The organism is Variovorax sp. SPNA7 (assembly GCF_033807855.1).
GTDB classification, from domain to species: Bacteria; Pseudomonadota; Gammaproteobacteria; order Burkholderiales; family Burkholderiaceae_C; genus Variovorax; species Variovorax beijingensis.
This window is the reverse complement of the sequence record NZ_CP138513.1, coordinates 3,084,451-3,140,066: the sequence shown is the minus strand read 5'-3', so window position 1 is coordinate 3,140,066 and position 55,616 is coordinate 3,084,451. Positions and strand designations below refer to the sequence as shown.

55 protein-coding genes and 1 tRNA gene (2 of these 56 only partly in view) are annotated in these 55,616 nt (G+C 66.2%); 32 read left to right on the top strand and 24 right to left on the bottom strand.

Annotated elements, in window-relative coordinates:
- Positions 1–3,826, top strand: the 3' portion of a protein-coding gene (gene hrpA / locus RZE77_RS14695; protein WP_405545862.1) for an ATP-dependent RNA helicase HrpA. The gene continues 86 nt to the left of window position 1, outside the view; only the last 3,826 of its 3,912 coding nucleotides appear in the window; the start codon falls outside the window, past its left edge; it ends in the stop codon at positions 3,824–3,826.
- Positions 3,827–3,894: 68 nt separating this feature from the next.
- Here the strand turns inward: hrpA and RZE77_RS14690 are convergent, their stop codons facing one another.
- The 6 genes from RZE77_RS14690 to lptF form a co-directional block, all read right to left on the bottom strand.
- Positions 3,895–4,053, bottom strand: coding sequence for a DUF3309 family protein (locus RZE77_RS14690; protein WP_319438113.1), 159 nt, complete (start codon positions 4,051–4,053; stop codon positions 3,895–3,897).
- Between the two features lie 134 nt (positions 4,054–4,187).
- On the bottom strand, positions 4,188–5,363 hold the full coding sequence (locus RZE77_RS14685) for a pyridoxal phosphate-dependent aminotransferase (RefSeq protein ID WP_319438112.1): 1,176 nt from the start codon (positions 5,361–5,363) through the stop codon (positions 4,188–4,190).
- A gap of 32 nt (positions 5,364–5,395) precedes the next feature.
- Positions 5,396–6,337 (bottom strand): CysB family HTH-type transcriptional regulator, encoded by a 942-nt coding sequence (locus RZE77_RS14680; RefSeq protein ID WP_012747830.1) that lies wholly within the window; start codon positions 6,335–6,337, stop codon positions 5,396–5,398.
- A gap of 63 nt (positions 6,338–6,400) precedes the next feature.
- The gene (locus RZE77_RS14675; protein ID WP_319438111.1) at positions 6,401–6,775 is read right to left on the bottom strand and encodes a sirohydrochlorin chelatase; all 375 of its coding nucleotides are present in this window, start codon (positions 6,773–6,775) and stop codon (positions 6,401–6,403) included.
- 5 nt (positions 6,776–6,780) lie between these two features.
- Positions 6,781–7,890 (bottom strand): LPS export ABC transporter permease LptG, encoded by a 1,110-nt coding sequence (lptG, locus tag RZE77_RS14670; RefSeq protein ID WP_319438110.1) that lies wholly within the window; start codon positions 7,888–7,890, stop codon positions 6,781–6,783.
- Entirely contained in the window at positions 7,887–9,026 is a 1,140-nt protein-coding gene (gene lptF / locus RZE77_RS14665) for an LPS export ABC transporter permease LptF (protein WP_319438109.1), read from the bottom strand. Before lptF ends, lptG begins: the two co-directional genes overlap by 4 nt.
- A 21-nt stretch (positions 9,027–9,047) precedes the next feature.
- Between lptF and RZE77_RS14660 the strand changes: the two genes are divergently transcribed.
- The 4 genes from RZE77_RS14660 to RZE77_RS14645 all read left to right on the top strand — a co-directional run bounded on the left by RZE77_RS14660 (position 9,048) and on the right by RZE77_RS14645 (position 12,774).
- Complete coding sequence (locus RZE77_RS14660; RefSeq protein ID WP_319438108.1) at positions 9,048–10,583, top strand: leucyl aminopeptidase; 1,536 nt, start codon at positions 9,048–9,050, stop codon at positions 10,581–10,583.
- Positions 10,580–11,023 carry a DNA polymerase III subunit chi gene (locus RZE77_RS14655; RefSeq protein ID WP_319438107.1) on the top strand — a complete coding sequence of 148 codons (444 nt, stop codon included), beginning with the start codon at positions 10,580–10,582 and terminating at the stop codon, positions 11,021–11,023. Before RZE77_RS14660 ends, RZE77_RS14655 begins: the two co-directional genes overlap by 4 nt.
- A complete protein-coding gene (locus tag RZE77_RS14650) occupies positions 11,023–11,433 on the top strand; it encodes a hypothetical protein (protein ID WP_319438106.1) in 411 nt (136 codons plus the stop codon). The genes RZE77_RS14655 and RZE77_RS14650 overlap by 1 nt, the downstream gene beginning before the upstream one ends.
- Before the next feature lie 135 nt (positions 11,434–11,568).
- A complete protein-coding gene (locus tag RZE77_RS14645; RefSeq protein ID WP_319426085.1) occupies positions 11,569–12,774 on the top strand; it encodes a branched-chain amino acid ABC transporter substrate-binding protein in 1,206 nt (401 codons plus the stop codon).
- 64 nt (positions 12,775–12,838) lie between these two features.
- Here the strand turns inward: RZE77_RS14645 and RZE77_RS14640 are convergent, their stop codons facing one another.
- From RZE77_RS14640 to RZE77_RS14620, 5 genes are all read right to left on the bottom strand, one after another.
- Positions 12,839–13,231, bottom strand: coding sequence for a response regulator (locus RZE77_RS14640; RefSeq protein WP_319426083.1), 393 nt, complete (start codon positions 13,229–13,231; stop codon positions 12,839–12,841).
- 99 nt (positions 13,232–13,330) lie between these two features.
- A complete protein-coding gene (locus tag RZE77_RS14635; protein WP_278876550.1) occupies positions 13,331–13,687 on the bottom strand; it encodes a hypothetical protein in 357 nt (118 codons plus the stop codon).
- Between the two features lie 200 nt (positions 13,688–13,887).
- Positions 13,888–13,978: transfer RNA gene (locus tag RZE77_RS14630), tRNA-Ser, on the bottom strand.
- A gap of 24 nt (positions 13,979–14,002) precedes the next feature.
- Positions 14,003–14,932 (bottom strand): SPFH domain-containing protein, encoded by a 930-nt coding sequence (locus RZE77_RS14625; protein ID WP_012747840.1) that lies wholly within the window; start codon positions 14,930–14,932, stop codon positions 14,003–14,005.
- Positions 14,933–14,960: 28 nt separating this feature from the next.
- Positions 14,961–15,386, bottom strand: a complete 426-nt coding sequence (locus tag RZE77_RS14620; protein WP_319438105.1) for an NfeD family protein — start codon at positions 15,384–15,386, stop codon at positions 14,961–14,963.
- 108 nt (positions 15,387–15,494) lie between these two features.
- On the opposite strand from RZE77_RS14620, the gene RZE77_RS14615 reads away from it, so the two are divergent.
- Positions 15,495–17,801 carry an arginine/lysine/ornithine decarboxylase gene (locus RZE77_RS14615; RefSeq protein ID WP_319438104.1) on the top strand — a complete coding sequence of 769 codons (2,307 nt, stop codon included), beginning with the start codon at positions 15,495–15,497 and terminating at the stop codon, positions 17,799–17,801.
- 33 nt (positions 17,802–17,834) lie between these two features.
- Here RZE77_RS14615 and RZE77_RS14610 read toward each other — a convergent pair whose 3' ends face one another.
- Both RZE77_RS14610 and fabI read right to left on the bottom strand, forming a co-directional pair.
- Positions 17,835–18,686: a DNA ligase gene (locus RZE77_RS14610; RefSeq protein ID WP_319438103.1), complete on the bottom strand. Its 852-nt coding sequence runs from the start codon at positions 18,684–18,686 to the stop codon at positions 17,835–17,837.
- Positions 18,687–18,704: 18 nt separating this feature from the next.
- Positions 18,705–19,487: an enoyl-ACP reductase FabI gene (gene fabI / locus RZE77_RS14605; protein WP_319438102.1), complete on the bottom strand. Its 783-nt coding sequence runs from the start codon at positions 19,485–19,487 to the stop codon at positions 18,705–18,707.
- Positions 19,488–19,524: 37 nt separating this feature from the next.
- Here fabI and RZE77_RS14600 point away from each other — a divergent pair, with 37 nt between their 5' ends.
- From RZE77_RS14600 to RZE77_RS14545, 12 genes are all read left to right on the top strand, one after another.
- Positions 19,525–21,321, top strand: coding sequence for an extracellular solute-binding protein (locus tag RZE77_RS14600; RefSeq protein WP_319438101.1), 1,797 nt, complete (start codon positions 19,525–19,527; stop codon positions 21,319–21,321).
- Between the two features lie 27 nt (positions 21,322–21,348).
- On the top strand, positions 21,349–22,383 hold the full coding sequence (locus tag RZE77_RS14595; RefSeq protein WP_319438100.1) for a microcin C ABC transporter permease YejB: 1,035 nt from the start codon (positions 21,349–21,351) through the stop codon (positions 22,381–22,383).
- Positions 22,376–23,419 carry an ABC transporter permease gene (locus RZE77_RS14590; RefSeq protein WP_319438099.1) on the top strand — a complete coding sequence of 348 codons (1,044 nt, stop codon included), beginning with the start codon at positions 22,376–22,378 and terminating at the stop codon, positions 23,417–23,419. Before RZE77_RS14595 ends, RZE77_RS14590 begins: the two co-directional genes overlap by 8 nt.
- Before the next feature lie 5 nt (positions 23,420–23,424).
- Entirely contained in the window at positions 23,425–25,050 is a 1,626-nt protein-coding gene (locus RZE77_RS14585; protein ID WP_319438098.1) for an ABC transporter ATP-binding protein, read from the top strand.
- Between the two features lie 19 nt (positions 25,051–25,069).
- Positions 25,070–26,269, top strand: a complete 1,200-nt coding sequence (locus RZE77_RS14580; protein WP_319438097.1) for a YbfB/YjiJ family MFS transporter — start codon at positions 25,070–25,072, stop codon at positions 26,267–26,269.
- 169 nt (positions 26,270–26,438) lie between these two features.
- The gene (rimP, locus tag RZE77_RS14575) at positions 26,439–27,086 is read left to right on the top strand and encodes a ribosome maturation factor RimP (protein WP_319438096.1); all 648 of its coding nucleotides are present in this window, start codon (positions 26,439–26,441) and stop codon (positions 27,084–27,086) included.
- A gap of 17 nt (positions 27,087–27,103) precedes the next feature.
- Complete coding sequence (gene nusA / locus RZE77_RS14570) at positions 27,104–28,588, top strand: transcription termination factor NusA (RefSeq protein WP_124959591.1); 1,485 nt, start codon at positions 27,104–27,106, stop codon at positions 28,586–28,588.
- 24 nt (positions 28,589–28,612) lie between these two features.
- Entirely contained in the window at positions 28,613–31,576 is a 2,964-nt protein-coding gene (gene infB, locus RZE77_RS14565) for a translation initiation factor IF-2 (RefSeq protein WP_319438095.1), read from the top strand.
- 24 nt (positions 31,577–31,600) lie between these two features.
- Positions 31,601–31,972: a 30S ribosome-binding factor RbfA gene (gene rbfA / locus RZE77_RS14560; RefSeq protein ID WP_021007399.1), complete on the top strand. Its 372-nt coding sequence runs from the start codon at positions 31,601–31,603 to the stop codon at positions 31,970–31,972.
- Positions 31,973–31,974: 2 nt separating this feature from the next.
- Positions 31,975–32,943 (top strand): tRNA pseudouridine(55) synthase TruB, encoded by a 969-nt coding sequence (gene truB / locus RZE77_RS14555; protein ID WP_319438094.1) that lies wholly within the window; start codon positions 31,975–31,977, stop codon positions 32,941–32,943.
- The gene (gene typA, locus RZE77_RS14550; RefSeq protein WP_319438093.1) at positions 32,940–34,775 is read left to right on the top strand and encodes a translational GTPase TypA; all 1,836 of its coding nucleotides are present in this window, start codon (positions 32,940–32,942) and stop codon (positions 34,773–34,775) included. Before truB ends, typA begins: the two co-directional genes overlap by 4 nt.
- Positions 34,776–34,788: 13 nt before the next feature.
- Positions 34,789–35,718: a DMT family transporter gene (locus RZE77_RS14545; protein ID WP_405545849.1), complete on the top strand. Its 930-nt coding sequence runs from the start codon at positions 34,789–34,791 to the stop codon at positions 35,716–35,718.
- Between the two features lie 81 nt (positions 35,719–35,799).
- Here the strand turns inward: RZE77_RS14545 and RZE77_RS14540 are convergent, their stop codons facing one another.
- The 5 genes from RZE77_RS14540 to smpB all read right to left on the bottom strand — a co-directional run bounded on the left by RZE77_RS14540 (position 35,800) and on the right by smpB (position 38,608).
- Positions 35,800–36,195, bottom strand: coding sequence for a COG4315 family predicted lipoprotein (locus RZE77_RS14540; RefSeq protein ID WP_012747857.1), 396 nt, complete (start codon positions 36,193–36,195; stop codon positions 35,800–35,802).
- 72 nt (positions 36,196–36,267) lie between these two features.
- Positions 36,268–37,092 carry an anti-sigma factor family protein gene (locus RZE77_RS14535; protein WP_319438092.1) on the bottom strand — a complete coding sequence of 275 codons (825 nt, stop codon included), beginning with the start codon at positions 37,090–37,092 and terminating at the stop codon, positions 36,268–36,270.
- Positions 37,093–37,108: 16 nt separating this feature from the next.
- On the bottom strand, positions 37,109–37,624 hold the full coding sequence (locus RZE77_RS14530) for a sigma-70 family RNA polymerase sigma factor (protein ID WP_319438091.1): 516 nt from the start codon (positions 37,622–37,624) through the stop codon (positions 37,109–37,111).
- 21 nt (positions 37,625–37,645) lie between these two features.
- Entirely contained in the window at positions 37,646–38,026 is a 381-nt protein-coding gene (locus tag RZE77_RS14525) for a COG4315 family predicted lipoprotein (RefSeq protein WP_319438090.1), read from the bottom strand.
- Between the two features lie 105 nt (positions 38,027–38,131).
- Positions 38,132–38,608 carry an SsrA-binding protein SmpB gene (gene smpB / locus RZE77_RS14520; protein WP_012747861.1) on the bottom strand — a complete coding sequence of 159 codons (477 nt, stop codon included), beginning with the start codon at positions 38,606–38,608 and terminating at the stop codon, positions 38,132–38,134.
- 62 nt (positions 38,609–38,670) lie between these two features.
- On the opposite strand from smpB, the gene RZE77_RS14515 reads away from it, so the two are divergent.
- Complete coding sequence (locus RZE77_RS14515; RefSeq protein WP_319438089.1) at positions 38,671–39,117, top strand: type II toxin-antitoxin system RatA family toxin; 447 nt, start codon at positions 38,671–38,673, stop codon at positions 39,115–39,117.
- Positions 39,117–39,452, top strand: coding sequence for an RnfH family protein (locus RZE77_RS14510; protein WP_319438088.1), 336 nt, complete (start codon positions 39,117–39,119; stop codon positions 39,450–39,452). The genes RZE77_RS14515 and RZE77_RS14510 overlap by 1 nt, the downstream gene beginning before the upstream one ends.
- 19 nt (positions 39,453–39,471) lie before the next feature.
- Here the strand turns inward: RZE77_RS14510 and RZE77_RS14505 are convergent, their stop codons facing one another.
- Positions 39,472–39,984, bottom strand: a complete 513-nt coding sequence (locus RZE77_RS14505; protein ID WP_319438087.1) for a DUF4124 domain-containing protein — start codon at positions 39,982–39,984, stop codon at positions 39,472–39,474.
- A gap of 179 nt (positions 39,985–40,163) precedes the next feature.
- Between RZE77_RS14505 and guaB the strand changes: the two genes are divergently transcribed.
- The 9 genes from guaB to RZE77_RS14460 all read left to right on the top strand — a co-directional run bounded on the left by guaB (position 40,164) and on the right by RZE77_RS14460 (position 47,947).
- Entirely contained in the window at positions 40,164–41,633 is a 1,470-nt protein-coding gene (guaB, locus tag RZE77_RS14500; protein WP_319438086.1) for an IMP dehydrogenase, read from the top strand.
- 88 nt (positions 41,634–41,721) lie between these two features.
- On the top strand, positions 41,722–41,970 hold the full coding sequence (locus RZE77_RS14495) for a type II toxin-antitoxin system Phd/YefM family antitoxin (protein WP_319438085.1): 249 nt from the start codon (positions 41,722–41,724) through the stop codon (positions 41,968–41,970).
- A gap of 11 nt (positions 41,971–41,981) precedes the next feature.
- Positions 41,982–42,401, top strand: a complete 420-nt coding sequence (locus RZE77_RS14490) for a type II toxin-antitoxin system VapC family toxin (RefSeq protein WP_041946111.1) — start codon at positions 41,982–41,984, stop codon at positions 42,399–42,401.
- A gap of 14 nt (positions 42,402–42,415) precedes the next feature.
- On the top strand, positions 42,416–44,035 hold the full coding sequence (gene guaA, locus RZE77_RS14485; protein WP_319438084.1) for a glutamine-hydrolyzing GMP synthase: 1,620 nt from the start codon (positions 42,416–42,418) through the stop codon (positions 44,033–44,035).
- A gap of 153 nt (positions 44,036–44,188) precedes the next feature.
- Complete coding sequence (locus tag RZE77_RS14480) at positions 44,189–44,341, top strand: hypothetical protein (RefSeq protein ID WP_170855607.1); 153 nt, start codon at positions 44,189–44,191, stop codon at positions 44,339–44,341.
- A 2-nt stretch (positions 44,342–44,343) separates the two neighbouring features.
- The gene (locus RZE77_RS14475; RefSeq protein WP_319442359.1) at positions 44,344–44,892 is read left to right on the top strand and encodes a hypothetical protein; all 549 of its coding nucleotides are present in this window, start codon (positions 44,344–44,346) and stop codon (positions 44,890–44,892) included.
- Positions 44,870–47,245 (top strand): TOTE conflict system archaeo-eukaryotic primase domain-containing protein, encoded by a 2,376-nt coding sequence (locus tag RZE77_RS14470; protein WP_319438083.1) that lies wholly within the window; start codon positions 44,870–44,872, stop codon positions 47,243–47,245. The genes RZE77_RS14475 and RZE77_RS14470 overlap by 23 nt, the downstream gene beginning before the upstream one ends.
- A gap of 127 nt (positions 47,246–47,372) precedes the next feature.
- Entirely contained in the window at positions 47,373–47,666 is a 294-nt protein-coding gene (locus RZE77_RS14465) for an antitoxin of toxin-antitoxin stability system (protein ID WP_319438082.1), read from the top strand.
- Positions 47,663–47,947 (top strand): type II toxin-antitoxin system RelE/ParE family toxin, encoded by a 285-nt coding sequence (locus tag RZE77_RS14460; protein WP_319438081.1) that lies wholly within the window; start codon positions 47,663–47,665, stop codon positions 47,945–47,947. Before RZE77_RS14465 ends, RZE77_RS14460 begins: the two co-directional genes overlap by 4 nt.
- 277 nt (positions 47,948–48,224) lie before the next feature.
- Here the strand turns inward: RZE77_RS14460 and RZE77_RS14455 are convergent, their stop codons facing one another.
- Complete coding sequence (locus RZE77_RS14455) at positions 48,225–48,602, bottom strand: winged helix-turn-helix transcriptional regulator (protein WP_319425912.1); 378 nt, start codon at positions 48,600–48,602, stop codon at positions 48,225–48,227.
- Between the two features lie 109 nt (positions 48,603–48,711).
- Here RZE77_RS14455 and RZE77_RS14450 point away from each other — a divergent pair, with 109 nt between their 5' ends.
- Both RZE77_RS14450 and RZE77_RS14445 read left to right on the top strand, forming a co-directional pair.
- A complete protein-coding gene (locus tag RZE77_RS14450) occupies positions 48,712–49,446 on the top strand; it encodes an SDR family NAD(P)-dependent oxidoreductase (RefSeq protein ID WP_319438080.1) in 735 nt (244 codons plus the stop codon).
- Positions 49,447–49,469: 23 nt separating this feature from the next.
- Positions 49,470–50,069, top strand: coding sequence for an NADPH-dependent F420 reductase (locus RZE77_RS14445; RefSeq protein ID WP_319438079.1), 600 nt, complete (start codon positions 49,470–49,472; stop codon positions 50,067–50,069).
- A 63-nt stretch (positions 50,070–50,132) separates the two neighbouring features.
- Here RZE77_RS14445 and RZE77_RS14440 read toward each other — a convergent pair whose 3' ends face one another.
- From RZE77_RS14440 to prpR, 4 genes are all read right to left on the bottom strand, one after another.
- Positions 50,133–51,053, bottom strand: coding sequence for a LysR family transcriptional regulator (locus tag RZE77_RS14440; protein ID WP_319438078.1), 921 nt, complete (start codon positions 51,051–51,053; stop codon positions 50,133–50,135).
- 318 nt (positions 51,054–51,371) lie between these two features.
- Entirely contained in the window at positions 51,372–52,268 is an 897-nt protein-coding gene (locus tag RZE77_RS14435; RefSeq protein WP_319438077.1) for an arginase family protein, read from the bottom strand.
- Between the two features lie 191 nt (positions 52,269–52,459).
- Entirely contained in the window at positions 52,460–53,038 is a 579-nt protein-coding gene (locus RZE77_RS14430; RefSeq protein WP_319438076.1) for an autotransporter, read from the bottom strand.
- 67 nt (positions 53,039–53,105) lie between these two features.
- Positions 53,106–55,070 carry a propionate catabolism operon regulatory protein PrpR gene (gene prpR / locus RZE77_RS14425; protein WP_319438075.1) on the bottom strand — a complete coding sequence of 655 codons (1,965 nt, stop codon included), beginning with the start codon at positions 55,068–55,070 and terminating at the stop codon, positions 53,106–53,108.
- Positions 55,071–55,234: 164 nt separating this feature from the next.
- Here prpR and RZE77_RS14420 point away from each other — a divergent pair, with 164 nt between their 5' ends.
- Positions 55,235–55,616 carry the 5' end (the start) of a CaiB/BaiF CoA transferase family protein gene (locus tag RZE77_RS14420; protein ID WP_319438074.1) on the top strand. Its footprint extends 818 nt past the window's final position, so only the first 382 of its 1,200 coding nucleotides appear in the window; it begins with the start codon at positions 55,235–55,237; its stop codon lies beyond the right edge, outside the window.

Below are 55,616 nucleotides of genomic sequence, written 5' to 3'. Positions count from 1 at the left end.
CGAATCGCTTCCGGTCTCCGGCCGGCGCGATGAAATCATGGCCGCCATCGCGGCACACCAGGTGGTGATCGTCTGCGGCGAAACAGGCTCGGGCAAGACCACCCAGCTGCCGAAGATTGCGCTGGCGCTCGGCCGCGGCAAGCTCAACGCGCCGCCGGGCCAGGGCCGGCTCATCGGCCACACGCAGCCGCGGCGCATCGCCGCCAGCTCGGTGGCCAAGCGCATCGCCGAAGAGCTGAAGACGCCGCTGGGCGACGTGGTCGGCTTCAAGGTGCGCTTCCAGGACCGGCTGAGCCGCGACGCGTCGGTCAAGCTCATGACCGACGGCATCCTGCTGGCCGAGACGCAGACCGATCCGCTGCTCAAGGCCTACGACACGCTGATCATCGACGAGGCGCACGAGCGCTCGCTGAACATCGACTTCCTGCTCGGCTACCTGCGGGAGATCCTTCCGCGCCGGCCGGACCTGAAGGTAATCGTGACCTCGGCCACCATCGACGCCGAACGCTTCGCGCAGCATTTCGCCTCGGCGAAAGGCCCCGCGCCGACCATCATGGTGTCGGGCCGCACCTTTCCGGTCGAGCAGCGCTACCGGCCCTTCGAGGAGTCGCGCGAGCACGACCTGAACGATGCCATTGCCGACGGCGTCGACGAGCTCTGGCGCGATCCGCACAACGCCGGCGACATCCTGGTCTTCCTGCCCGGCGAGCGCGAGATCCGCGAGGCCGCCGACCACCTGCGCCGCCACCTGAGCCACCAGCCCTTGTTCCGCAATGCCGAGGTGCTGCCGCTGTTCGCGCGGCTGTCGGGCCCCGAGCAGGACCGCATCTTCGACAGCCACTCGGGCCGGCGCATCGTGCTGGCCACCAATGTGGCCGAGACCTCGCTCACGGTGCCGGGCATCCGCTACGTGATCGACACCGGCACCGCGCGCGTGAAGCGCTACAGCTTCCGCAGCAAGGTCGAGCAGCTGCTGGTCGAGCCGATCAGCCAGGCTGCGGCCAACCAGCGCGCCGGCCGCTGCGGCCGCGTCGCCAACGGCATCTGCATCCGGCTCTACGACGAGAAGGATTTCGAAGGCCGGCCGCGCTTCACCGATCCCGAGATCCTGCGCTCGTCGCTCGCCGGCGTGATCCTGCGCATGAAGTCGCTGCGCCTGGGCGACGTGGCGCGCTTTCCGTTTCTCGAGGCGCCGTCGCCGCGCGCGATTGCCGACGGCTACCAGCTGCTCAACGAGCTCGGCGCGGTCGACGATGCCAACGAACTCACGGCCACGGGCGCCGAGCTCGCCAAGCTGCCGCTCGATCCGCGCGTGGGCCGGATGATTCTTGAAGCCCGCACGCGCGGCGCGCTCGAAGAGGTGCTGGTCATTGCGTCGGCGCTCAGCGTGCAGGACGTGCGCGACCGGCCGATGGAGGCGCAGCAGCAGGCCGACCAGGCGCATTCCAAGTTCGACGACGAGAAGAGCGAGTTCAGCGGCTACCTGCGGCTGTGGAAATGGATCGGCGATGCGCGCGGCGGCCATGGTGACACCCACAAGCTCAGCAACCGCCAGTACGAACAGCTGCTGCGCCAGAACTTCATCAACATCCGCCGCGTGCGCGAATGGCGCGACATCCACTCGCAGCTGCTCACGGTCGTGACCGAGCACAAGTGGCGCATCAACGCCGAGCCGGCGGGCTACGAGCCGCTGCACCTGTCGATGCTCGCGGGCCTGCTCGGCAACGTCGGCTGGAAACTGGAAGACGATGAGGCGTACCTCGGTGCGCGCGGCATCAAGTTCTACAAGCATCCGGGCGCGCACCTGAAGAAGAAGCCCGGCCGCTGGATCGTCGCGGCCGAGCTGGTCGAGACCACGCGGCTCTTCGGTCGCGGCATCGCCAACATCGAACCGCAGTGGCTCGAACAGGTGGCCGGCCACCTGCTGAAGAAGCAGCTGCTCGATCCGCACTGGGAGAAGAAGGGCGCGCAGGTTTCGGCGCTGGAGCGCGCAACGCTCTACGGCCTCGTGGTGTACAGCGGGCGACGCGTCGACTTCACCAAGGTCGATCCGGTGGCGGCGCGCGAGATCTTCATCCGCGAAGCGCTGGTCGGCGGGCAGTGGGAGAGCAAGTTCCCGTTCCTCGTGGCCAACCGCAAGCTGGTGCGCGAGGTCGAAGGGCTGGAGCACAAGGCGCGCCGGCAGGACGTGCTGGTCGACGACGAGTTGATCTTCGCCTTCTACGACGCGCAACTGCCCGCCGACGTGGCCAGCGGCATCAGCTTCGAGAACTGGTACCGCCATGCCTCCAGGGAGCAGCCGCGCCTGCTCTTTCTCACGCGCGAGGAACTGATGCGCCACCAGGCGGCGGGCATCACCACGCAGTCCTTTCCGCCCACGCTGCGGCTGGGCGGCGTCGACTGCGCGGCCAGCTACCTGCACGAGCCGGGCGATGCGAAGGACGGCCTCACGGCCAGCGTGCCGCTCTTCGTGCTCAACCAGGTGAGCGAAGAGCGCTGCGAGTGGCTGGTGACCGGCATGCTCAAGGACAAGATCCAGGCGCTGCTCAAGAGCCTGCCGCAGCGGCCGCGCTCGCGGCTGGTGCCGCTGCCCGAATCGGCCGCCAGGCTGGCGGAAGAACTCTCGGCGCCCGAGGTCTTTGGCCATGGCTCGCTGACCGACGTGCTGCTCAAGCGCGTGCGCGACGCGACCAGCATCGACGTCAAGCGCGCCGACTTCAAGCTCGACATGCTGCCGCCGCACCTGTTCATGAACCTGCGCATCGTGGACGAGCACGGGCGCCAGCTTGGCATGGGACGCAACCTGGGCGCGCTCAAGGCCGAGCTGGGGGCGCAGGCGCGGGGCGCTTTCCAGGCCCTCGCGGGCCTCAACGTCAAGGCTTCCGCGGACCGCAAGCCGGCCGATGCCGCCGAGGGACGCGGGCAGGCAAAGGGCAACGCCGCCGCGCCGCCCCCCGCCGCGCCCAGCCTGCCCGCCGGCCAGCGCTACACGAACTGGAGCTTCGGCGAACTGCCCGAGCTGATGGAAGTGCGGCGCGGATCGCAGTCGCTGATCGGATTTCCGGCGCTGCGCGACGAAGGCGATGCCGTCACCATCGAGGTGTTCGACGAGCCTGCCGTGGCGGCCGCCAAACATCGCGCCGGGCTGCGCCGCCTGTTCGCGCTGCAGCTGAAGGACGCGCTCAAGTATCTCGAGAAGAACATCCCCGACCTGCAGAAGATGGCCGTGGCCTACATGCCGCTGGGTACCTCCGAGGAGCTGCGCACGCAGATCATCGACGTGGCGATCGACCGGGCCTTTCTGCAGGAGCCGCTGCCCACCGACGAGTTCGCCTTCAAGCGCCGCCTCGAAGAGGGCCGCGGCCGGCTCACGCTGATCGCCAACGAGGTAGCGCGGCTGGCCTCGGCCATCCTGGCCGAGTACGCGGCCGCCGCGCGCAAGATCAAGGACACCAAGATCCAGCCCGAGGCCGTGCAGGACGCCGCGCAGCAGCTGCAGCGCCTGGTCGGCAAGCGCTTCATTGCGGACGCGCCGTGGACGCAGCTGCAGCATTTCGCGCGCTACCTCAAGGCCATCGTGCTGCGGCTCGACAAGCTGCGCAGCGACCCCGCGCGCGATGCCGCCAAGCTGGCCGAGCTGCGGCCGCAGGAGCAGCGCTACTGGCGGCTGGTGGCCGAGCGCAAGGGCGTGGTGGACGAGCGCATGCTCGAGTTCCGGTGGCTGCTCGAGGAGCTTCGCGTGAGCTTCTTCGCGCAGGAGCTGCGCACGCCGCAGCCGGTCAGCATCAAGCGGCTGGACAAGGCCTGGGCCCAGTTGCAGGCCTGATTGGCGGGCAGCAAAAAGAAGCCCGCTTTTCGCGGGCTTCCTTCAGGTGCAGGAATCGTTGGGCAGCGTCATATGCGGCCCATGAGCACCAGGATGATGATGATCAGCAGGACCAGGCCCAGCCCGCCGCTGGGCCAGTAGCCCCAGCTCCGGCTGTAGCCCCAGCTCGGCAGCGCACCGATCAGAAGCAATATCAGGATGATCAGCAGAATGAACGAGAGGGACATGCGTTTCTCCTGGGCCTTGTTGTTACGAGATCCATGCTCGATGTCAGGAGACCCGCGGCACGCCGGATAGCCGCTTCTTCGGCGGTCAGGGCTTTCCTACCGGTGCCGTCGGCATTCAAGCCGCGCGAGCCGTTTCAAAGCCGTGCGAGCCGGTCCAGCGCCGCAATCAGCGTCTCGTCCTTCTTGGCGAAGCAGAAGCGGACCACGCGCTGGTCGAAGCCGTTGCCGTAGAAGGCCGACAGCGGAATCGCCGCCACGCCGATCTCGCGTGTCAGCCAGAGGCAGAACTCGGCTTCGGACAGGTCGCTCACCGCCGAGATGTCGACGCACTGGAAATAGCTGCCCTCGCTGCGCAGCAGCCTGAAGCGGGTCTTCTGGGCCAGGCCGGCCGCGAACAGGTCGCGCTTGCGCTGGTAGAAGGCGGGCAGCTCGAGGTAGGGCCCCGGCTCGGCCATGTACTGCGCAAGCGCATGCTGCATCGGCGTGTTGACGGTGAACACGTTGAACTGGTGCACCTTGCGGAATTCGGCCATCAGCGGCGCCGGCGCGGCCACGAAGCCGACCTTCCAGCCGGTGACATGGTAGGTCTTGCCGAAACTGCTCACGATGAAGCTGCGCGCCGCGAGGCCCGGGAAGCGCGCCACGCTTTCATGCTGCGCACCGTCGTAGACCATGTGCTCGTAGACCTCGTCGGCAATCACGAGGACGTCGGTCGGCGCCAGCAGTTCCTCGAGCTTGCGCATCTCGGCGGCAGTCCAGACCGTGGCGCTCGGGTTGTGCGGCGTGTTGACGATGATCGCCCGCGTGCGCGGCGTGAGCGCCGCGGCGATCTTGTCGAAATCAGGGCGGAAGGTGCCGGGCACCAGCGGCACGCGCACCACGCTGCCGCCGGCCAGCTCGATGTTGGGCACGTAGCTGTCGTAGCAGGGCTCCAGGACGATCACCTCGTCGCCCGCGCGCACCACGGCAAGGATGGCGGTGATGATGGCCTGCGTCGCACCGGCGGTGACGGTGATCTCGTCGGCGGCGCTGTAGTCGTGGCCGTAGAGCGCCGAGATCTTGCGCGCAATGGCTTCGCGCAATGCCGGGATGCCGGGCATCGGCGGGTACTGGTTGTGGCCCGCGGCCATGGCGGCCGTGACGTCTTCGAGCAGCTTCGGGTCGCAGTTGAAATCGGGAAAACCCTGGCCGAGGTTCACCGCGTTCTTTTCTGCCGCGAGCGCGGACATCACGGTGAAGATGGTGGTGCCCACGGCGGGCAGCTTGGTGGCGATCTCCGGGGTGCGGGGGGAGGAAGGAAGGGCGCTCATGGTGGTGCTCGGAATCGGATTCGGGGTCTGGATCAAAGTTCGTAGTCTTGCTGGTGGCCGCTCAGGGCCTTGGCGATCAGGTTGCGGTCGAGCCGGTCGGACAGCAGCTCGGCAAACTTGAAGACGAAGTTGCGCAGGTAGGCGCTGCGCTTGAACGCCACGCGCGCGATGTTCTGGCCGAAGACATGGCCCATCGGGCGCACCACGAGATCGGCGTTCGATTCGTCGCGCACCGCCATCTCGGCCACGATGCCCACGCCGAGGCCCAGGCGCACGTAGGTCTTGATCACGTCGGAGTCGATGGCTTCGAGCGCGATGCGCGGCGTGAGCTTCTTCTGCGCAAAGGCATGGTCGATGCGCGTGCGGCCGGTGAACGACGGGTGGTAGGTGATGATGGGTTCGTGCGCCAGGTCTTCGAGCGAGATGCGCTCCTTGGCCGCCAGCGGATGGTCCTTGGGCAGCACCAGCACGTGCTGCCATTCGTAGCAGGGCAGGGTCACGAGCTCGGTGTAGTCCGAGAGCGATTCGGTGGCAATGCCCACTTCGGCGATCTCGTCGATCACCATGCGCGCCACCTGGTCGGGCGAGCCCTGGTGCAGGCTCACGTTGACCTTGGGATAGGCCTCGCGCAGCTTGGCCACCGGCACCGGCAGCACGTAGCGCGCCTGGGTGTGGGTGGTGGCGATCGAGAGGGTGCCGCTGTCCTGCGCGCTGAACTGCTCGCCGATGCGCTTGAGGTTGCCGACTTCGCGCATGATCAATTCGATGCTCGCGATGACGTGCTGCCCGGGCTCGGTGACCCGCTTCAGGCGCTTGCCATGGCGCGCGAAGATCTCGACGCCGAGCTCTTCCTCGAGTTCGATGATGGCCTTGGACACGCCCGGCTGCGAGGTGTGCAGCGCCTTCGCCGCCTCCGTCAGGTTTAGGTTGCGCCGCACGGCTTCCTGGACAAACTTGAATTGGTGCAGATTCATATCAAATTCCGTCTTATTACGGAATTCATTATGCCTTCGGAGTCTATGGAAATTGCCCGAACTTCAAGATTTGCTTGCAATTCTGGCCAGCAGATCGACCAGTTCGGGCTCTTCGCCAACGATGCCGGCCAGCTGGAAATCGACCTGCGGCCAAGCCTGGCGAAGCGTCTCCACCTGCACTGGCAGGTCTTCGCGGGCATGCTTGCCCATGCCGAGGAAGAGCGGAACCACCCGGACCACCTTGGCACCACTGGCAACCAGGGCCGCCGCGGCGGTACGCAGGTCGGGCGCCGCAAGCTCCATGTAGGCGCAGACCACGCGGGCCTGCGGGTCGAGCGCCGTGACGCGCGCAGCCACGGCCTCGATGGGCTCGCGCCAGCGCTCGTCGCGCGAACCGTGGGCCAGCAGCACGATGCCCCTCGCGTTCCCCGTTGCCATCGGCGCTACCTTCGCAGCACCAGCCAGCTGAAGGCGGCAAGCGACATCACCGAATAGATGAGCCCGGGCGCCGCCGCCGTCAGCCATGGCGACCAGTTGCTCAGGTTGCCGAGGTAGCCGAACACGTTGTTCAGCAGGAAGAAGCTGATGCCGATCATCACGCCGCCGAACACGTAGGTGGTGATGCCGGCCTGGCGGAAGTGCAGGTAGGCGAAGGGCAGGGCGAGCACCACCATCACCAGGCACGAGAGCGGGTAGAAGACCTTGCGCCAGAACTGGATCTCGTAGCGCTGCGCGGTCTGGCCGTTGGCCTCCAGGTGCTGGATGTAGTCAAACAGGTCGATGGTGCCCATGCGGTCGGGCCGCAGCAGCGCCACCGACACCATTTCGCTGGTCAGCGTGGTCGACCAGTCGAGCTGCGGCACCTTGGTGGTCACGATGCGGGCCTTTTCCGCGGAGGTGCGCGTCTCGTAGTCCTGCAGCTCGACGTCCGACAGCTGCCAGTGGTCGTCGAAGATGCGCGCCGAGGACGCGACGAGCTGCTTGCGCACATAGCCGTTGGCGTCGAACTCGAAGATGCGCGCATTCTTGAGCGAACCGTCGCGTGCGATGGACAGCACGTTGACGGCATAGGACACGTTCTCGCGCTTTTCCTTGAGCCATGCGCCGGTGTTGCCGACCAGCGAGTAGGAGCCCTGGTAGCGGGACTTGAGCAGCTGGCCGGTGCGCTCGGATGCCGGCGCGATGTAGTCGCCGATGGCAAAGGTCAGGACGACGAAGCCCACGCCCAGCAGCAGCAGGGTGCGCAGGGCGCGCCACGGCCCCAGGCCGCTGGTGCGAAGGATGGTGTATTCCGAGCTTTGCGCAAGGCGCGCCATCACGAAGATGCAGCCGATCAGCACCGTGATCGGGAGCAGTTCGTAGAGGTGGCTCGGAATCAGCAGCGTCACGTAGATCAGTGCCTGCGCGGGGCCGTAGGCAAGGCTTTCGGGCCGGCCGATCGACTGCAGCTCGTCGACGAAGTCGAAGAAGAAGAACAGGCTCAGGAAGCCGAGGGTCACGAAAGCCACGGCCTTCAGTGCCTCGACATAGATCAGGCGTCGGATTGTTTTCACGAGGTCGGGTCGATTTTCGAGGGCGGCGAAGGCGGCAGGCCACCGGCCATGACGTGCTCGGTCCTGCGCCTGCGGCCCCAGTTGTTGTTGCGCAGGAGCAGCCACGCAACACCGATCAGCAGGACGCCGCCGTGCAGCAGCAGCATGAACGAGCCCATGCCGAAGCGCCCGGAACTGATCCAGCTCTGGCCCAGGTTGAGCATGTTGTAGTAGACGACGAAGGCGAACAGCGCGAACAGCAGGTTGCCGCTTCGCCCCACGCGCGGATTGACGCTCGACACCGTCAGCGCCAGCAGCACGAAATTGATGGCCGCCAGCAGCATGCCGATGCGCCAGGCCAGTTCGCCGCGGCTGGCGTCGCCAGGCTCGCGCAGCAGCTGGAGCGTGGGCTTGGCGCGCGGCGGCGTCTTGTCCGCGGAGAAGTCGGAGGTGCCGCCGGCCCGGGTGCCATAGGTCTCGAATTCGCTGATCTTGAGCCCCGCGGTGGGCAGCAGCGGCCGCTCGAGCCGCTGCCCGTTGCTCAGCATCAGGAAGCGGTTGTCGCCGACGTTCTCGATGCGTCCGCTGCGTGCCGAGGTCGTGATCTGCAGGCCGCGCTCGATCGCCCAGATGAACACATTGGTGGCCGTGGCGCCATCCGGCGTGTCCTTGTCGATGAAGAAGACCCGCATGCGCCCCGACGATTCGCGGAATTCGCCCGGCGTGACGCGCTCGATGTCGCTGCGCCCTTCATATTGCGCCCGCATGCCGATGGTCTGCGAGTTGGCCCAGGGCCAGCCCAGCAGCGCCATGACGGCAATCAGCACCAGCACCGGCCAGGAAAAGCGGAACAGCGGCTCGACGAAATCGGCCAGGCCCCGTCCGCTGGAAAACCAGATCACCATCTCGCTGTCGCGGTACATGCGCGACAAGGTGCCGACAATGGCGATGAACAGGCTCAGGCTCAGGATGGTCGGCATGTAGCCGAGCACCGTGTACGCCATCACGAGGAACACTTCGGACGGGTTCACGCTGCCCTTGGAGGCGAGCCCGAGCGTACGGATGAGCATCATGGTCATCACGATGGTGACCAGGACCACGAGGGTCGCTCCGAAGCTGCGCGACAGCTCCTTGCGTAGGGAAGAATGGAATAACATCGTTCGAGGAAAAAAAGGATTATGGACTTTCAGCTCAAGACCCTCACCGTCGCCCGCGCCGCGGCCGAAAAATCCGACGTGCTGATCGTGCTCGTCGGCAGCGCCCCCCTCACTGCCAAGGACCCCCTGTCCGCGCTGATTGCCAGCGCCCGCAAGGCCGGCGACCTGCCCGACAAGGCCGGCAAGCTGCTCGCGCTCTACCACCCCGACGAAGTGGTGGCCTCGCGCGTGGTGCTGGCCGCCATCGGCGACTGCAAGCCCGCCTCGGTGCGCAGCGGCGTCATTGCGGCGGTCAATGCGGCCAAGGCCTACGGGCCCAAGCGCGTGGTCATGGCCTTCGCGCAAGAGGCCGATGGCGCCGCCGTGGGCAGCGCCGTGGCCGCCGCCGCCGACGCCAGCTACGTCTACACCACCACCAAGGCGAAGACTTCGAACGGCGAGAACGGGCGCACCATCCGCCAGCTGACGCTCGGCGTGGCCGACGCGGCAGCGGTGGGCAAGGCCTTCGACGAAGCCCGTGCCACCGTCTCCGGCATCGAGCTCGCAAAAGAGTGGGGCAACCGCCCCGGCAACTACTGCACGCCCACGCTGCTGGCCGAGGCGGCCAAGGAGCTCGGCAAGCTGCCCCGCATCAAATGCGAGGTGCTGGGGCCCAAGGAAGTGCAAAAACTCGGCATGGGCTCGTTCGCGGCCGTGGCGCAAGGCTCGGCCGAGCCGCTGCGCTTCATCGTGCTGCGCTATCAGGGCGGGCCCAAGGACCAGGCGCCCGTGGTGCTGGTCGGCAAGGGCATCACCTTCGACACCGGCGGCGTCTCGCTGAAGCCGGCGGCCGAAATGGACGAAATGAAGTTCGACATGTGCGGCGCGGCCAGCGTGCTGGGCACCTTCCGCGCGCTCGGCGAAATCCAGCCCGCCATCAACGTGGTGGGCCTCGTGCCCTCGTGCGAGAACATGAACGACGGCCGCGCGATCAAGCCCGGCGACGTGGTGACCAGCATGAGCGGCCAGACCATCGAAGTGCTCAACACGGATGCCGAAGGCCGCCTCATCCTGTGCGATGCGCTCACCTATGCCAAGCGCTTCGAGCCGGCGGCCGTGATCGACATCGCCACGCTCACCGGTGCCTGCGTGGTGGCGCTGGGCGGCGTGCGCAGCGGCCTGTTCACCAGCGACGATTCGCTGGCCGACGCACTCCAGGCAGCCGGCGAGCAATCGCAGGACCGCTGCTGGCGGCTGCCGCTGGACGACGAATATGCCGAAGGCCTGAAGAGCAATTTTGCCGATGTCGCCAACGTGGCCGGCCGTGCCGGCGGCGCCATCACCGCGGCCAAGTTCCTGCAGCGCTTTGCCGGCGATTTCGCCTGGGCCCACCTGGACATCGCTGGCACGGCCTGGAAGAGCGGGGCGGCCAAGGGCTCGACCGGCCGGCCGGTGGGACTGCTGGTGTCCTATCTGATGGAACGCGCGCGCAGCGGCGCGGCCCAGGCGGCATCGCCCAGGAAGGCGGCGCGCAAGGAGCCCGGCGCGGCCGCGCGCAAGGCCCGGTCCGCGCAGTGACGGAAATCGGCTTTCACTTCAACCTGCCGGACAAGGCGAACTACGCCTGCCGGCTGGTCCGCAAGGCCTTGAGCGCGCGTGGCTTGCGGGTGGTCGTGGTGGGCGAGCCGCAGATGCTGGAGGCGGTCGATGCGGCGCTCTGGCAACTCTCGCCCTGCGACTTCATCGCGCATTGCCGCGGCGATGCCCAGCCCCACCTGGTGGCGCGCTCGCCGGTCATTCTTTGCGCCGAGGGCACGGACGCCGCGGGGCTTGCACACCGCGAGATGCTGGTCAATCTCGGGCCCACGGTGCCCGTCGGCTTCGAGCGCTTCGAGCGCCTGGTCGACATCGTGAGCAACGAGGCCGACGACCGGCAGATCGGCCGCTCGCGCTGGCGCCACTATGCCGACCGGGGCTATTCGATCCAGCCGCACGACTTTGCAAGGAGCGCTTCCTGATGGCCAGCACGCTGCGTACGCCGCCCCGGTTCGTTCCCACGCTGACCACGGTGCTCGACCTGCCGGCCGAGCCGCTGGGCGCCGCCGAGGCGGCGACACCCGCCAGCGTGCCGCCATCACCAGTGGTCGACCCCGCCGAAGCGGTGGCATTGCCCCCGGCCGAGCAGCGCTCCGAGGCCGAAATCGTCCGCCTCGAAGAGCAGCTTCTGCACCGCGTGCTGCAGCGCGTCGACCTGTCCCTGGAAGAGCGCCTGAGCGACACGGTCTCTGCCGCCGTGCAGCAGCAGCTCGATGCAATGGTGCCTCGGCTGCGCGAGGAAATCGAGGCCGTGCTGCGTGCTTTGGTGATCGAGGCGATGGCCGCCGAGCTCTCTGAAAACACAGGGTCTACGCCAGCTTCCGGCGCATAAAGCTTCAGCTAAACTGCGCGCCAGGTCGATCGGGCGGGAGGGTGCCGCTGGTCTGCGGCGCGAAACTTGCGAGGTCTTCGCGCCCGGATCACACGACCGGTTTTTAGTTTATTCATCAATGTTCTGGAGGTTCTCATGCAATTGAAATGGACTGCGGTCGCACTGGCTGCTCTCACGCTTGTGGCTTGCGGCAAGAAAGAAGAAGCTGCTGCGCCCGCCGCTCCGGCGCCCACGGCAGCGGCCCCGGCACCTGCAGCGCCTCCGGCAGATGCATTGATCGTCAAGATCGGCCACGTCGGCCCCACCAGCGGTGCCATTGCCCACCTGGGCAAGGACAACGAGTTCGGCGCCAAGATGGCCATCGAAGACCTCAATGCCAAGGGCCTGAAGATCGGCGACAAGGTTGCCAAGTTCGAACTGCTGGCCGAAGACGACGCCGGCGATCCGAAGCAAGGCACCGCAGTGGCCCAGAAGCTGGTCGACAGCAAGGTCAACGGCATCGTCGGCCACCTGAATTCGGGCACGACCATTCCCGCTTCCAAGCTCTACAGCGACGCTGGCATTCCGCAGGTCTCGCCGTCGGCAACCAACCCCAAGTACACGCGCCAAGGCTTCAAGACCACGTTCCGCGTGGTGGCCGACGACACGCAACTCGGCGGCACGCTGGGCAAGTACGCCGTCGAAACGCTCAAGGGCAAGAACATTGCCGTGATCGACGACCGCACGGCCTACGGCCAGGGCGTTGCCGAAGAGTTCGAGAAGGCAGCCAAGGCCGCCGGCGCGACCATCGTCGGCCACGAATTCACCACCGACAAGTCGACCGACTTCAACGCCATCCTGACCAAGCTCAAGGCTGCCAAGCCCGACGTGCTGTTCTTCGGCGGCATGGACGCCGTTGGCGGCCCGATGCTCAAGCAGGTCAAGCAGCTCGGCCTGAACGTCAAGTTCATGGGCGGCGACGGCCTGTGCACCGGCGAACTGCCGAAGCTGGCTGGCGATGCCATCGGCGAAGAGATGGTGGTTTGCGCCGAAGCCGGCGGTGTCGACGGCGACTTCAAGCAGCCGCTGGAAGACTTCAAGGCCAAGTTCAAGGCCAAGAACGGCGTGGAAGTGCAGATCTACGCACCGTACGTCTACGACGCGGTCAACGTGCTGGCCGAAGCCATGGTCAAGGCCGGTTCTTCCGATCCTGAAAAGTACCTGCCCGAAGTCGGCAAGGTGCAATACAAGGGCGTGACCGGCCCGATCGCCTTCGACGAAAAGGGCGACATCAAGAACGGCGCGCTGACGCTCTTCACCTACAAGGGTGGCGTGCGTACGCAGATCGCCGTGGTTCGCTGATCCAGGCGCGCCAAAGAGAAAAGGGCCTTCGGGCCCTTTTTCTTGTGCCTGCCGGCCGCGCTTTTCAGGCCAGGGTTGCAAACCCCGAGGGCCGGTCGGTGTTGCAGTATTCGATGAAGGCGTCGAGATCGCGCGACTTGTCGAATACCGCATCGGCGCCCAGTGCTTCGCAGCGTGCGCGGATGTCGGCGGTGACGTAGTTGCTCAGCACCACGACGCGCTGGCCCGGACCGCGTGCCTTGCAGCCCGAGAGCACACCCAGGCCGGAGCCTTCCTTCAGGAACAGGTCGACGATGAGCAGTTGCCAGTCATGGGGATGAAGGGCGAGCCAGGCGAGCGCGTCCGTTTCGGTTTCGGCAAAGCCGACGACCTGGCCATTGACCAGATCTTCGAGGGCCGGGACCAGGTTGTCCCTGATGGTCTTGTTGTCCTCGACGAGGAACGTGATGAGGGCCATGCCGTGGTTTCGTTCTGAGAACCAATAGCGTAGCGTGCCGGACGCGGCCGCAGCGTAGGAGAAGGGATACGGACAGCGCGTTCTGGCGCGGCGCTGCGCTCAGTGCTTGTTGTCGGAGCGGATCCTTGCCTTGAGCTCTTCGGCCAGCGCCTGGCTTTCATCGCGTTCGGCCGTCACTTCGCGGCGCTTCTCGATTTCCTCGCTCAGCGCCGCATTGACTTCGGCCAGCTTCTCGGCCGACTTGGCGAGCTTCTGCTCGAGCTGGCCCGTCTGCTCGATGGCCTGCGCCACTTCGCCAACCTGCACTTCGTCCGGCAGTTCCTGTTCGAGCACCGTGTTCACGACCGCGAGATTGTCCGAGGCCCGCTGCACATCGGCGGCCACTTCTTCGCTCTTCTTGAGCGTCTTGTCGAGCGACGTCTTGCCACGCGGCACGGTGGGGGGCTGTGCAGCCATCGAGGCTCCTCCTTTTGCAGGCTTGAAAGTAAAACCTTTGGATGGTACCGCCAGACGAAGCGGGCCGGGCCAATCTCCGAGTTGCGCCAAGGCAACGCACTTTCCCAACAAAAAACCCATCAAGCGTTTCTGCATTGATGGGTTTGATGTGGGTAAACATGCTGACGGGCTGGAAACCCGCATGAAACCTATGACTTCTCTGGCGGAGCAGGCGGGATTCGAACCCGCGGAGGGCTATTAACCCTCACACGCTTTCCAGGCGTGCGACTTAAACCGCTCATCCACCGCTCCTGAGCCTTCGATTGTAGCAGTCGCTCAGGCCGGATTCTGCGGCTTGCCGGCCTGGACCATGCGCATCGCGGAAGCGATGAGGGCGGCGGTTTCGGTCATGTTGCTCGGCACGATCAGCGTGGTCTTGGAGTCGGCCGCGACCTTGCCGTAGGCGTCGACCGCGCGCTCGGCCACCTTGAGCTGCACGGCCTGCTCGCCGCCGGGCTGGCGGATGGCGGCTGCCACGCGTTCAATGGCGTCCGCCGTGGCGGTGGCCACTGCGGTGATGGCGGCGGCCTCGCCCTGGGCGTTGTTGATCTGGGCCTGCTTCTCGCCTTCGGAGCGGGCGATGAAGGCCTCGCGCTCGCCGGTGGCGATGTTGATCTGCTCCTGGCGGCGGCCCTCGGAGGCGGCGATGAGGGCGCGCTTGCCGCGCTCGGCGGTGATCTGCGCCTGCATGGCCAGCAGGATTTCCTTGGGCGGCGTCAGGTCCTTGATCTCGTAGCGCAGCACCTTCACGCCCCAGTTGAGCGCCGCCTCGTCGATGGCCGCGACCACCTGCGCATTGATGACGTCGCGCTCCTCGAAGGTCTTGTCGAGTTCGAGCTTGCCGATCACGCTGCGCAGCGAGGTTTGCGCCAGCTGCGTCACGGCCACGATGTAGTTCGATGAGCCGTAGCTCGCGCGCATCGGGTCGGTCACCTGGAAGTACAGGATGCCGTCGACCTGCAGCTGGGTGTTGTCCCGCGTGATGCAGATCTGGCTCGGCACGTCGAGCGGGATTTCCTTCAGGCTGTGCTTGTAGGCGACCCGGTCGATGAACGGGATCAGGAAGTTGGGCCCGGGCGTCATGGTGCCGTGGTACTTGCCCAGGCGCTCGCGCACCCATGCGTTCTGCTGCGGCACGAACTTGACCGACTGGCTGATGAAGATGATCGCAATGACCAGGATGATGATGGGTACCGAAAATTCCATGGTTTTCTCCTCTAGGGTTCTGTTCTGATCAGGTCTTGTCGACCACGAGGCGGCTGCCGACCACCTCGACCACGCGGTGTTCGCCGGTGGTGGGGGCCTGGCCCGAGCGCGGGACCACGGTCCACTGGGCGCCGCGGTAGCGGACGGTGGCGGTGCCGTCGGGGTTCCATGCCTCGACGTGGATGGTCTCCCCGATGTCCAGGTTGACATCGCGGTTCGATGCCGTGGGCGCAGCGGCCGGGCGCCGGCGCTGGACGGCATACCAGACCAGGACCGCCCCCACGCCGACGACCGCCGCCACGACCAGTTGCGCGACGGTGCCGGCGCCCAGGTGCGCCGCAATGGCCGCCGCCGCGAAACCGGTCGCCAGCAGCAACAGGTAGACCGTGCCGGAAAGCAACTCCAGCACGACGGCGGCCCCCGCTATCAGCCACCAGATGGTGGAATTCGCCATGACTTCTCCTCTTTGGTGAATGCACGACATTCTGTGTCAAAACCTGACTCAATCCTTCATCCGAATTCCGTACACTTCGCGCCTCATTGCCTGTCCGGAGCCCTGCTCATGAAATTTCGCTTCCCCATCGTCATCATCGACGAGGACTTCCGCTCCGAAAACACTTCGGGCCTCGGCATTCGCGCGCTCGCGCAGGCCATCGAGACGGAGGGCTTCGAGGTGCTGGGCGTCACGAGCTACGGGGACCTGAGCCAGTTCGCGCAGCAGCAAAGCCGCGCCAGCGCCTTCATCCTGTCGATCGACGACGAGGAATTCACGGTCGGCCCCGACCTCGATCCCGCTGTGCTGAGCCTGCGCAGCTTCATCGGCGAGGTGCGGCGCAAGAACGCCGACGTGCCGATCTACATCTACGGCGAGACCAAGACCTCACGCCACATCCCGAACGACATCCTGCGCGAGCTGCACGGGTTCATCCACATGTTCGAGGACACGCCGGAGTTCGTGGCGCGCCACATCATCCGCGAGGCCAAGAGCTACCTCGAAGGCGTGCAGCCGCCGTTCTTCAAGGCGCTGATCGACTACGCGGAAGACGGCTCGTACTCGTGGCACTGTCCGGGCCATTCGGGCGGCGTGGCATTCCTGAAGAGCCCGGTGGGCCAGATGTTCCACCAGTTCTTCGGCGAGAACATGCTGCGCGCCGACGTCTGCAACGCGGTGGAAGAACTCGGCCAGCTGCTCGACCACACCGGCCCGGTGGCGGCCAGCGAGCGCAATGCGGCGCGCATCTTCAACGCCGACCATTGCTTCTTCGTGACCAACGGCACCAGCACCAGCAACAAGATGGTCTGGCACCACACGGTGGCGCCCGACGACGTGGTGGTGGTCGACCGCAACTGCCACAAGTCGATCCTGCACGCGATCATCATGACCGGCGCGATTCCGGTGTTCATGAAGCCCACGCGCAACCATTTCGGCATCATCGGCCCGATTCCGAAGAGCGAGTTCGAGCAGAGCGCCATCAAGGCCAAGATCAAGGCCAATCCGCTGCTGGCAGATGTCGACCCCGACAAGGTCAAGCCGCGCGTGATGACGCTCACCCAGTCGACCTACGACGGCGTGATCTACAACACCGAGACCATCAAGAACATGCTCGACGGCTACGTCGACACGCTGCACTTCGACGAGGCCTGGCTGCCGCACGCGGCCTTCCACCCGTTCTACGGCGCCTACCACGCGATGGGCAAGCGCCGCGTGCGGCCGAAGGAGTCGCTGGTGTTTGCCACGCAGTCGACCCACAAGCTGCTCGCGGGCATCAGCCAGGCCAGCCACGTGCTGGTGCAGGACTCGCAGAACCGTGCGCTCGACCGCGACCTGTTCAACGAGGCCTACCTGATGCACTCGTCGACCAGCCCGCAGTACGCGATCATCGCGAGTTGCGACGTGGCCGCGGCCATGATGGAGCCGCCCGGCGGCACCGCGCTGGTGGAGGAAAGCATCCTGGAGGCGCTCGACTTCCGCCGTGCCATGCGCAAGGTGGAAGACGAATTCGGCAAGGATGAGTGGTGGTTCAAGGTCTGGGGCCCCGAGAAGCTCGTCGACGAAGGCATCGGCCGCGCCGAAGACTGGATCATGACGGGCGAGAAGAACGGCAAGCAGAGCAAGAGCAAGAAGTCGCCGCGCAACTGGCACGGCTTCGGCGAACTGGCCGACGGCTTCAACATGCTCGATCCGATCAAGTCGACCATCGTGACGCCGGGCCTCGACCTCGAAGGCAACTTCGCCGAGACCGGCATTCCCGCGAGCGTGGTGACCAAGTTCCTGGCCGAGCACGGCGTGATCGTGGAGAAGACCGGGCTCTACAGCTTCTTCATCATGTTCACCATCGGCATCACCAAGGGCCGCTGGAACACGCTGCTCACGGCGCTGCAGCAGTTCAAGGACGACTACGCGCGCAACCAGCCGATGTGGCGCATCCTGCCGGAGTTCTGCCAGCAGCACCCCGGCTACGAACGCCTGGGCCTGCGCGACCTGTGCCAGCACATCCACCAGCTCTACGCACGCTACGACGTGGCGCGCCTGACGACCGAGATGTACCTGAGCGACCTCACGCCGGCCATGAAGCCGAGCGATGCCTTCGCCCACATTGCGCACCGCAAGACCGAACGCGTGGAGATCGACGAGCTCGAAGGCCGCATCACCACGAGCCTGATCACGCCATACCCGCCGGGCATTCCGCTCCTGATTCCGGGCGAGGTGTTCAACAAGAAGATCGTCGACTACCTCCGGTTCTCGCGCGAGTTCAACTCGCAGTGCCCGGGCTTCGAGACCGACATCCACGGCCTGGTGGCGCGCGTCGACGAAACCGGCAAGAAGCGCTACTACGCGGACTGCGTGGCCGCGCCGAAGAAGAAGTAAGCGGCAAGGACGCGGGAGGGCGCGCGCCGCGCTTCAGGAGGGCCGGTCGCTGCGCACCCGCATGAAGCGCGCAAACCTGGGCAAGCCGCCCGGGTTGGTGCCGTTGTAGCGGTAGGTCACCCAGCTTCCGATGGCGGGCGGGTTCTCGCGCTCGGCGTCGGTCAGGCCGCTGCCGAGCTTGAAGCGCTTGCCCTCCGGAGTTTCGACCAGCAGCGCGCCCAACCGGCCGCTGTGCCGGCCCTTGCCGGGCATGTGCCCGACCACCCGGGCCTCGGCGTCGTCGTGGGTCTTGACCTTGAGCAGGTCGTTGTTGCGTTCGGCGCGGTAGAGCGATCCGCCCCGGTGCAGCATCAGGCCTTCGCCGCCCATCTTCACGGTCTTGGCGAGCAGGGCCTGCAGTTCCGCATGGGTGGTGGCGCGCTCCTGCGGCACGGGCACCACCCACGGCGCATCGGTGATCGGCAGCAGTTTGCGCAGGACGGCCAGCCGCGCCGTGAAATCGCCGCCCTGGGCCGGGAGGTCGAACACCATGAAGCGCATGCCGTGCCAGGCGGTGTCGTTGGGCGTCTGGCTGCGCACGGTGGAAACCGCATGCGCGAACTGGCCCCTGCCGGCCCACAGTTCGCCGTCGAGCGGCTGCTTGGGCAGCGGCGCGATGAACCAGGCGGGCGCCACCACCGGTTCGCCGCCGCGCGTCCACAGTTGCTTGCCGTCCCAGTAGCCGCGCACGCCGTCGAATTTTTCGCTGACCCAGTAGTCGGCCAGCGACATGCCGGGGCGGTAGACCTCGGCCAGCATCAATGCCGGCGCGGCCTCGCGCGCGGCGGCCACGCGGGCCGCCAGCGCGCCGAGGCCGGCGAGCAGGAGGGAGCGTCTGTTCAGCAAGAGGACGCCGCCGATCGATTACTCGGCCATGCCCGCCACGACGTTGCTGAAGCCGCCGTCCACATAGGTGATCTCGGCGGTGACGCCGCTGGCCAGGTCGCTCAGCAGGAAGGCAGCCACGTTGCCGACTTCCTCGATGGTCACGTTGCGGCGGATGGGCGAGGCATCGGCCACCGCGGAGAGCATCTTGCCGAAGCCCTTGATGCCGCTGGCCGCCAGCGTCTTGATCGGCCCGGCGCTGATGCCGTTGACCCGCATGCCCTTGGGGCCGAGCGAAGCCGCGGTGTAGCGCACCGACGCTTCGAGCGAGGCCTTGGCCAGGCCCATGGTGTTGTAGTTGGGCAGCGCGCGCTCGGCGCCCAGGTAGGTCAGCGTGAGGAGCGCCGACTTGTCGTTGAGGTAGGGCAGGGCGGCCTTGGCCATGGCCGGGAAGCTGTAGGCGCTGATGTCGTGCGCAATCTTGAAGCCCTCGCGCGACAGCCCTTCGAGGAAGTCGCCCGCGATGGCCTCGCGCGGCGCAAAGCCGATGCTGTGCACGAAACCGTCGAACCTGTGCCAGGCCTGGCCCAGGTCGGCAAAGAGCTTGTCGATCTGCGCGTCGTCGCCCACGTCGCAGTCAAAAATAAGCTTGGAGCCGAAGTCTGCGGCGAATTCGGTGATACGGTCCTTGAATCGCTCGCCGACGTAGCTGAAAGCAAGCTCGGCGCCTTGTTCGTGACAGGCCTTGGCTATGCCGTAGGCAATGGAGCGATTGCTCAACACGCCGGTGATCAACAGTTTTTTGCCGGAAAGAAAGCCCATGAAGTTGCCTCGTGAAAATCTTGGGCAGAATTCTCGCATGCGGGTTTGGCTGCTTCTTTTTCTGGCGCTCTCGGCGGCTCCTTCATGGGCCGCCCATGCCTACGCGCAGTTCGGCGACATCAAGTACCCGCCGGGCTTCACCCACTTCAGCTACGTGAATCCGGATGCGCCCAAGGGCGGCGAGATCCGGATGGTGCCGCCCACGCGGCCCACCAACTTCGACAAGCTCAACCCGTTCACGCTCAAGGGCACGGCGCCCTCGGGCATCGGCTCGCTGATGTTCGAGAGCCTGATGACCGGCAATTCCGAAGAGCCGACCACGGTCTATGGCCTGCTCGCCGAAGACATCGAGGTGGCGCCCGACCGCCTTTCGGCCACCTTCCGCCTGAACCCCAAGGCGCGCTTCAACGACGGCTCGCCGGTGCTGGCGGCCGACGTGGTGCATTCGTTCAACACCCTGACCGGCCCGCTGGCCGCGCCGCAGTACCGCACCATCTACGCCGAAGTGAAAAAGGCCACGGCCACCAGCGAGCGCGTCGTGCGCTTCGACTTTGCGAGCCCGAACCGCGAACTGCCGCTGGTGATCGGCGGCATGGCGGTCTTCAGCCGTCAATGGGGCGGGGGCAAGCCTTTCGACCAGATCGTCACCGAGATGCCGATCGGCTCCGGCCCCTACAAGCCGGCCAGCGACCGCCTGGGCCGCGACATCACCTATGTGCGCCGCGCCGACTACTGGGGCGCCGACCTGCCGGTGCGCAAGGGGCTCTACAACTTCGATCGCATCACCTTCCGGGTCTACCTGGACGAAACCGCGCGCTTCGAGGGCCTGAAGGCCGGCGAGTTCGACTTCATGCGCGAATTCACCTCGCGCAACTGGGCGCGCCAGTACAAGGGCAGGCAGTTCGACAGCGGCGAGATCGTCAAGCGCGCCTTCGAGAACCACAACCCCGGCGACTTCCAGGGCTACGTGTTCAACATCCGCAAGGACAAGTTCAAGGACGCGCGCGTGCGGCAGGCCATCGGCCTGGCAATGGACTTCGAGTGGCTCAACCGCCAGCTGTTCTACGGCATCTACACGCGGGTGCAAGGCTACTTTCCGAACAGCGAATTCCATGCCGAGGGCCTGCCCAAGCCCGACGAACTGGCGCTGATGGAGCCGCTGCGCAGCAAGCTCAAGCCCGAGGTGTTCGGCCCGGCCCCGCAACCGCCGAGCACGGCGCCGCCCAACAGCCTGCGCGAGAACCTGCGCAAGGCGAGGGCGCTGCTGGAAGAAGCCGGCTGGACCTATCGCGACGGCGCGCTGCGCAACGCGAAGAACGAGGCTTTCACGATCGAGTTCCTCAACGACCAGCCCGGGCTGATCCGTGTCGTGACGCCGCTGCAGACGGCGCTGCGCAAGCTCGGCATCGAGATGACGTTTCGCACGGTCGATTTCTCGCTCTCGCAGCAGCGCATGCAGAACTTCGACTTCGAGATGACCTCGCTGCGCCTGCCCGGCAACAGCGCGCCGGGCGGCGAACTGCTCGAGCTGTTCGGCTCCAAGGCGGCCGACACGACGGGCTCGTCCAACATCTGGGGCATTGCCGATCCGGCGGTCGACGCGGTGGTCGGCAAGGTGCTGGCGGCCACCACGCGGCCCGAGCTGGCCACGGCCATGCGCGTGCTCGACAGGGTGCTCTCCAACGGCTACTACTCGATTCCGCAGTACTACGGCAATGCGTTCCTGATCGGCTATCGGCCGGCGCCGTTCGTGCTGCCGCCGACCATTCCGCCGTACTACGATGCCGGCGACTGGGCGCTCACCACGTGGTGGGCTTCGCCCGCCAACAAATGACGCGGCCGCACCGGACATGAACACCGAATGACCAGCTACATCCTCAAGCGCCTGCTGCTGATGATCCCCACGCTGCTGGGCGTGCTCGTCATCACCTTCGGCGTGATCCAGTTCGTGCCGGGCGGTCCGGTCGAGCAGATGGTGGCGCAGCTGCAGGGGCGCGATTCGGGCGGCGAGCGGGCCGCGGCCAGCGGCGCCGGCTACCGCGGCCGCCAGGGCCTCGACCCGCAGCGCGTCGAGGAGATCCGCAAGCTCTACGGCTTCGACAAGCCTGCCCACGAGCGCCTGTGGACCATGCTGAAGTCGTTCGCGCGCTTCGACCTGGGCACCAGCTTCTACCAGCGCAAGGACGTCTGGCAGCTCATCAAGGAAAAGATGCCGGTGTCGATCAGCCTCGGCCTCTGGACCTTCTTCATCAGCTACCTGATCGCGGTGCCGCTCGGCGTGGCCAAGGCGGTGAGGGCCGGCACGCGCTTCGACTTCATCACCACGCTGATCGTGCTGATCGGCTATGCCATTCCGGGCTTCGTGCTGGGGGTGGCGCTGCTCGTGATCTTCGGCGGGCAGCTGCAGTGGTTCCCACTGCGCGGCCTCACATCGCCCAACTGGGAAAGCATGAACTGGGGCGCGCGCATCGTCGACTACCTGTGGCACATCGCACTGCCTGTCACGTCGATGGTGCTCGGCAGCTTTGCCGTCACCGCCATGCTCACCAAGAATTCCTTCCTCGAGGAAATCCGCAAGCAGTACGTGCTGACCGCGCGCGCCAAGGGGCTGTCGCAGCGGCAGGTGCTCTGGAAGCATGTGTTCCGCAATGCGCTGATCCCGATCATCACGGGCTTTCCGTCGGCCTTCATCGGCGCGTTCTTCACCGGCTCGCTGCTGATCGAGACGCTGTTCACGCTCGACGGCCTGGGCCTGCTGAGCTACGAGAGCGTGATCCGCCGGGACTATCCCGTGGTGCTGGGCACGCTCTACCTGTTCACGCTGATCGGCCTGGTCACCAAGCTGATTTCCGACCTCTGCTACGTCTGGGTCGATCCGAGGGTCAAGTTTGACTAGCGCCGCCGTTGTTTCCGCGAGCCCGGGCCGCCGCGCCTGGCGCCGCTTCCGCCGCAATCCGCTGGGGTTCTGGAGCCTGGTCGTCTTCTCGATCCTGGTGGTGCTGAGCCTGTTCGCCGAGCTGCTGTCCACCGAGAAGCCGCTGGTCGTGCGCTATGCCGGGCAGACCTACTTCCCGGTGCTGCGCGACTACTCCGAGAAAACCTTCGGCGGCGACTTCGAGACGCCCGCCGACTACCTCGATCCCTTCATCCAGAAGCGCATCACCGAGGGCTCCAACTGGGCGCTCTATGCACCCAACCGCTACGGCCCGCGCACGCTGAACTACTTTGCCTCCCAGCCCAATCCCGCGGCACCCTCGCGCGAGAACTTCTTCGGCACCGACGACCGCGGCCGCGACCTGCTTGCGCAACTGATCTACGGCTTTCGCGTGAGCGTGCTGTTCGGCCTCGCGCTGACCGTCATCGGCACCGTGCTGGGTGTGGCGGCGGGGGCGGTGCAGGGCTATTTCGCGGGCAAGATCGACCTCGCGTTCCAGCGCTTCATCGAGATCTGGGCATCGATGCCCGAGCTCTACCTGCTGATCATCTTCAGCGCGATCTTCGCGCCCAGCGTGGCGCTGCTGCTGATCCTGCTGAGCCTGTTCGGCTGGATGGGCCTGGCCGACTACGTGCGCGCCGAGTTCCTGCGCAACCGCCAGATGGACTACGTGCGCGCCGCGCGGGCGCTGGGCGTGGGCAACCTGCAGATCATGTGGCGCCACATCCTGCCCAACAGCATGGTGCCGGTCGTCACCTTCCTGCCGTTTCGCATGAGCTCGGCCATCCTGGCGCTCACTTCGCTCGATTTCCTGGGCCTGGGCGTGCCGCCGGGCACGCCGTCGCTCGGCGAACTGCTGAGCCAGGGCAAGGCCAACATCGACGCCTGGTGGATCTCGCTGTCCACCTTCGGCGTGCTGGTCGTGACGCTGATGCTGCTCACCTTCATGGGCGACGCGCTGCGCGATGCCCTCGATCCGCGGAAGGCCGACAAGTGAGCCAAATGAAGCACCATCAGCCGCTGCTGGACGTGAAAGACCTGCGCGTGGCCTTCGGCGGCAAGGAGGTGGTGCACGGCATCGACTTCCGCATTGCCGCGGGCGAGAAGCTCGCGCTCGTCGGCGAATCGGGTTCGGGCAAGACCGTGACGGCGCTGTCGCTGCTGCGCCTGGCGCAGAACGCCGACGTGGCCGGCACCGCGACCTTGTTCGGCTCTGCAGATGCGCCAAGCGGGCGCGACCTGCTCTCGATCCCTGAACGGGAGCTGCGCGGCGTCCGCGGCAAGGAGATCGCGATGATCTTCCAGGAGCCGATGACCGCCCTCAACGCGCTCTACACCGTGGGCGACCAGATCGCCGAGGTGCTCGAACTGCACGAGGGCCTGTCGGCGCGCGCGGCACAGGCGGCGGCCGTGCAGCTGCTGGCCGACACCGGCATTCCGGAGCCGGCGCGGCGGGCAAGGGCGTTTCCGCACCAGCTTTCGGGCGGCCAGCGCCAGCGCGCAATGATCGCCATGGCGCTGGCCTGCAAGCCGCGCCTGCTGCTGGCCGACGAGCCGACCACCGCGCTCGACGTCACGGTGCGCGCGCAGATCCTCGAGCTGCTCGCCGATCTGCAGCGCAAGCATGGCATGGCCGTGCTGCTGATCACGCACGACCTCAACCTGGTGCGCCGCTTCGCCGACCGGATCGCCGTGATGGAAGACGGCCACGTGGTGGAGCAGGGCGCCGTGGCGGCCGTGTTCGAGGCGCCGCAGCACGCCTACACCCGCAAGCTGATCGACAGCCACCCGGAGCGCGATGTCATCGCCGTGCCGGCGGGGGCCGGCGCGCGGCCGGTGCTCGAGGCCACCGGCCTGCGCGTGAGCTACCCGGTGCCGCGGCCCGGTTTTGCCGGCTGGTTCCGCAAGGGCGAGTTCATCGCGGTGCAGGACGCGGACTTCCGCATTGCGCCCGGCGAAACCCTGGGTGTGGTCGGCGAGTCCGGATCGGGCAAGTCGACGCTGGCGCTGGCCGCGCTCGGGCTGCTGAAGCACCAGGGCGCGCTCAAGGTGGACGGCAAGGGCTGGGCGGTGGACCGCAGTTCCGACCTGGCCTTGCGCCGCGTCATGCAGGTGGTTTTCCAGGACCCGTTCTCTTCGCTCTCGCCGCGCATGACGGTCGAGCAGATCGTGGGCGAGGGGCTGCGCGTGCACGCGCCCGAGCTCAGCACGGCGCAGCGCCGCGCGCGGGCGCTGGCGGCGCTGGCCGACGTGGGCCTGGGCGAGGCGCAGTTTCCCTCGCTGCTCGACCGCTATCCGCACGAGTTCTCCGGTGGGCAGCGCCAGCGGCTCGCGATTGCGCGCGCGCTCATCGTCGATCCGCAACTGCTGGTGCTCGACGAGCCCACCAGCGCGCTCGACGTGACGATCCAGAAGCAGGTGCTGGGCCTGCTGCAGCGCCTGCAGCGGGAACGCGGCCTGAGCTATCTGCTGATCACGCACGACGTCGAGGTGATCCGCGCCATGGCGCACCACGTCATCGTGATGAAGGACGGTGCCATCCTCGAAGCCGGCGCGGTCGAGCGCGTGCTCGACGCGCCCGAGCACCCCTATACAAAGAAGCTGGTGGCCGCCGCGCTGCTGGAATAGAACAACGGAATCGAAGGAAATGTCGGATATCGGACGGGACAGGCGCGGTGCCTGGCGCGCGGCACTGGCATGCATGGTGACCTTGGCCGTTGCCATGGGCCTGGGGCGCTTTGCCTTCACGCCCATGCTGCCGATCATGCTGCACGAGGGAAAGCTCCAACTCGAGGCGGGCGGCGTGCTGGCTTCGCTCAATTACCTCGGTTACTTCCTGGGCGCGGTCAGTTGCGCGGCCATCGGCATCCAGGCCAAGCGCATGGTGCGCGGCGGCCTGGTGGCCACGGCGGCCCTGCTGGTGGGCATGGGCGTGCTCCACAGCTTCACGAGCTGGGGCATCCTGCGCGCGGCAGCCGGCGTGATGAGCGCCTGGGTCTTCGTCTTCGCGTCCGGCTGGGGGCTGCGGCGGTTGGCGGAGACGAATTCCCCGGCCCTGGCCGGCGTGATCTACACCGGCCCCGGCATCGGCATCGCGATGACCGGCCTGCTCGGCGGCGCCTTGGGGCGCTGGGGATCGGAGGCGGGATGGATCGGCCTGGGCCTGCTGGCGGTGGTGCTGGTGGCGTCGATCTGGCGCGTGTTCGACGATGGCGAATCGCCCTCGGCGCAAGGCTCCGCGGGCGCGCCGTCCGCCCAGGCGGGTGCGGTCGCCTCGCCTTCGGCGCGCAGCGACGCCGTCTGGCTGGTCGCGCTCTATGGGCTGGCCGGCTTCGGCTACATCATCACCGCCACCTTCCTGCCGGTGATCGCGCGCCAGGCGCTGCCGGGCTCGTCGTGGCCCGACTTCTTCTGGCCGCTGTTCGGGCTGGCGATCATCCCGGGCGCGCTGATCGGTGCCCGCGCGCCCATCCACTGGGACAACCGGCTGCTGCTGGCGGCGGCCTATGCGCTGCAGGCGCTGGGCGTGGTGCTGTCGGTGGCCTGGCCCACCATCACCGGCTTTGCGCTCGGCAGCCTGCTGCTCGGCATGCCTTTCACGGCCATCACGCTTTTTGCGATGCGGGATGCGCGCCGGCTTCGCGGCAATGCTGCGGCCGGGCTGATCGGCTATGCGACCGCGTCCTATGGGGTCGGGCAGATCATCGGCCCGCTGTTTGCGGCGCCGCTGGCCCAGCGAACCGGGTCTTTCGAGCTCCCGCTGCTGGTGGCGGCCGCCGCATTGGCGCTCGGTTCGGCGCTGTTTGCCGTCGTCTGGTCAAAATCCCGGCGCAAAGTGGCGCTTTGAACAGTCCAAGCCACTTCATTTATCACGGGAATAGCATATAATTCGAGGCTCACGACCAAACGGGCGGGTACCAACCGCCCGTTTTTTTTGGTCTATGCAATTTCGATGCGTGACACCCGTGGCGGGCGGGTGGCACGCATAAGCATTTTTACAAGGCAAATTCAAACACGTGGCATTGCAGCAGACAGTGGAACAAACCGTTGCCGGTCTCGGCTACGACCTGGTCGAGATCGAACGCTCGGCCGGGGGATTGCTGCGCGTGACAATTGATTTGCCCTGGACTGCCCCCACATCGGAAGCTGTGGCTGCAGGCATTCCCGAACCCTTCGTGACGGTCGAGGATTGCGAGAAGGTCACGCGCCAGTTGCAGTTTGCGCTCGAGGTCGACGGTGTCGATTACAAGCGGCTCGAGGTTTCCTCGCCGGGTATTGACCGTCCGCTTCGCAATGAGCAGGATTTCGAGCGTTTCGTGGGCGAGGTGATCGACATCACGCTCAAGGCGCCCATGGGTGCCGCGGCGGCGGGGCAGGTGTCTGCCACCCGCAAGAAGTTTCGCGGCACGCTGGAGCGTGCTGAAAAGGCGGAAGGGGCCGACGGAGCCCCGGGCTGGCAAATCGTCTGGAGCGATGCGCCGAAGCCCAAGCCGGGTCAAAAAGTCAGCAAGAAGCGCGCGCCTGCAAAGTTGCAGGCGCTGGGTTTCGTGCTGGATGAGCTGCGCGATGCGCGGCTCGCGCCAATTGTGGATTTCAAGGGCCGCAGGGCCAAAACCCAACCGGGTTTTTCGGATATTGACGACGGAACCAACGTTCCGGACTGACTAGAGGAGTGGGTGGCATGAATCGCGAAATGTTGATGTTGGTGGATGCGATCTCGCGCGAGAAGAACGTCGAGCGCGACGTGGTTTTCGGTGCGGTCGAGTCCGCGCTGGCGCAAGCCACCAAGAAGCTCCACCAGGGCGACGTGGACATCCGCGTCTCGGTCGACCGCGACAGCGGCGACTACGAAACCTTCCGCCGCTGGCACGTCGTCCCCGACGAAGCCGGCCTGCAGCTGCCCGACCAGGAAATCCTCCTGTTCGAAGCCAAGGAAGAAATGCCCGACATCGAGGTCGGCGAGTACATCGAAGAAGCGGTGGACTCGGTGCCGATCGGCCGCATCGGCGCCATGGCGGCCAAGCAGGTCATCCTGCAGAAGATCCGCGACGCCGAGCGCGAGATGCTGCTCAACGACTTCATGTCGCGCGGCGACAAGATCTTTGTCGGCACCGTCAAGCGCCTGGACAAGGGCGACATCATCGTGGAAGCCGGCCGCGTCGAAGGGCGCCTGCGCCGCAGCGAGATGATCGCCAAGGAAAACCTGCGCAACGGCGACCGCGTGCGGGCCATGATCATGGAAGTCGACCTGACGCTGCGCGGCGCGCCGATCATCCTGTCGCGCTCGGCGCCCGAATTCATGATCGAGCTGTTCCGCCAGGAAGTGCCCGAAATCGAACAGGGCCTGCTCGAGATCAAGAGCTGCGCCCGCGACCCCGGCTCGCGTGCCAAGATCGCCGTGCTCTCGCACGACAAGCGTGTCGACCCGATCGGCACCTGCGTCGGCGTGCGCGGCACCCGCGTGAACGCCGTGACCAACGAGCTCGCCGGCGAGCGCGTGGACATCGTGCTGTGGAGCGAAGACCCGGCCCAGTTCGTGATCGGCGCCCTGGCTCCGGCCAACGTGTCGTCGATCGTGGTCGATGAAGAAAAGCACGCCATGGATGTGGTGGTCGACGAGGAAAACCTCGCCATCGCGATCGGCCGCGGCGGCCAGAACGTGAGGCTTGCCTCCGACCTGACCGGCTGGAAGATCAACATCATGGACGCCAATGAATCGGCCCAGAAGCAGGCGAGCGAAACCGACGCCAGCCGCAAGCTGTTCATGGAAAAGCTCGACGTCGACGAGGAAATCGCCGACATCCTGATCTCCGAGGGCTTCAACAGCCTCGAGGAAGTGGCCTATGTGCCGATCTCCGAAATGCTGGAGATCGAAGCTTTCGATGAAGACACCATCAACGAGCTGCGCACGCGCGCCAAGGATGCGCTGTTGACCATGGAAATCGCCAAGGAAGAGGGCGTCGAGACCGTCTCGCAGAATCTGCGCGACCTCGAAGGCCTCGACCCCGAGCTGATTCCCAAGCTGGCCGAGGCGGGTGTGCACACCCGCGACGACCTCGCCGACCTCGCGGTCGATGAACTCACCGAGATCACCGGCCACAGCGCCGATGACGCCAAAGCCCTCATCTTGAAAGCCCGCGAACATTGGTTCGCCGGCCAAGAGTGATGGTCATGGAGGCACGAAACCAATATGTCCAGTACCACTGTCGCCGAGTTCGCGAACGAGCTCAAGAAGACTCCCGAAACCTTGCTTGACCAGCTCAAGAGCGCAGGCGTGCCCAAGGCGGCACCCACCGATGCACTCACCGAGGCTGACAAGCAGCGCCTGCTCGGCTTTCTCAAAGCCAGCCATGGCACCGCCGAGCCCGAGCGCAAGAAGATCACGCTGACCAAGAAGTCGACCAGCGAGATCAAGCAGGCCGACGCCACCGGCCGCGCCCGCACCATCCAGGTCGAGGTGCGCAAGAAGCGCACCTTCATCCAGCGCGACGATGGCCATCCGGCCACGCCCGAAGCGCAACCGGTGGCCGAAGCGCCCGCCGCGGCACCCGCCGCGCCGCGCATCGACGAAGCCGAACTGGCCCGCCGCGAGGAAGAGGCGCGCCGCCAGGCCGAGCTGATCCGCCGCCAGGAAGAAGAACTGGTCGAGAAGCGCCGCCTGCGCGAAGAAGCCGAAGCCCGCGAACGCGAACAGGCCGAAAAGGCCGAGCGCGCGGAGCAGGCCGAGCAGGAAGCCGCGCGCGCCGCCGCCGAGAAGAAGGCCGCTGCCGAAGCCGCTGCCGCGCCCGCCAAGGAAGCGGCCAAGCCGGTCGCTGCGCCTGCCGCAGCCGCTGCAGCCGCCGCAGCCGCCGCCGAACAGCAGGCCGCCGACACCAAGCTGGCTGCCCAGACGGCCGCCACGCAAGCCAAGGAAGACGCCAAGGCCAAGGCCGCCGCCGAATCGAAGGCCCGTGCCGACGAAGAAGCCGCCCGTGCCAAGGACCTGGACGAGCGCCGCCGCAAGGCCCTGGCCGAAGCCGAAGCCATTCGCGCCATGATGAACGCACCGGCCCGCGTGCTGGTGCCGCACAAGGCGCCCGAGAAGCCGCAGCCCGAAAAGGCCGCGGTCAAGGGCACGCTGCACAAGCCGGCCGCGCCCCCGGCGCGTCCCGGCGCGCCGGCCGCACCGGGTGCTGCAGCAGCCCCTGGCGCCGCCGGTGCCGGCAAGGAAGTCAAGTCGGCCAAGCTCTCTTCGAGCTGGGCGGGCGATCCTGCCAAGAAGAAGGAAATCAAGACCCGCGGCGATGCCAGCGGTGGTGTCGGCCGCGGCAACTGGCGCGGAGGCCCGCGCGGCCGCCGCGGCAGCAATGACCGCGGAGGCCACGAAGAGCATGTGCAGGCCGCACCGGTGGAGGCGCGCATTCTCGAAGTGCACGTGCCCGAAACCATCACGGTGGCCGAGCTCGCGCACAAGATGGCCGTCAAGGCGCAGGAAGTCATCAAGCAATTGATGAAGCTGGGTCAGATGGCGACCATCAACCAGTCGCTGGACCAGGACACGGCCATGATCCTGGTGGAGGAAATGGGCCACAACGCGGTCGTTGCCGCGCTGGACGACCCGGAAGCCTTCACCGACGAGGACGTGTCGGCGCAAACCGCCGAAGCCCTGCCGCGCGCACCGGTCGTGACCGTCATGGGCCACGTCGACCACGGCAAGACCTCGCTGCTCGACTACATCCGCCGCGCCAAGGTTGCAGCGGGCGAAGCCGGCGGCATCACGCAGCACATCGGTGCCTACCACGTGCAAACCGAACGCGGCATGGTGTCGTTCCTCGACACCCCGGGCCACGAGGCCTTCACGGCCATGCGTGCCCGCGGCGCGCAGGCCACCGACATCGTCATCCTCGTGGTGGCGGCCGACGACGGCGTCATGCCGCAGACCAAGGAAGCCATCAAGCACGCGAAGGCTGCGGGTGTGCCGATCGTGGTTGCCATCAACAAGATCGACAAGCCCGATGCCAGCCCGGACCGCGTGAAGCAGGAACTGGTGGCCGAAGAGGTGGTGCCCGAAGAGTATGGCGGCGACGTGCCGTTCGTGCCGGTGTCCGCCAAGACGGGCCAGGGCATCGACGACCTGCTCGAACAGGTGCTGCTGCAGGCCGAAGTGCTGGAACTCAAGGCGCCGGTGGATGCCGCCGCCAAGGGCCTGGTCATCGAAGCGCAGCTCGACAAGGGCCGCGGCCCGGTCGCAACCGTGCTGGTTCAGTCCGGCACGCTCAAGACCGGTGACGTGGTGCTGGCGGGTTCGACCTATGGCCGCGTGCGCGCCATGCTCGACGAAGACGGCAAGGCCATCAAGACCGCGGGTCCGTCGATCCCGGTCGAGATCCAGGGCCTGACCGAAGTCCCGCAGGCGGGCGACGAGTTCATGGTGATGAGCGACGAGCGCCGTGCGCGCGAAATCGCCACCTACCGCGCCGGCAAGTTCCGCAACACCAAGCTGGCGAAGGCCCAGGCCGCGAACCTGCAGAACATGTTCACCGACCTCTCGGCCGGCGAAGTGCAGACGCTGCGCATCATCATCAAGGCCGACGTGCAGGGCTCGCAGGAAGCACTGGCCCAGTCGCTGCTCAAGCTGGCGACCGAAGAGGTCAAGGTGCAGATCGTGTACGCCGGCGTGGGCGGTATCAGCGAAAGCGACATCAACCTTGCGATCGCCTCGAAGGCCATCGTGATCGGCTTCAACGTGCGTGCCGATGCCGGTGCGCGCAAGCTGGCCGAAGGCAATGGCGTGCAGCTGAACTACTACAGCATCATTTACGACGCCGTGGACGAGATCAAGGTCGCGATGTCGGGCATGCTGGCACCGGAGCGCCGCGAGGAAATCATCGGCTCGGCCGAGATCCGCACGGTGTTCGTGGCTTCGAAGATCGGTACGGTCGCAGGTTCGTACATCACCTCGGGCTCGGTCAACCGCAGTGCGCATTTCCGCCTGCTGCGCGACAACGTGGTGATCTACACCGGCGAAGTCGATTCGATCAAGCGCATGAAGGACGACGTCCGCGAAGTGCGCGAAGGCTTCGAGTGCGGTATCAAGCTCAAGAACTACAACGACATCAAAGAAGGTGATCAGTTGGAATTCTTCGAGATCAAGGAGATCGCCCGTACGCTGTAACAAGCGTTCGATGCGACCGTATCCATGCCCAAAAGAAAAGCCGCCGCCCCCAACCGCGCGTTCAAGGTTGCCGACCAGATCCAGCGGGATCTGACGGAGCTGATCGCGCGCGAGTTGAAGGACCCGCGCGTGGGCATGGTCACGATCCAGGCGGTCGAGGTCACGCCCGACTATGCGCACGCGAAGATCTACTTCAGCATGCTCACGGGCGACGTGGCCGAGACCACCGAAGCGCTGAACCAGGCCGCGGGGTTCCTCCGCAACGGCCTGTTCAAGCGCCTCCACATCCACACCGTGCCGACGCTGCACTTCCTGTTCGACCGCACCACCGAGCGTGCGGCCGACATGAATGCGCTCATTGCGCAGGCCGTCGCTTCGCGTTCGAAAGACGACTAGCGATGAATGCGCCACGCACAAGGGTGCAGCGGCGCCCTGTGCATGGGGTGTTGTTGCTCGACAAGCCGCTGGGACTCTCCAGCAACCAGGCCTTGCAGAAGGCCAAGTGGTTGCTGCGGGCCGAAAAAGCGGGCCACACCGGCACGCTCGATCCGCTGGCCACCGGCGTGCTGCCGCTGTGCTTTGGCGCGGCCACCAAGTTCAGCCAGCTGCACCTCGATGCCGACAAGACCTACGAGGCCATGGCACGCCTTGGCATCAAGACCTCCACCGGCGATGCCGAGGGCGAGGTGATTGCCGAGCGCCCGGTGCATGTCACCGCGGAAGACCTGGCCCGCGTCGAAGCGCAGTTCACCGGCCCGATCCGGCAGGTTCCACCGATGCACAGTGCGCTCAAGAAGGACGGCAAGGCGCTGTACGAGTACGCACGCGAAGGCATCGAGATCGAGCGGGCGCCCCGTGAAGTGGTCATTCATGCGTTGAAGATCACGCAGGCCGCCGCCGAATCGGCAGGCCATGCCATCAAGATCGTGGCTTCCGTGAGCAAGGGCACCTACATCCGCACGCTGGGCGAAGACATCGGCGAGGCGCTGGGCTGCGGCGCGCACCTCACGTCGCTGCGCCGCACGGCCACCGGCGGCTTCGGCGAGGCGCAGTGCATCACGCTCGAAGCGCTCGAAGCCATGGGCGAGGAGGAGCGGCTGGCGCAATTGTTGCCTGCCGAATCCCTGGTCGAGGGCCATACGGTCGTCACGCTCGGCAGCGAAGATGCAGGGCGCTTCCTGTCCGGCCTGCGCCGCCGCGGTAACTGGCCCGATGCCGACCATGTGGCGGTGTTCGGCGAAGCGCCTCCGGCCTTCCTGGGCACGGCGCACATTGCCGCCAATGAATTGATCCCGGGGCGCTTGCTGAACCCCATCGAAATCCAGCAAATTCTTTTGAACGCACAACAGACCGAAGCGACACCATGAGTACCAAGCAAATCCGCAATATCGCCATCATTGCCCACGTGGACCATGGCAAGACCACGATGGTCGACCAGCTGCTGCGGCAGTCGGGCACCTTTGCCGAGCACGAGAAAGTGGTCGACACGGTGATGGACAACAACGCCATCGAAAAGGAACGTGGCATCACGATCCTGGCCAAGAACTGCGCCGTGACCTGGGAAGGCACGCACATCAACATCGTCGACACCCCCGGCCACGCGGACTTCGGCGGCGAAGTGGAGCGCGCGCTGTCGATGGTCGACGGCGTGGTGCTGCTGATCGACGCCCAGGAAGGCCCGATGCCGCAGACGCGCTTCGTGACCAAGAAGGCGCTGGCCCTCGGCCTGAAGCCGATCCTGGTCGTGAACAAGGTCGACAAGCCGGGTGCCAACCCCGACAAGGTGGTGAACGCCGCCTTCGACCTGTTCGACAAGCTCGGCGCCACCGACGAACAGCTGGACTTCCCCGTGGTGTACGCCTCGGGCATCAACGGCTGGTCGTCGCTCGAAGAGGGTGCGCCCGGCGAGCAGTGGGGCCCCGACATGTCGGCGCTGTTCAACACCATCCTGAAGCACGTGCCGGCGCAAACGGGCAACCCCGAGGCGCCACTGCAGCTGCAGATTTCCGCGCTCGATTTCTCGACCTTCGTCGGCCGCATCGGCGTGGGCCGCATCAGCCAGGGCACGCTGAAGCCCATGATGGACGTGGTGGTCATGGAAGGCCCGGACGGCAAGACCGTCAAGGGCCGCGTCAACCAGGTGCTGACCTTCCAGGGCCTGGAGCGCGTGCAGGCCACCGAAGCCGGCCCGGGCGAGATCGTGCTGATCAACGGCATTGCCGACATCGGCATCGGCGTGACCGTGACCGATCCGGCCAACCCGTCGCCGCTGCCCATGCTCAAGGTCGACGAACCGACCCTGACCATGAACTTCTGCGTCAACACCAGCCCGCTGGCCGGCCGTGAAGGCAAGTTCGTCACCAGCCGCCAGATCTGGGACCGCCTGCAGAAGGAACTGCAGCACAACGTGGCGCTGCGCGTGAACGAAACCGACGAGGAAGGCATCTTCGAGGTGATGGGCCGCGGCGAACTGCACCTGACCATCCTGTTGGAAAACATGCGCCGCGAAGGCTATGAAATGGCCGTGTCGAAGCCGCGCGTGGTGTTTCGCACGGTCAACGGCGAGAAGCACGAGCCGATCGAGCTGGTCACGGCCGACATCGAAGAGCAGCACCAGGGCGGCGTGATGCAGGCACTGGGCGAGCGCAAGGGCGAACTGGTCAACATGGAACCGGACGGCCGCGGCCGCGTGCGCCTGGAGTACCGCATTCCGGCGCGCGGCCTGATCGGCTTCACCAACGAATTCCTGAACCTGACGCGCGGCTCGGGCCTCATCAGCAACATCTTCGACAGCTACGAGCCGCACAAGGGCGAGATCGGCAGCCGCAAGAACGGCGTGCTGATTTCCATGGACGACGGTGAAATCTTCACCTACGCCCTGGGCAAGCTGGACGACCGCGGCCGCATGTTCGTGAAGGCGAACGATCCGGTGTACGAAGGCATGATCGTGGGCATTCACAGCCGCGACAACGACCTGGTGGTGAACGCCACGCGCACCAAGCAGCTGACCAACTTCCGCGTCTCGGGCAAGGAAGACGCGATCAAGATCACGCCGCCGATCGAACTCACGCTGGAATACGGCGTGGAATTCATCGAGGACGACGAGCTGGTCGAAATCACGCCCAAGAGCGTGCGCCTGCGCAAGCGTTTCCTCAAGGAAAACGAGCGCAAGCGCGCCAGCCGCGAAACGGCGAGCTGATCGCCATCCCGCCATGCTGCTGCGCCTGACCCACGGCGGGGCCGTGTGGCTGATGGTTGCCGTGACCCTGATGTGGGCCACGGCGGGTGTCGTCACGCGGCACCTGGCGCAGGCCCACAGTTTCGAGATCACCTTCTGGCGCAGCTTCTTCACGATGCTTGCGCTGCTGGTGATCTTGCCGCTTTGGCGGGGCCGGGCGGTGTTCTCGCAGATCCGCTCGGGTGGGCGCGAGCTCTGGATCTCGGGCGTCTGCTGGACCGTGATGTTCACCGCCTTCATGGTGGCGCTGACGCTGGCCTCGACGGCCAGCGTGCTGGTCACGATGTCGCTGGGTCCATTGCTCACCGCACTGGCCGCGCGCCTGTTCATCGGCCACCGCCTGCCCGCGCGGACCTGGGTGGCCATCGTGGTGGCCGGCCTCGGCATTGCGTGGATGTACGGCACGCAATTGGTGCAGGGCGGGGCAGCGGGCGGATCGCTGCTCGGAACGCTGGTGGCGCTGTGCGTGCCGCTCGCGGGAGCCACCAACTGGACGGTGGTCCAGCACGCGCGTGCCAAGGGACATGACATCGACCTGGTTCCTGCGGTGCTGATTGGTGCGGCGCTCAGTGCGCTGCTCACGCTGCCCTTTGCCTTGCCGTTCCAGGCCAATGCGCATGACCTCGGCCTGCTCGCTTTCCTCGGTGTTTTCCAGCTGGCCATTCCCTGCGTGCTGGCGGTGCTGTGCGCGCAGGTGCTCAAGGCGCCCGAGGTGGCGCTGCTCGCGCTGCTCGAAGTGATCTTCGGCATTGCACTGGCCTGGATCGGCGCGGGCGAGGAGCCGGCTGCGAGCGTGCTGACCGGCGGCGCGCTGGTCATTGGTGCACTGGTGTTCAACGAGCTGCTGGCGCTGCGTGGACGCCGCACCGCCGTGGCCGACGACGCGCTTCCCAGCGCGCACTGAGCCGCGCCGGCAGGCGGAAAAGAAAAGGCCCCGACATCTGACGGGGCCTTCGAGTTGGAGCGCGATCAGGCGATCACGGGATCAGGGGCGGGCCACCTTCCAGGCGCCGTTCAGGACGCCGTCGCCGGTCTTGTCGCCCGGCTTGCTGTCCTTGGTCCAGTAGTAGAGCGGCCAGCCCTTGTAGGCCCACTGCCTCTTGCCGTCTTCGCGCACGATGATGGTGTAGCCGCCCATCGGCTTGGCTGTTTCGGCGACCGGCAGCGGCGGCCAGTTGGCGGCGCACTGGGCATTGCAGGCGGAGGTGCCTGCACCGGCCGTGTCGCGGGCGAAGGTGTACAGCGTCATGCCATTCGGGCCGACCAGCACGCCATCGGCGGTACGGGTGGGAGTGTCGGGGGCGCTGGCGGTCTTGTTGGACATGCCGCCGCAGCCGGCGAGCAATGCCGCCGCGAGGATCGAGGCGCTGAGCAATTTCATGCAGTTTCTCCTTCAGTTGAAAAATCGCGAAAACAAGGCAGTGGTTGCGCGACACGGCAGTTTATGCCGGCCTCACGACAAATCGCGGTAGGCGAGCGTCGCGAGTTTCAGCAAAACTTCACGCGGTAGCTTGCCGGCAACGGCATAGCCGAAGCCCTGGTCGATCCAATAGAAGCTGGGCACCGGTCCTTCGGACGCGAAACGGAAGGCTGTTTCGCGCGAGGCGGCGGTGCCGACGGCGGCCTGGTTGTCGAGGGTGCCGATGTAGAGCGTGATGCGCTCGCCGGCGCTGTCCTCGAACATGAACTGAGCGCGCGCGCCGCTTTCCCCGGGCAAGAGGCGGCCGCCGACGAGCGTGTAGCCCATGGCGGTCAGGTCAGGCACCTTGAGCGGCCTGTCGAGGCGCTTGGACAGCCACTGCACGAGGTGCTGCTGCTCGCTGGCGGCCACTTCGACCGGATGCCTTTTCTCGGGCGCGTAGATGGCGTGCGCAATCGAAGCGTCATGCACGAATTCGCGCATCGCAGGCGCCCTGGCCAGTTGGGCCGAAGCAACGCGTTGCATCGACCACTGCGCATTGCCGAGCCAGCCGGCGGCAAAGGCGACCAGCACGCCGGCCGCCATGCCGCCCCATCGCATCCAATGGCCTTGCCGGGCCTGGCGAGGCTGGCTGCGATCGAGCGCACTCATCAAGGGCGCAGGAACGGGCTCGCCCAGCAGTTCGCCATGCAGCCGGCGCAGCGCGTCGCGCTGGACGCGCCAGGCCGCCACCCGCGCCGCAAGGGCCGGATCGCGCGCCACGGCGTCCTCGACCTCGGCGCGGCGTTCCGGTACCAACTGGCCATCGACGAGGGCATGCACCTCGTCGTCGGTGGGGGGCGGGGCAGGGCGATTCATGATGGAGCGGCAGGTTTCACTTGAGGCGGCGCAGGCCGGGGCGATGCGGCGCCGAGGCACCGTCCATCAGCTCATGCAGCCGGACGCGGGCGCGCGACAGGCGCGACATCACGGTGCCGGCGGGGATGCCGAGCACCTTGGCCACCTCGGCATAGGAAAGGTCTTCGAGCGTTACCAGCAGCAGCACGGCGCGCTGCTCTTCGGGCAGCTGCATCAGGCAGCGCTGCAGGTCCAGGCCCATGCCGAGGTCGCGGCCTGGATCGGCGCCGCCGTGCAGTTCGTGCGCCGCGTCGTCCAGCGGCACCACGCTGTGCGGCGGCGGCGTGCGCCGCAGCTGGCTCGCGAAGATGTTGTGCATGACCGTGAACAGCCAGGCGCGCAGGTCGCTGCCCACCACCCAGAGCCGCCACTTGCTGCAGGCCCGCTCGAGCGTGTCCTGCACCAGGTCGTCGGCCGCCCAGGCGTTGCCCGTGAGCGCGCGCGCATAGCGGCGCAGGCTCGGGATCTGGTCGGCCAGCAGGCGGGCGTCCATGGGGGCGGGAACGCGCGCGGGTCAGGGTTTGGCGATTTTCCAGGCACCGCCGACGCCGTCGCCGGTCTTGTCGCCCGGCTTGGTGTCCTTGGCCCAGTAGTAGAGCGGCCAGCCCTTGGCGGCCCATTGCTTCTTGCCGTCGTCGCGCGTGACGATGGTGAAGTCGCCGGAGGGCTTGTCGCTGTCGGTGGCCATGAAGGGCGGCCAGTTGGCCGCGCAGCCGCCATTGCAGGCCGACTTGCCGCTGCCGGCCGTGTCCTTGTCGAAGGTGTAGAGCGTCATGCCGTTGGGGCCGACCAGCGCGCCGTCGGCGGCCTTGGGCTGGGCGAACGAGGGAAGCGCGAGCAGGCCGGCGAGCAGCGCGGCGGCAAGGCCGGCGAAAGAAGGGCGAAGAGGCGACATGGAAGACTCCTGGAAGTTGGTGGCACCGACGATCCGATGACACCGCACAAACGCCTGCAACCGGCGTTTTATTCCATGCCGCAAAAGAAAAGAACCAGCGAAGAACTAGCGGCTGCGGCTCTTCATCGCGCGCTCGACCTCGCGCTTGCCTTCGCGGTCCTTGATGGTGTCGCGCTTGTCGTGCTCGGCCTTGCCCTTGGCCAGCGCAATTTCGCATTTGACCTTGCCGGCCTTCCAGTGCAGGTTGAGCGGCACCAGCGTGTAGCCCTTTTGTTCGACCTTGCCGACCAGGCGGCGGATCTCCTCCTTGTGCAGCAGCAACTTCTTGGTGCGGATGGAGTCAGGGTTGACGTGGGTCGAAGCGCTCTTGAGCGGGTTGATCTGCAGGCCCACGACAAAGAGCTCGCCGTCGCGGATCACCACGTAGCCGTCGGTCAGCTGGACCTTGCCTTCGCGCAGGGACTTGACCTCCCAGCCTTCGAGCACGATGCCGGCCTCGAAGCGTTCTTCGAAGAAATAGTTGTACGCGGCCTTCTTGTTGTCGGCAATGCGGGAGGAGGTATCTTGTTTCTTGGTGGCCATGGCTCGGAAAGATGGGGGCGCATGGCTTCAATACAATCCGTCGCGCACGCTGTCCCGATTCTATGAAAACCGTCAACAAGTCCGTCCTCATCTGGTACAGCGCCGAAGAGATGTACGCGCTCGTCACCGACGTGGAGAAATATCCGCAGTTCCTGCCCTGGTGCGACAAGTCCAGGGTCATCGAGGAAGACGAGGCCGGCATGACCGCCGAAGTGGGCCTGGCCTTCGCCGGCCTGCACCAGAGTTTCACCACCCGCAACACCCACGTGCCGGGGCGCGAGGTGCACCTCAAGCTGGTCGATGGACCCTTCTCCAATCTCGACGGCATCTGGAAGTTCGCGCCCGTGGGCGAACCCGGCGAGCGCGCCTGCCGCGTCGAACTGCACATGAGCTATGGCTTCAGCAACTTCGCGCTGCAGGCGCTGGTGGGGCCGGTGTTCGACACCGTGGCCTCCAGTTTGGTCGAAGCCTTCGTCAAGCGCGCCGAGCAGGTCTACGGCAGCTCCTGATGATCGAAGTCACGCTCAGCTGCTCGCCCGCGCCGCGCGAGGTGTTCGAGCAGGTGCTGCAACTGGCGCCCGGAGCCACCGTGGCCGATGCCGTGAAGGCCAGCGATCTTGCGCAGCGCTTTCCGCAGCTCGATTGGCGCGAGGCCATGACGCCGGGAATCTGGGGCAGGGAAGCCGGCTGGGACCAGCCACTCGAAGACGGCGACCGCGTCGAACTGTGCCGGCCCTTGGCGGTCGATCCGAAGGTGGCGCGCCGCGAGCGCTTCCAGCGCCAGGGCGCGCGCGGCACGGGTCTTTTCGCGAACCGCCGCAAGGGCGGCAAGGCCGGCTACTGAACCGGCGCGGGCTGCTCGCTTATTTGCAGTCGCTTTCGATGATCGACTGAAGGCGCTTCTGCTCGGCGGCCCGGGCCGCGTCGTCCATGATTTCGCGCTCGCCCTTCGCGTTGATCTTGGCGACGCGGATGCCGCTGTCGAAGGTGGCCTTGCCCTGGCGCGCGCGATCGCAGTTGTCGGCCTTGGCCTTGGCGTTCTTCTCTGCCTCGGCGGCCTGCTTGGCCTTTTCCTCGGCCTGCGCCTTCTTGGTTTTTTCCTCGAGCTCCTTGTCGACGCCCGCAGGCTTGGGCGCAGCCGCGGCCTTGGGTGCCGTGGCGTCGGGCGCCTCGGCTTCGGCAGCGGCCGGCGCAGAACCGCCTCGGGGCGGCGGAGAGCCTGCGCGGCGCAGGATGTTCTTTTCCGGCACGTCCGTCGGCGGCGGCTGGTCGCTGAAGACCTTCTTGCCGCTCTTGTCGATCCATTGCCATTGCGCGCTGGCCGAGAGCGGCAGCAGGCAAACACATCCCAGTACGAGCCAATGCGCGAATTTCATGCGGCGAGTTTAGCCTTCCTTACGTTTTGCAACATGGAAGGGCCGGGCTTTCGTTGCCGGCGAGTTGGGATTTGGCTACGTTTTCGCCGCATTGCCGGCCCTGCCACGGCCGGCTGAAGCCCCTGGCAGGGCGGGTAAGTACCGACGGTCGCTACAATCCGTCTTTTGGAGCTTCACCCATGCGCCTTCTCGGCAAAGCGCTCACCTTCGACGACGTGTTGTTGGTGCCAGCGTTCTCCCAGGTCCTGCCCAAGGACACCTCCCTCGCCACCCGTTTCTCCCGCAACATCACGCTGAATCTGCCGCTGGTCTCCGCCGCGATGGATACGGTGACTGAAGCACGCCTCGCGATCGCGATCGCGCAGGAAGGCGGCATCGGCATCGTGCACAAGAACTTCACCGCCGCCGAGCAGGCCGCGCAGGTGGCCAAGGTGAAGCGCTACGAATCGGGCGTGCTGCGCGACCCCGTGGTGATCACCCCCACGCACACCGTGCTGCAGGTCATGCAGTTGTCGGACGAACTCGGCATCTCGGGCTTCCCGGTGCTCGACGGCGGCAAGGTGGTGGGCATCGTGACCGGGCGCGACCTGCGCTTCGAGAACCGCTACGACGTGCCGGTGAGCGAGATCATGACGCCGCGCGACAAGCTCATCACCGTGCCCGACGGCACCACGCTGGCCGAGGCCAAGGCGCTGCTCAACAAGCACAAGCTCGAACGCCTGCTCGTCATCAACAGCGCATGGGAGCTCAAGGGCCTGATCACCGTCAAGGACATCACCAAGCAGACCAGCTTTCCCAACGCCGCGCGCGACCCCTCGGGCCGGCTGCGCGTGGGTGCGGCGGTCGGCGTGGGCGAGGGCACCGAGGAGCGTGTCGAGGCGCTCGTGAAGGCCGGCGTCGACGCCATCGTGGTCGACACCGCGCACGGCCACAGCGCCGGCGTGATCGAGCGCGTGCGCTGGGTCAAAAGGAACTACCCGCAGGTCGACGTGGTCGGCGGCAACATCGCCACCGGCGATGCGGCGCGTGCATTGGCCGACGTGGGCGCCGACGCGGTCAAGGTCGGCATCGGCCCCGGATCGATCTGCACCACGCGCATCGTGGCGGGTGTGGGCGTGCCGCAGATCATGGCGGTCGACAACGTGGCCACCGCATTGCAGGGCACCGGCATTCCGCTGATCGCCGATGGCGGCATCCGCTATTCGGGCGACATCGCCAAGGCCATTGCCGCGGGCGCCAGCACCGTGATGATGGGCGGCATGTTCGCAGGCACCGAAGAGGCGCCCGGCGAGATCGTGCTGTTCCAGGGCCGCAGCTACAAGAGCTACCGCGGCATGGGCTCCATCGGCGCCATGCAGCAGGGCAGTGCCGACCGCTATTTCCAGGAATCGACCACCGGCAATCCCAACGCCGACAAGCTGGTGCCCGAAGGCATCGAAGGCCGCGTGCCTTACAAGGGCTCGATGGTGTCGATCGTCTACCAGATGTCGGGCGGCTTGCGCGCGAGCATGGGCTACTGCGGCTGCGCCACGATCGAAGAGATGAAGAACAAGGCCGAGTTCGTCGAGATCACCACGGCCGGCATCCGCGAGAGCCACGTGCACGACGTGCAGATCACGAAAGAAGCGCCGAACTACCGCGCTGAATAAGCGGTGCGCAGGCCCAATCTGGCCAGACCTTGAAAGTCAGGCCAGATTGGCATTAGAATTCAGGCCAGATTAAAATTTTCTGGCCCAAATGCAATCCATCGGCATCGCTGAAGCCAAGAACAACTTCTCGGCCCTGATCGACCTGGTCGAAAAGGGCGAGGAGGTTCGCATCACCCGCCACGGCAAGGAGGTGGTGCGCATGCTGCCGGTGCGGCGCAAGCCGGTGATCACCGACGAGCAGATCGAGCGCGAACTCGGCCAGATCGACGCGCTGCACGCCACCATCCAGCCCGGCCTTTCAATGCGCGCGCTGCTCGACGAAGGGCGCCAATCGTGACAGCCTTCGTCATGGACGCCTCCGTCACCGCAGCCTGGCTCTTGCCCGACCAGGCCAGCGAACACACCCGCAAGCTCTACGCCGCCATCCGCCGCGACGAGGTCGAGCCGCAGGCGCCCAACGCCTGGCAGTGGGAGTGCGCCAACATCCTTGCCAATGGCGTGCGCAGCGGCCGCATTCCGACGTCCGCGGTCGAGGGGCTGTGGAGCGTGCTCGACGCCATCCGCCATCGCGTCGAGCTGCACGAACTCGCACCCGCGCAGCACAAGGCGGTGCTGGCCGTGGCCATCGATGCCGGCGTGTCGCTCTACGATGCGGGCTACCTCTGGCTCGCGCGCTCGCTCAGTCTCCCGCTCGCCACCTTCGACGAGCAACTCATCCAGGCGGCGCCCAAGGCGGGCGTCAAGCTGTTCGACATTTCAACGCTCTGACCGAGTCTTCTTTCATGCAACACGACAAGATCCTCATCCTCGATTTCGGCTCGCAAGTCACGCAGCTCATCGCGCGCCGCGTGCGCGAGGCGCACGTGCTCAGCGAAGTGCACCCCTGCGACGTCACCGACGAATGGGTGCGCGAATACGCGGCCGATGGGCACCTGAAGGGCGTGATCCTCTCGGGCAGCCACGCGAGCGTGTACGAGGAGACCACCGACAAGGCCCCGCAGGCCGTGTTCGACCTGGGCGTGCCGGTGCTGGGCATCTGCTACGGCATGCAGACCATGGCGCATCAGCTCGGCGGCAAGGTCGAGGGCGGCCACAAGCGCGAGTTCGGCTTTGCGTCCGTGCGCGCGCATGGCCACACCGCCCTCTTGAAGGACATCGCCGACTTCACCACGCCCGAAGGCCACGGCATGCTCAACGTGTGGATGAGCCATGGCGACAAGGTCACCGAGCTGCCGCCCGGCTTCAAACTCATGGCCAGCACCGACAGCTGCCCCATCGCCGGCATGGCCGACGAGGCGCGCCGTTACTACGCGCTGCAGTTCCACCCCGAAGTCACGCACACGCAGCAGGGCAAGGCGATCCTCGAGCGCTTCGTGCTCGGCATCTGCGAGGCGAAGCCCGACTGGGTCATGCGCGACCATATCGCCGAGGCCGTCGAGAAGATCCGCGAGCAGGTGGGCGATGAGGAAGTCATCCTCGGCCTCTCGGGCGGCGTCGATTCGAGTGTGGCGGCCGCGCTCATTCATCGCGCCATCGGCGACCAGCTGACCTGCGTGTTCGTCGACCACGGCCTCTTGCGCCTGAACGAGGGCGACATGGTCATGGAGATGTTCGAGGGCAAGCTGCACGCGAAGGTGATCCGCGTCGATGCGAGCGAACTCTTCCTCGGCAAGCTCGCGGGCGTGAGCGACCCCGAAGCCAAGCGCAAGATCATCGGCGGCGAGTTTGTCACGGTGTTCAAGCAGGAAGCCGCCAAGCTCAAGGCGGGCGACGGAGGACACAAGGGGGCCACTTTCCTCGCGCAGGGCACCATCTACCCCGACGTCATCGAATCGGGCGGAGCCAAGAGCAAGAAGGCCGTCACGATCAAGAGCCACCACAACGTGGGCGGCCTGCCCGAACAGCTGGGACTCAAGCTGCTCGAGCCGCTGCGCGACCTGTTCAAGGACGAAGTGCGCGAACTCGGCGTGGCGCTCGGCCTGCCGCCCGAGATGGTGTACCGCCACCCGTTCCCCGGCCCGGGCTTGGGCGTGCGCATCCTCGGCGAAGTGAAGAGGGAATACGCCGACCTGCTGCGCCGCGCCGACGCGATCTTCATCGAGGAGCTGCGCAACTTCAAGGACGACGCCACCGGCAAGAGCTGGTACGACCTCACGAGCCAGGCCTTCACCGTGTTCCTGCCCGTGAAGAGCGTGGGCGTGATGGGCGACGGCCGCACCTACGACTACGTGGTCGCGCTGCGCGCCGTGCAAACCAGCGACTTCATGACCGCCGACTGGGCCGAGCTGCCGTACGCGCTGCTCAAGAAGGTGTCGGGGCGCATCATCAATGAAGTGCGCGGGATCAATCGCGTGACTTACGACGTGTCGAGCAAGCCGCCGGCGACCATCGAGTGGGAGTGAGGGGTGCGGTAGTGTCTATATAAATCAATGACTTAGATCGAGTTTCGATGTCCATGAGCACGACATCAATGGTGCTTCTCGAAAACTCTAAGTTGTTGAAAGATCTGGGCTTTTTGTTGCAGCAAAAACCCATCCGAAAGTGATCAGCGAAGAATGCAGCGCTACTTTCTGACGGTATTTTTGACGGCATCCCAGCGTTGCTGGATTGACGCCGATTTTTTACCGCCATTCGCTCCTGCAGAACGAGGCCGCGTGCTGGCACTGGAGGATGCCGCCAAGGACCTGCTGACGCCGGAGAACACGTGAGCATGGCTACGAGGAAAGCGCCGAGTTGGAGCGACGTCAAGGACAAGCTCGCCGACTTCGACCGCGCGGGATTGATCGGCCTGGTGCAAGACCTCTACGCCGCCAGCAAGGAAAACCAGGCCTTCCTGCATTCCCGATTCGGTCTCGGCGACGATGTGCTGAAGCCGTACAAGGCGACCATCGACCGCTGGTTGTGGCCGGACGTGTTCAAGAACCAGGACACCTCGGTCGCCAAGGCAAAGAAAGCCATCGCAGACTACAAGAAGGCCGTCGGCCAGCCGAGGGGTCTGGCCGAGCTAATGGTGTTCTTCTGCGAGCGCGCGGCGGGCTTCAGCAACGACGTCGGCTTGCAGGACGAGGGTTACTTCGACGCTCTGGCGCGGATGTTTGCGCAGGCTTTGACGATCATCGGTACCTTGCCCGAGGATCGTCGGCCCGAACTACTGGGGCGCTTGGATGCTGTCCGACGCCTCGGCCACAACTTGGGTTACGGCGTTGGTGACGACATGGACGACCTGCTGGTCGAGCATGGATTCGATGGCGGACAGTGATGAACTCACCACGCTGCGCGCGGAGAACGGCCGGCTGATCGCGCTGCTCGAATCGCACGGCATCGAATGGCGGGCGCAGCAGCAGCCGTCCCCACCGCCCTTCGAGCCATCGAGACTGTCCATCGACGAGAAGGTCACCATCTTCCGACGGCTCTTCCGCGGCCGTATCGACGTGTTTCCCGTCCGATGGCAAAGCAAGACCACGGGCAAGTCTGGCTACGCGCCGGCCTGCGCGAATGAGTGGCGCGCCGGTGTGTGCGAGAAGCCGCGCATCAAGTGCGGAGACTGCGGCAATCGTCTGCTCGTCCCGCTGTCGGACACGGTGATCTACAACCACCTGGCCGGCGGGCACACGGTCGGGGTGTATCCGCTGTTGGAGGACGACAGCTGCCATTTCCTGGCCGTCGACTTCGACGAGGCCGAATGGCGGGACGATGCGCAGGCGTTCATGATGTCTTGCGCGGAGCTGGGCGTACCCGCAGCGCTGGAGGTTTCGCGATCCGGTCAAGGCGCTCATGGCTGGGTGTTCTTTGCCGGTCGCGTGTCGGCGCGCGATGCCCGCCGCCTCGGCACGGCCATCATCAGCCACACCTGTACGCGCACGCGGCAGCTCCGGCTCACGTCCTACGACCGGCTGTTCCCGAACCAGGACACGATGCCCAAAGGCGGGTTTGGCAACCTGATCGCGCTGCCTCTGCAGAAGGGCCCGAGGGACAAAAGCTTCAGCGTCTTCGTCGACGCCGAGCTGCGCCCCTACCCGAACCAGTGGGCGTTCCTGGCCTCGATCCAGCCCATGGACGCGCACGACATCGAGCCGACTATCCTGCGTGCTACAGGTGGCGTCCATCCGCTGGACGTCACCTTCATTGATGACGAGGACTTGGCTACGCCGTGGACACGCCAGAGCACGGCGTCGAAGAAGCTGACGGGGTCGATGCCCCGCTCGCTGACGCTGACCCTGGCCAACTTGATCTACTTCGAGAAGGCGCACCTTCCTCAGCCCCTGGCCAATCGCCTGATCCGCTTGGCGGCGTTCCAGAACCCCGAGTTCTACAAGGCGCAGGCGATGCGGATGTCGGTGTGGGACAAGCCACGCGTCATCGGCTGCGCCGAGAGCTACCCGCAGCACATCGCGTTGCCCCGTGGGTGTCTGGACGCTGCGCTGTCGCTGCTGCGCGAGAACGGCATCGCCTGCGACCTGCGAGACGAGCGCTTCAGCGGCCAGCCGTTGGACGTGTCGTTCGTCGGCAATCTGCGTCCAGATCAGGAGGCCGCTGTCGCCGCGATGCTGCCCTTCGATGCCGGCGTGCTGTGCGCCCCAACGGCCTTCGGTAAGACGGTCACCGCCGCCGCGATGATCGCGCGCCGGGGTGTCAACACCCTGGTGCTGGTGCATCGCACCGAGCTGGCGAAGCAGTGGCAGGAGCGGCTGCAAGCCTTTCTCAGCGTCGGTAAGGGTGTGGTCGGCACCATTGGCGGCGGCAAGGCCAAGCCGACCGGCAGGATCGACATTGCCGTGATGCAGTCCCTGTCCCGCCAAGGGGAGGTGACCCCGCTGGTCGAGGACTACGGCCACGTGGTCGTCGACGAGTGTCATCATGTCGGTGCAGTCTCCTTCGACGCAATCCTCAAGCGGACCAAGGCCAAATATGTGCTTGGCCTGACGGCGACCCCGATCCGACGCGACGGCCTGCAGCCGATCATCTTCATGCAGTGCGGGCCGATCCGGCACACTGCGGCCACGCCGGCCGGAGCGCCGCACGAGCTGGAGGTGGTGCCGCGGTCCTGCCATGTCCGGATCGATCTGCCGAAGGACGCCGGCATCCAGGACGTCTTCCGGCATCTTGCCAACGATCAGGCCAGGACCGAGGCCATTGCCGCCGAGGTGCGCAGCGCCTTCGTGCAGGGCCGCAAGGTGCTGGTTCTGACAGAGCGCACTGAACACCTCGACGCGATCGAGGCAGCCCTCGGCGGCCTTGGGTCGGAACTCTTCGTATTGCATGGCCGGATGTCCAGAAGGCAGCGTGCGGCGCTGGTGGCAGGCCTTGAGGCACTGGCGCCTGACGCGCCGCGCGTCCTCCTGGCGACTGGCAAGTTGGTTGGCGAGGGCTTCGACCACCCGCCGCTGGACATGCTGGTTCTCGCCATGCCGGTGTCCTGGAAAGGCACGCTGCAGCAGTACGCCGGTCGCCTGCACCGGGAGCACGCCAGCAAGACCGACGTGAAGATCATCGACTTCGTGGACACCGGCCACCCGGCGTTGCTGCGTATGTGGGACAGGCGTCAGCGCGGCTACCGAGCGATGGGATATCGGATTGAGGCCGGCACCGTGCCGAACGAAAGCCTGCTTTGATGCGCTGATGCAGATTCAGGTGCGCTTGAATTGGAGCGAGCGGGCAGACCGCTATCGGCGCCGCAGCGTGGCAGGAAGTATTGACGTTGTATATACTTCGTTGATATCAACATTTCCGGAGCTGGTCATGTCCAAAGAAGCCATGTTCACCATGAAGCTGGAGCCGGAGCTGCGTGACGCCTTCATGGCCGAGGCCGAAGCCAGCCACCGCCCAGCGTCGCAGGTGGTGCGCGAACTGATGCGCGAGTTCGTGGAGCGTCAACGGCAGGCCCGTGAGTACGACGCGTTCCTGCGCGCGAAGGTCGACACGGCGCGCGCGCAGATCGCGTCCGGTCAATACACCAGTGACGCCGATGTCGAGGCCCGCGTTGCTGCCCGTCGCACTGCACTGCGGGCCAAAGCCGGCGGCCCTGACGCATGAGGGTCCTGTGGACCTTGTCCGCCGAGCAAGACCGCGCCGACATCGTCGACTTCATCGCTCAGGACAACCCGCTCGCCGCTATCCGCATGGATGAGATTTTCTCGGCAGCTGTCGGCCGGCTGGCCGAACACCCCCTATTGGGACGGGCCGGACAGATCCCGGGCACCCGCGAGTTGATCCCACACGAGAGCTATCGGCTGGTCTATGAGGTGCGGGCCGATACCGTCTGGATCTTGACCTTGGTGCATACCGCTCGCCTGTGGCCACCGACCCGGTCGTGATCGGAGGGTGGCAAAAGCGCTCGGTTTTCGACGGTAGAAGTGACGGCAAAGCACGATGACACGGACGACGAAAGGCAGTGCTCATGCGGGTTCCCGGTCCTCGGAAACCATCGAGTGGGAGTGATCCAGGATCGCCGCTTCCGGCAGCTGCCGGCAACGCGCTGACCGACAGGACACAAGGGCGCGCGGCCGCGCATCCTGACACTCTGATCGGAAGAATTCCACTTGCCGCCCTCCCACGAATGCGGAGGGCCTTCAGCGGCTCTTCTCCATCCCGCTAGGGCAAAGTTTCGCGCTTGGCGAAGATGCTTGCCACTTCCGCCATGTGCTCGGTTCCCCAGGTGCACAGCGGGACGATCGCCTCGGCCAGGCTGCGGCCCAGCGGGGTCAGCGCGTAGTCCACGCGCGGCGGCACCTCCTTGTAGTCGGTCCGCGCCAGCACGCGATCGGCCTCCAGATCCTTCAGATGCTGGATCAGCACCTTGTCGCTGACGCCTTCGATCAAGCGCTTGAGCTCGCCGTAGCGCCTCGGGCCGTCGCGCAGGAAAAACAGGATCAGCGGTTTCCACTTGCCCGAGATGATGCGCAGCGTGGCGTCGAGCCCGCAGGAGAAGCCGCCGGTACCGCAGGTTGGATGAGAAGAAGGCGTCGTCATTTTTTCATACTTACCAAAAAGTGCATACTTGTCCTTAGGTTATCAGAACTCCATACTTGTTCTCAAGCAGTTCCCTGCTTCCGTGCAACCCAACTATGGATCCCATGACATGACCAGACTGAATGGAAAGACCGCCGTGATCACCGGCGGCGCTACCGGCATCGGCCGCGCCGCGGCAAAGCGCTTTATCGAGGAGGGCGCCTTCGTCTTCATCTTCGGCCGCCGGCAGGAAGCGCTCGACGCCGCTGTGGCCGAACTCGGGCCCAATGCCCGCGCGGTGAAGGGCTCGGTCTCGGATGAGGCCGACCTCGACCGGCTCTACGCGGCGGTGAAGGCCGAGCGCGGAACCCTTGACATCGTCTTTGCCAATGCCGGGGCGGGAAGCCTGCTTGCGCTCGGCAAGCTCACCGCCGAGCACATCGACGAAATCTTCGACACCAATGTGAAGGGTTCGATCTTCACGGTCCAGAAGGCGCTGCCGCTGATGGGCCAGGGCGGCTCGATCATCCTGACCGGTTCAAGCGCCGGCACCACGGGCGCCCCGGCATTCAGCGTCTACAGCGCGAGCAAGGCGGCGGTGCGCAACCTCGCGCGATCCTGGGCGGAGGACCTGAAGGGCACCGGCATCCGGGTCAACGTGCTGTCGCCCGGGCCGACGGCGACCGAACTCGCGAAGGAAGCGGTAGGCGAGGAGGGCATGAAGGCCTTCGCCTCGATGACTCCGCTCCAGCGCATGGCCGACCCGGTGGAGATCGGAGCGGTGGCCGCCTTTCTCGCTTCGCAGGACAGCAGCTTCATGACCGCCAGCGAGGTCGCCGTCGACGGCGGCCTGGCGCAAATCTGACGCAAAAACCAAAAGGAAAATTCATGAGCTACGCAATCATCGGCTTCGGCAGCATCGGCCAGGCCCTGGCCAAGGCCTTTGCCCGAAGCGGCATCGAAGTATCCGTTGCAACCACGCGCGACCCGGAAAGCTTTGCATCCGCTGCGGCCGCGATCGGGCCCGAGATCATCCCCAAAACACTGGCGGAAGCCGTCAAGGCGGACATCCTCTTTCTGGCTGTCCGATTCGAGTCGCACCGGGATGTCGCGAAGGCGCTGCCCAGCTGGCAGGGAAAGACCATTGTCGACGTGACCAATGCCTACGGCGTGCCCCCTGAGGAACTGGGAGGACAGCCTTCTTCCAAGGCCGTCGCGCAGGCCTTCGCTGGTGGACGGGTGGTCAAGGGGTTCAACCATTTGGGCGCTGCCGTCCTCGAGCAAGATCCGGCCGTCCATGGCGGCAGGAGAGTCGTGTTCCTGGCGAGCGACGATGACGGCGCCGCGGCGGAGATCGGTGCGCTTGCGGAAAACCTCGGTTTCTCGCCGGTCAAGCTTGGCGGGCTTTCGGAAGGTGGGCTGCTCGTGCAGGCGCGCGGGAACAGCTGGGGTCAGCTGATCTTCAAGGACTTGGTCAAGTTCGACTGATGAAGAATCGGGATCGCAGATTTCGATGCGACCCCGCCTCGTGGAGAAAGGGCGGCCACAGTTTTATTGAAGCCAGGGCGCGCCGCCCAGCCACTCGGCCCAGTAGTCGATGCAGGCCTTGATCTTCGGCAGGCGGTGGCGCTCGCGCGCGGTGACCGCGAACACCGGCACCTCGTTGCGCGCATCGACGAATTCCGCGAGCACCGGCACCAGCAGCTTCTGCTGCACCAAGGGATCGCCTACCAGCGTCGCGAGCCGCCCGATGCCCAGCCCCTGCAGAACCATCGTGGCCGCCAAGTTGGTGTCGTTGGTGCGCCAGTGCCCCTCGGCCACGATCAGCTGCGGCTTGCGATCGACCACGAAGGGCCAGCGGTTGAGCGGCATCACGAGGCCGTTCGTCACGAGCCGGTGCATGCGCAGGTCCTCGGGACGCGCGGGCTGCCCTGCTGCGGCCAGGTAGGACGGCGCCGCGTACAGCGCGCGCGTCAGCGTACCGATGCGGCGCGCTACCACGGCGTCGGGCAGCGGGTTCTCGGCACTCGCGGTGCGCACTGCGATGTCGATGCCGTTGCGCGCAAGATCAAGCATCTGATCGCCCACGATGAGTTCGACTCGCAGGCGCGGATGCCGCGCATGCAGCCCGCCGAGGCTGGGTACGAGCTGGTACTGCGCCAGCACGGTGCTGGCCGTGACCCGCACCAGCCCGCCGATCTCGGCCGCGTTGCCGGCGAATTCGCCCTCGAGCTCGTCCAGCGTTTCGAGCATGCGCTCGCAGTGAACCTGGAAGGTCTGCCCCTCGGCAGTGAGCGACAGCCCGTGCGTCGAGCGGCGGATGAGCCGCGCGCCGCAGGCCTTTTCGATGCGCGCCAGTGTGCGTGAGATCTGGCTCACGGGCACATCGCGCTCGCGCGCGACGGCTGACAGCGTGCCGCACAGCGCCACGCGCGTGAACAGGTACAAATCGTCAAGGTGCAGTTCTCGCATGCGCACGATGGTAGCCAACGGGCCTTGCACGCAGCGCAAAGGCGCTTTGCGCCGCGCCCTGTTTCGCCGCGCCCGAGCAGTTCCTAGAGTGGCTGACTGCGAGCAACGAAGGGAACACACCATGAACAACACCCATCCGAAGCGGAACGACGACGAGCGGTTGATCGAGCTGGCGAAGGCCCGTGCGGCGGTGCTGCGCCGCGAAGCAATCGACGATTTCTGACGCGGCGTCGGCAGCGTGGCGCGCCGTATGCTGCACGGCGTCGCGCGGCAATGCCAAGGGCTGATGCGGCTGATTCGCCGAGAGGCCCCGACCCTTCAAGCAGGCGCGGCCGTCCCCAGCCCTTCGGCCAGCACCGCAGCAAGGCCGCTGCCGGCGCGGCCGTCCTCGTCGAGGCGCGGGTTGTAGATGGTGACCTCCATGCCGACGGCCTTTCCGCTCGCCAGGATGAGCCGCAGCGCCGCCGACAGTTCGTCCCATGACAGCCCGCCCGGTACGCGGAAATCGACCGCCGGCATGACGGCATCGTCGAGGCAATCGGCATCCAGATGGATGAAGAAGCCGTCGAGCTCGGCCCGCGTCAGGTGGTCGATGGCCGCACGGGCTGCGGCTTCGACACCCAGGCGACGGATGGTGGGGAGATCGCAGGCCATGAGCTCTGCCGGCAAGGGCTGGCTGCCGAATTGGGCCTGGTCTTCGTGATCGCGGAATGCAAAGGCGACGGTGTCCTCGATCCGCACCAGCGGACGGCGGCCCTCCAGGGCGGTCAGCAGCGCCGGCCCGTGGCCGGTGACGAAGGCCAGGTCCATGGACGCGCCTTCGCCGTTGGGCTCGGCTTCGGGCTGGAAGAAGTCGGCGTTGCCGTCGATAAAGAACAAGCCGTAGCGGCCGCGCCGGCGCAGCGCGAGCATCGAACCCAGCACGATCGTGCAGTCGCCGCCCAGCACTATCGGGAATTCGCCCGCGTCCAGCACCTTTTCCACGCCATCGGCGAGCGTGGATGACCACGACGCGATCGCGCCGGCGTTCAGCACCAGGGTGGCTGGATCGGGCTTCGGGTTTTTGGGCGGAACGGCCAGCCGCCCGGCACGGCGCGCGTGGATGCGGTCGGCGAGGCCCAGTTCCAGCAACCGGTCGGGCAGGCGCTCCACGCCGTCGGTCGACAGGCCGAGCGTGGAGGGCGCTTCAAGGATGGCATAGGGTCGGGTCGGCATCAGATGCTCCACGGCAGGACCGGTTCTTCCATTGGACCCCTCGCATTTCATGAGGTGGACGATGGGTCGGCGGCGCCGATGTATCGGAGCCTTGGCGAAGACATGAGGCGCATGTTCCGCCTCCTGCCGATCAGAGCCAAGCCCTTGACCCTGCGGGCGTCAGGGGCCTGTTGATGAATCCCGGCAGCAGGTCACCAAGGCTCGACGGCGCGCGCCTCGGCCAGATACCGGTCGTTGTCGAACACGCCGGGCCGATCTCCCGCGAAGCGCCACATCTGCCTCTTCGTGTGCAGCAGATTGCCGAGGTACACATGCAATGCGCCTGAACGCGCCGTGCCCGGGTTCGCCACCGCGTGCACAGTATCGGGAGGCAGGTGAACCACCTCGGGTGCGATGGCTTCGCGCCGCTCCGGAACCTGCAGCCGGCCGTCGGACAGCGGATAGATCAAGTTTGTCTCTTTGCCCCGATAGATGCCGATGAGGGCGTCCATCAGATGGTTGTGAGGCGGGTACTGCAGGCCCGGCGTGAGGGTGATGTGATAGATCGTCAGCGTGTCGTTCGCGCACAGCAGGACTTCATCGTCGCTTGCCTCGTGGACCAGCTCGCCGAGCGAATGGAAGCGGGCGGTGATGTCGCGCAGCACCGCGGCGACGCGATCGACGCGATCGACGCGATCGAGGCGATCGAGGCGATCGGCCTTTGCGGCAGCGTCGACGATCTCGTCGATTGCGGTCCGAAGGGTCGAACTGATGGGAAACGGCGAAGTCATCTTGAATCGGCGGAACTGCGGCAGGATAGATCAGGTGCGTGGGTTCAGTCCAGGGGCGAACTCGGCATCAGGTGCCCGGTGCACCGGCGCCGTGTTCGCGCATCCAGCGCCAAAGTGTTGAGCGGCTCACGCCGAGTTGCCGGGCCGCGGCCTGGCGGTTGCCGCCCTGCGCCTGCAGCGCCGCGGCCACGCGTGCAGCGCTCAGCCCAGTGTCGTTGGCCACCTCGCTTGCGGCGGCATCGGCGAAAAGCTCCGGCAGATCGTGCCGCAGTTCGTCGTAGCGGACGTCTTCGAGGCGGTCGAACTGCATGAGGAACACCGCGATGCGCTCGCCGAGGTTTTCCAGCTCGCGGATGTTGCCGGGCCAGTCGTAAGCGCGCAGACGCGGCAGCAGTGGGGCCAGCGCGCGCGCTGGGTCCAGGCGCGTGCCCAGGCGCTGCAGGCAGCGGCCGACCTGCGCTTCGACCAGCGGCGCGATGTCTTCGCGGCGCTCGCGCAAGGGCGGCAGCGGCAGGCGCAGCGTGTTGAGGCGGTAGAACAGGTCTTGCCGAAAGCGGCGCTCGGCAATCATGTCGTTCAGCGGTTGGTGTGTGGCGGCGATCACGCGCACGTCGACCGGGATGGCGGCCGTTGTGCCGAGCCGCGTGATCTCGCGCTCCTGCAGCACGCGCAGCAGGCGCGTCTGCAGTTGCAGCGGCATGTCGCCGATCTCGTCGAGGAAGAGGGTGCCCGTGTGCGCCGCCTCGAAGAGGCCCCGCTTGCCGCCGCGGCGTGAGCCGGTGAAGGCGCCTTCCTCGTAGCCGAACAGCTCGCTTTCCAGCAGCGCTTCCGGAAAGGCGGCGCAGTTGACGGCGACGAAGGGCCGCCCCGCGCGCACGCTCTCGTTGTGGATGGACTGCGCGAACAGCTCCTTGCCGACGCCGCTTTCACCCGCGATCAGCACGGTGAGGTCGGTGCGTGCAAAACGCCGCGCGGTCTGCACCGCGCGCAAGAAGGCAGGGCTCTGGCCGATCAGGCTGGCGAAGCGATGGCGCGCCGCGCTTTGGCGCCGGCCCTGCTGGATGCGCAGGCTGGTGTCGGCTTCCTGGATGGTGCGCGCGTCGTACAGAGTGAGCGCGGCGCCGACGATCTCGCCGTGCTCGCGGATCGGCGTGCGGTTGACCACCCAGTCGCGCTGCGCGAAGCGCTGCACCACGGCGCGCTCGACTTGCCCGCTGTCGAGCGTCGGTTGCAGCGACAGCTCGGGTTCGATCGCCTCCAGCGACTGGCCGATGAGCCGCGCGTGCGGCGGGCCGAGCAGCTGCTGCATCGGCGGGTTGACCGCGATCACGCGGTTGTCGCGGTTCACCGCCAGCACGGCCTCCTGCAGGTTGTGCAGCACGCCGTTGAGCTGCTCGTAGCGGCCGGCTTCGAGCCGCGCGACGCGCGCGAGTTCGAGCGCGTCTTCGAAGCCCTTGCGCAGGCTGCCCAGCGAGTAGGCGAGCAGCCCGTGCAGGCCAGCTTGTTCCGCGAGCTCGACGACCAGGCTGGAGCCGACGATCACCTCGAAGCCCTCGCGCCGCAGCTGCTCGAAGCGCTGGCGCGCGTCGTCGGGCGTCTGGTAGGCGTGCTGCACCACCTCGATGTTGAGCAGGTCCTTCACCTCGTCGAGTTCAGGAATGGTCTGGCCGTACATGACGACGCCGACGCGGCTGGACATGCGCCGCGCCTTGATGAGCGCCTGCAGCAGGTCGAAGCCGCTCAGCTGGATGGTGGCGACGGGCGCCTGCAGACCGGCGCGCAGGATGCTTGCGTTCGAGCCCGCGCTCACGAAGGCATCGACCAGGCCGCGCTCGAGGCGGTCGCGCGCAATGGCTAGCGCGTCGCCGAAGGTGCCGTCGACCACCTCGATCTCGGCGCGGCCGGTGTACTCCGCCACCACCGGCATCGCGAAGGCGCGGATCTGCCGGTAGCTCAGGAAACACAGGCGCGGCAGCTCGCCGCTGCGCACGAGAGCCGGGAAGAAGTGGGAGGAGGGACGATCGCTGGGCATGTCGCATTGAAACATACCAACGTTTCATTAGCGTCTCATTGCAACACAAGGAAGTGGTCGAGAAAACGGCAATCCCTTTCAAATCAATCACTTACGCACGTTTCGAACGCTGGCACGGCCCCTGCGATAGCTGGGCATTCGCCAACCTTTCGGAGACATTGAACGTGGCACTCGAACACATCACCGTGCTGGACCTGACACACATGCTGTCCGGTCCCTACGGCACCATGCTGCTGGCCGACCTCGGCGCGCGCACCATCAAGGTCGAGCCGCCCGGCAGCGGCGAAGGCACGCGCCGCCTGCTGGAGAACGATCCGCACTATTCCCGCGACGGCATGGGCGCGTACTACCTCACGCTCAACCGCAACAAGGAGAGCGTGTGCGTCGACCTCAAGACGCCGGCCGGCAAGGCGGTGTTTCTCGATCTCGTGCGCAAGGCCGACGTGGTGTTCGACAACTTCAGCGTCGGCGTGACCGGGCGGCTCGGCATCGACCACGCCTCGCTTGCCAAGGTGAACCCGCGCATCGTCACCTGCTCGGTCACCG

Bases quoted from the DNA above. Each gene is read 5' to 3' on its own strand.
- RZE77_RS14545 (WP_405545849.1), top strand. From the start codon at position 34,789: ATGCTGCTGCGCCTGACCCACGGCGGGGCCGTGTGGCTGATGGTTGCC.
- RZE77_RS14505 (WP_319438087.1), bottom strand. From the start codon at position 39,984: ATGAAATTCGCGCATTGGCTCGTACTGGGATGTGTTTGCCTGCTGCCG.
- RZE77_RS14645 (WP_319426085.1), top strand. From the start codon at position 11,569: ATGCAATTGAAATGGACTGCGGTCGCACTGGCTGCTCTCACGCTTGTG.
- RZE77_RS14675 (WP_319438111.1), bottom strand. From the start codon at position 6,775: ATGGCAACGGGGAACGCGAGGGGCATCGTGCTGCTGGCCCACGGTTCG.
- RZE77_RS14515 (WP_319438089.1), top strand. From the start codon at position 38,671: ATGAAAACCGTCAACAAGTCCGTCCTCATCTGGTACAGCGCCGAAGAG.
- RZE77_RS14690 (WP_319438113.1), bottom strand. From the start codon at position 4,053: ATGTCCCTCTCGTTCATTCTGCTGATCATCCTGATATTGCTTCTGATC.
- RZE77_RS14460 (WP_319438081.1), top strand. From the start codon at position 47,663: ATGAGGGTCCTGTGGACCTTGTCCGCCGAGCAAGACCGCGCCGACATC.
- RZE77_RS14585 (WP_319438098.1), top strand. From the start codon at position 23,425: ATGAAGCACCATCAGCCGCTGCTGGACGTGAAAGACCTGCGCGTGGCC.
- guaB (WP_319438086.1), top strand. From the start codon at position 40,164: ATGCGCCTTCTCGGCAAAGCGCTCACCTTCGACGACGTGTTGTTGGTG.
- guaA (WP_319438084.1), top strand. From the start codon at position 42,416: ATGCAACACGACAAGATCCTCATCCTCGATTTCGGCTCGCAAGTCACG.
- RZE77_RS14540 (WP_012747857.1), bottom strand. From the start codon at position 36,195: ATGAAATTGCTCAGCGCCTCGATCCTCGCGGCGGCATTGCTCGCCGGC.
- RZE77_RS14455 (WP_319425912.1), bottom strand. From the start codon at position 48,602: ATGACGACGCCTTCTTCTCATCCAACCTGCGGTACCGGCGGCTTCTCC.
- RZE77_RS14475 (WP_319442359.1), top strand. From the start codon at position 44,344: ATGGCTACGAGGAAAGCGCCGAGTTGGAGCGACGTCAAGGACAAGCTC.
- RZE77_RS14480 (WP_170855607.1), top strand. From the start codon at position 44,189: ATGCAGCGCTACTTTCTGACGGTATTTTTGACGGCATCCCAGCGTTGC.
- nusA (WP_124959591.1), top strand. From the start codon at position 27,104: ATGAATCGCGAAATGTTGATGTTGGTGGATGCGATCTCGCGCGAGAAG.
- RZE77_RS14615 (WP_319438104.1), top strand. From the start codon at position 15,495: ATGAAATTTCGCTTCCCCATCGTCATCATCGACGAGGACTTCCGCTCC.
- RZE77_RS14680 (WP_012747830.1), bottom strand. From the start codon at position 6,337: ATGAATCTGCACCAATTCAAGTTTGTCCAGGAAGCCGTGCGGCGCAAC.
- typA (WP_319438093.1), top strand. From the start codon at position 32,940: ATGAGTACCAAGCAAATCCGCAATATCGCCATCATTGCCCACGTGGAC.
- RZE77_RS14535 (WP_319438092.1), bottom strand. From the start codon at position 37,092: ATGAATCGCCCTGCCCCGCCCCCCACCGACGACGAGGTGCATGCCCTC.
- RZE77_RS14595 (WP_319438100.1), top strand. From the start codon at position 21,349: ATGACCAGCTACATCCTCAAGCGCCTGCTGCTGATGATCCCCACGCTG.
- RZE77_RS14430 (WP_319438076.1), bottom strand. From the start codon at position 53,038: ATGACTTCGCCGTTTCCCATCAGTTCGACCCTTCGGACCGCAATCGAC.
- RZE77_RS14435 (WP_319438077.1), bottom strand. From the start codon at position 52,268: ATGCCGACCCGACCCTATGCCATCCTTGAAGCGCCCTCCACGCTCGGC.
- RZE77_RS14600 (WP_319438101.1), top strand. From the start codon at position 19,525: ATGCGGGTTTGGCTGCTTCTTTTTCTGGCGCTCTCGGCGGCTCCTTCA.
- RZE77_RS14640 (WP_319426083.1), bottom strand. From the start codon at position 13,231: ATGGCCCTCATCACGTTCCTCGTCGAGGACAACAAGACCATCAGGGAC.
- RZE77_RS14510 (WP_319438088.1), top strand. From the start codon at position 39,117: ATGATCGAAGTCACGCTCAGCTGCTCGCCCGCGCCGCGCGAGGTGTTC.
- RZE77_RS14525 (WP_319438090.1), bottom strand. From the start codon at position 38,026: ATGTCGCCTCTTCGCCCTTCTTTCGCCGGCCTTGCCGCCGCGCTGCTC.
- RZE77_RS14450 (WP_319438080.1), top strand. From the start codon at position 48,712: ATGACCAGACTGAATGGAAAGACCGCCGTGATCACCGGCGGCGCTACC.
- fabI (WP_319438102.1), bottom strand. From the start codon at position 19,487: ATGGGCTTTCTTTCCGGCAAAAAACTGTTGATCACCGGCGTGTTGAGC.
- RZE77_RS14625 (WP_012747840.1), bottom strand. From the start codon at position 14,932: ATGGAATTTTCGGTACCCATCATCATCCTGGTCATTGCGATCATCTTC.
- RZE77_RS14620 (WP_319438105.1), bottom strand. From the start codon at position 15,386: ATGGCGAATTCCACCATCTGGTGGCTGATAGCGGGGGCCGCCGTCGTG.
- RZE77_RS14530 (WP_319438091.1), bottom strand. From the start codon at position 37,624: ATGGACGCCCGCCTGCTGGCCGACCAGATCCCGAGCCTGCGCCGCTAT.
- RZE77_RS14580 (WP_319438097.1), top strand. From the start codon at position 25,070: ATGTCGGATATCGGACGGGACAGGCGCGGTGCCTGGCGCGCGGCACTG.
- rbfA (WP_021007399.1), top strand. From the start codon at position 31,601: ATGCCCAAAAGAAAAGCCGCCGCCCCCAACCGCGCGTTCAAGGTTGCC.
- RZE77_RS14440 (WP_319438078.1), bottom strand. From the start codon at position 51,053: ATGCGAGAACTGCACCTTGACGATTTGTACCTGTTCACGCGCGTGGCG.
- prpR (WP_319438075.1), bottom strand. From the start codon at position 55,070: ATGCCCAGCGATCGTCCCTCCTCCCACTTCTTCCCGGCTCTCGTGCGC.
- RZE77_RS14445 (WP_319438079.1), top strand. From the start codon at position 49,470: ATGAGCTACGCAATCATCGGCTTCGGCAGCATCGGCCAGGCCCTGGCC.
- infB (WP_319438095.1), top strand. From the start codon at position 28,613: ATGTCCAGTACCACTGTCGCCGAGTTCGCGAACGAGCTCAAGAAGACT.
- RZE77_RS14635 (WP_278876550.1), bottom strand. From the start codon at position 13,687: ATGGCTGCACAGCCCCCCACCGTGCCGCGTGGCAAGACGTCGCTCGAC.
- truB (WP_319438094.1), top strand. From the start codon at position 31,975: ATGAATGCGCCACGCACAAGGGTGCAGCGGCGCCCTGTGCATGGGGTG.
- smpB (WP_012747861.1), bottom strand. From the start codon at position 38,608: ATGGCCACCAAGAAACAAGATACCTCCTCCCGCATTGCCGACAACAAG.
- RZE77_RS14660 (WP_319438108.1), top strand. From the start codon at position 9,048: ATGGACTTTCAGCTCAAGACCCTCACCGTCGCCCGCGCCGCGGCCGAA.
- RZE77_RS14650 (WP_319438106.1), top strand. From the start codon at position 11,023: ATGGCCAGCACGCTGCGTACGCCGCCCCGGTTCGTTCCCACGCTGACC.
- RZE77_RS14490 (WP_041946111.1), top strand. From the start codon at position 41,982: ATGGACGCCTCCGTCACCGCAGCCTGGCTCTTGCCCGACCAGGCCAGC.
- lptF (WP_319438109.1), bottom strand. From the start codon at position 9,026: ATGTTATTCCATTCTTCCCTACGCAAGGAGCTGTCGCGCAGCTTCGGA.
- RZE77_RS14495 (WP_319438085.1), top strand. From the start codon at position 41,722: ATGCAATCCATCGGCATCGCTGAAGCCAAGAACAACTTCTCGGCCCTG.
- RZE77_RS14470 (WP_319438083.1), top strand. From the start codon at position 44,870: ATGGATTCGATGGCGGACAGTGATGAACTCACCACGCTGCGCGCGGAG.
- RZE77_RS14685 (WP_319438112.1), bottom strand. From the start codon at position 5,363: ATGAGCGCCCTTCCTTCCTCCCCCCGCACCCCGGAGATCGCCACCAAG.
- RZE77_RS14465 (WP_319438082.1), top strand. From the start codon at position 47,373: ATGTCCAAAGAAGCCATGTTCACCATGAAGCTGGAGCCGGAGCTGCGT.